The 46,494-nt window shown below is 54.9% G+C and carries 50 protein-coding genes; 34 read left to right on the forward strand and 16 right to left on the reverse strand.

Annotated elements, in window-relative coordinates; translation table 11 throughout:
• The 3 genes from IMQ33_RS25775 to IMQ33_RS25785 all read left to right on the forward strand — a co-directional run.
• A partial coding sequence (locus tag IMQ33_RS25775) for a sensor histidine kinase (protein WP_196067772.1) occupies positions 1–1,422 on the forward strand: 1,422 nt, incomplete at its 5' end.
• Positions 1,422–2,147 carry a two-component system response regulator BtsR gene (btsR, locus tag IMQ33_RS25780; protein ID WP_021181680.1) on the forward strand — a complete coding sequence of 242 codons (726 nt, stop codon included), beginning with the start codon at positions 1,422–1,424 and terminating at the stop codon, positions 2,145–2,147. The genes IMQ33_RS25775 and btsR, both read left to right, overlap by 1 nt.
• Before the next feature lie 137 nt (positions 2,148–2,284).
• The gene (locus tag IMQ33_RS25785) at positions 2,285–3,811 is read left to right on the forward strand and encodes a helicase HerA-like C-terminal domain-containing protein (RefSeq protein ID WP_196062618.1); all 1,527 of its coding nucleotides are present in this window, start codon (positions 2,285–2,287) and stop codon (positions 3,809–3,811) included.
• Between the two features lie 240 nt (positions 3,812–4,051).
• On the opposite strand, the gene IMQ33_RS25790 is transcribed toward IMQ33_RS25785, so the two are convergent.
• Positions 4,052–4,375, reverse strand: coding sequence for a DNA-binding transcriptional regulator (locus tag IMQ33_RS25790; RefSeq protein WP_065684948.1), 324 nt, complete (start codon positions 4,373–4,375; stop codon positions 4,052–4,054).
• Positions 4,359–4,718, reverse strand: coding sequence for a type II toxin-antitoxin system RelE/ParE family toxin (locus tag IMQ33_RS25795; protein ID WP_037376694.1), 360 nt, complete (start codon positions 4,716–4,718; stop codon positions 4,359–4,361). The genes IMQ33_RS25790 and IMQ33_RS25795 overlap by 17 nt, the downstream gene beginning before the upstream one ends.
• Positions 4,719–4,935: 217 nt before the next feature.
• On the opposite strand from IMQ33_RS25795, the gene IMQ33_RS25800 reads away from it, so the two are divergent.
• Together IMQ33_RS25800 and IMQ33_RS25805 are read left to right on the forward strand one after the other, a co-directional pair.
• Positions 4,936–5,511, forward strand: coding sequence for an aminodeoxychorismate synthase component II (locus IMQ33_RS25800; RefSeq protein WP_024527551.1), 576 nt, complete (start codon positions 4,936–4,938; stop codon positions 5,509–5,511).
• A gap of 94 nt (positions 5,512–5,605) precedes the next feature.
• Positions 5,606–6,823, forward strand: coding sequence for an aspartate aminotransferase family protein (locus tag IMQ33_RS25805; RefSeq protein ID WP_098929559.1), 1,218 nt, complete (start codon positions 5,606–5,608; stop codon positions 6,821–6,823).
• Between the two features lie 42 nt (positions 6,824–6,865).
• Here the strand turns inward: IMQ33_RS25805 and IMQ33_RS25810 are convergent, their stop codons facing one another.
• Together IMQ33_RS25810 and crp are read right to left on the reverse strand one after the other, a co-directional pair.
• On the reverse strand, positions 6,866–8,941 hold the full coding sequence (locus IMQ33_RS25810) for a YccS/YhfK family putative transporter (protein ID WP_196062617.1): 2,076 nt from the start codon (positions 8,939–8,941) through the stop codon (positions 6,866–6,868).
• A gap of 56 nt (positions 8,942–8,997) precedes the next feature.
• Positions 8,998–9,630 carry a cAMP-activated global transcriptional regulator CRP gene (gene crp / locus IMQ33_RS25815; protein WP_005969523.1) on the reverse strand — a complete coding sequence of 211 codons (633 nt, stop codon included), beginning with the start codon at positions 9,628–9,630 and terminating at the stop codon, positions 8,998–9,000.
• Positions 9,631–10,011: 381 nt separating this feature from the next.
• On the opposite strand from crp, the gene IMQ33_RS25820 reads away from it, so the two are divergent.
• Complete coding sequence (locus IMQ33_RS25820; RefSeq protein ID WP_021181673.1) at positions 10,012–10,419, forward strand: OsmC family protein; 408 nt, start codon at positions 10,012–10,014, stop codon at positions 10,417–10,419.
• Between the two features lie 2 nt (positions 10,420–10,421).
• Here IMQ33_RS25820 and IMQ33_RS25825 read toward each other — a convergent pair whose 3' ends face one another.
• A complete protein-coding gene (locus IMQ33_RS25825) occupies positions 10,422–11,330 on the reverse strand; it encodes a LysR substrate-binding domain-containing protein (RefSeq protein WP_065684953.1) in 909 nt (302 codons plus the stop codon).
• Positions 11,331–11,521: 191 nt separating this feature from the next.
• Here IMQ33_RS25825 and IMQ33_RS25830 point away from each other — a divergent pair, with 191 nt between their 5' ends.
• Positions 11,522–12,712 (forward strand): MFS transporter, encoded by a 1,191-nt coding sequence (locus tag IMQ33_RS25830; RefSeq protein WP_196062616.1) that lies wholly within the window; start codon positions 11,522–11,524, stop codon positions 12,710–12,712.
• A 5-nt stretch (positions 12,713–12,717) separates the two neighbouring features.
• On the forward strand, positions 12,718–13,896 hold the full coding sequence (locus tag IMQ33_RS25835) for an amidohydrolase (RefSeq protein ID WP_196062615.1): 1,179 nt from the start codon (positions 12,718–12,720) through the stop codon (positions 13,894–13,896).
• Between the two features lie 80 nt (positions 13,897–13,976).
• On the opposite strand, the gene IMQ33_RS26445 is transcribed toward IMQ33_RS25835, so the two are convergent.
• From IMQ33_RS26445 to IMQ33_RS25865, 7 genes are all read right to left on the reverse strand, one after another.
• On the reverse strand, positions 13,977–14,210 hold the full coding sequence (locus tag IMQ33_RS26445; RefSeq protein ID WP_139102373.1) for an ANR family transcriptional regulator: 234 nt from the start codon (positions 14,208–14,210) through the stop codon (positions 13,977–13,979).
• Positions 14,210–14,335: a hypothetical protein gene (locus IMQ33_RS26305; protein WP_255518683.1), complete on the reverse strand. Its 126-nt coding sequence runs from the start codon at positions 14,333–14,335 to the stop codon at positions 14,210–14,212. Before IMQ33_RS26305 ends, IMQ33_RS26445 begins: the two co-directional genes overlap by 1 nt.
• A gap of 32 nt (positions 14,336–14,367) precedes the next feature.
• Positions 14,368–14,970 (reverse strand): LuxR C-terminal-related transcriptional regulator, encoded by a 603-nt coding sequence (locus tag IMQ33_RS25845; RefSeq protein WP_065684956.1) that lies wholly within the window; start codon positions 14,968–14,970, stop codon positions 14,368–14,370.
• Positions 14,971–14,975: 5 nt separating this feature from the next.
• Positions 14,976–15,449, reverse strand: coding sequence for a hypothetical protein (locus IMQ33_RS25850; RefSeq protein ID WP_065684957.1), 474 nt, complete (start codon positions 15,447–15,449; stop codon positions 14,976–14,978).
• Positions 15,450–16,079: 630 nt separating this feature from the next.
• Positions 16,080–16,949: a phosphoribulokinase gene (locus IMQ33_RS25855; protein WP_021808045.1), complete on the reverse strand. Its 870-nt coding sequence runs from the start codon at positions 16,947–16,949 to the stop codon at positions 16,080–16,082.
• Between the two features lie 151 nt (positions 16,950–17,100).
• A complete protein-coding gene (locus tag IMQ33_RS25860) occupies positions 17,101–17,334 on the reverse strand; it encodes a YheU family protein (RefSeq protein ID WP_024530813.1) in 234 nt (77 codons plus the stop codon).
• Positions 17,331–18,311, reverse strand: coding sequence for a hydrolase (locus tag IMQ33_RS25865; protein WP_065684958.1), 981 nt, complete (start codon positions 18,309–18,311; stop codon positions 17,331–17,333). Before IMQ33_RS25865 ends, IMQ33_RS25860 begins: the two co-directional genes overlap by 4 nt.
• Before the next feature lie 117 nt (positions 18,312–18,428).
• On the opposite strand from IMQ33_RS25865, the gene IMQ33_RS25870 reads away from it, so the two are divergent.
• Positions 18,429–19,031 carry a LysE family translocator gene (locus IMQ33_RS25870; RefSeq protein ID WP_098929567.1) on the forward strand — a complete coding sequence of 201 codons (603 nt, stop codon included), beginning with the start codon at positions 18,429–18,431 and terminating at the stop codon, positions 19,029–19,031.
• A gap of 10 nt (positions 19,032–19,041) precedes the next feature.
• A complete protein-coding gene (locus IMQ33_RS25875; RefSeq protein ID WP_196062614.1) occupies positions 19,042–19,824 on the forward strand; it encodes a PhzF family phenazine biosynthesis protein in 783 nt (260 codons plus the stop codon).
• Here IMQ33_RS25875 and IMQ33_RS25880 read toward each other — a convergent pair.
• Positions 19,816–20,796, reverse strand: a complete 981-nt coding sequence (locus tag IMQ33_RS25880; protein WP_121608441.1) for a LacI family DNA-binding transcriptional regulator — start codon at positions 20,794–20,796, stop codon at positions 19,816–19,818. The genes IMQ33_RS25875 and IMQ33_RS25880 overlap by 9 nt on opposite strands.
• A gap of 233 nt (positions 20,797–21,029) precedes the next feature.
• Between IMQ33_RS25880 and IMQ33_RS25885 the strand changes: the two genes are divergently transcribed.
• The 9 genes from IMQ33_RS25885 (at position 21,030) to tauD (ending at position 30,053) form a co-directional block, all read left to right on the forward strand.
• A complete protein-coding gene (locus tag IMQ33_RS25885; protein WP_196062613.1) occupies positions 21,030–21,947 on the forward strand; it encodes a GNAT family N-acetyltransferase in 918 nt (305 codons plus the stop codon).
• A gap of 47 nt (positions 21,948–21,994) precedes the next feature.
• A complete protein-coding gene (locus IMQ33_RS25890; RefSeq protein ID WP_065684961.1) occupies positions 21,995–23,257 on the forward strand; it encodes an MFS transporter in 1,263 nt (420 codons plus the stop codon).
• Entirely contained in the window at positions 23,250–24,326 is a 1,077-nt protein-coding gene (locus tag IMQ33_RS25895; protein WP_196062612.1) for a Gfo/Idh/MocA family protein, read from the forward strand. Before IMQ33_RS25890 ends, IMQ33_RS25895 begins: the two co-directional genes overlap by 8 nt.
• A complete protein-coding gene (locus IMQ33_RS25900; protein WP_196062611.1) occupies positions 24,323–25,387 on the forward strand; it encodes a sugar phosphate isomerase/epimerase in 1,065 nt (354 codons plus the stop codon). The genes IMQ33_RS25895 and IMQ33_RS25900 overlap by 4 nt, the downstream gene beginning before the upstream one ends.
• Entirely contained in the window at positions 25,384–26,511 is a 1,128-nt protein-coding gene (locus tag IMQ33_RS25905; RefSeq protein ID WP_196062610.1) for a Gfo/Idh/MocA family protein, read from the forward strand. The genes IMQ33_RS25900 and IMQ33_RS25905 overlap by 4 nt, the downstream gene beginning before the upstream one ends.
• Before the next feature lie 93 nt (positions 26,512–26,604).
• Complete coding sequence (tauA, locus tag IMQ33_RS25910) at positions 26,605–27,600, forward strand: taurine ABC transporter substrate-binding protein (RefSeq protein WP_196062609.1); 996 nt, start codon at positions 26,605–26,607, stop codon at positions 27,598–27,600.
• Between the two features lie 10 nt (positions 27,601–27,610).
• The gene (tauB, locus tag IMQ33_RS25915) at positions 27,611–28,378 is read left to right on the forward strand and encodes a taurine ABC transporter ATP-binding subunit (RefSeq protein ID WP_024530823.1); all 768 of its coding nucleotides are present in this window, start codon (positions 27,611–27,613) and stop codon (positions 28,376–28,378) included.
• The gene (tauC, locus tag IMQ33_RS25920; RefSeq protein ID WP_098929583.1) at positions 28,375–29,208 is read left to right on the forward strand and encodes a taurine ABC transporter permease TauC; all 834 of its coding nucleotides are present in this window, start codon (positions 28,375–28,377) and stop codon (positions 29,206–29,208) included. Before tauB ends, tauC begins: the two co-directional genes overlap by 4 nt.
• Positions 29,205–30,053: a taurine dioxygenase gene (gene tauD / locus IMQ33_RS25925; protein WP_065684967.1), complete on the forward strand. Its 849-nt coding sequence runs from the start codon at positions 29,205–29,207 to the stop codon at positions 30,051–30,053. The genes tauC and tauD overlap by 4 nt, the downstream gene beginning before the upstream one ends.
• A gap of 3 nt (positions 30,054–30,056) precedes the next feature.
• Here tauD and IMQ33_RS25930 read toward each other — a convergent pair whose 3' ends face one another.
• Entirely contained in the window at positions 30,057–30,776 is a 720-nt protein-coding gene (locus tag IMQ33_RS25930; protein ID WP_098929587.1) for an NUDIX domain-containing protein, read from the reverse strand.
• Between the two features lie 192 nt (positions 30,777–30,968).
• Here IMQ33_RS25930 and prs point away from each other — a divergent pair, with 192 nt between their 5' ends.
• Both prs and IMQ33_RS25940 read left to right on the forward strand, forming a co-directional pair.
• Positions 30,969–31,829: a ribose-phosphate diphosphokinase gene (gene prs / locus IMQ33_RS25935; RefSeq protein ID WP_098929589.1), complete on the forward strand. Its 861-nt coding sequence runs from the start codon at positions 30,969–30,971 to the stop codon at positions 31,827–31,829.
• Positions 31,830–31,839: 10 nt separating this feature from the next.
• Entirely contained in the window at positions 31,840–33,360 is a 1,521-nt protein-coding gene (locus IMQ33_RS25940) for a nicotinate phosphoribosyltransferase (RefSeq protein ID WP_196062608.1), read from the forward strand.
• A gap of 117 nt (positions 33,361–33,477) precedes the next feature.
• Here IMQ33_RS25940 and IMQ33_RS25945 read toward each other — a convergent pair whose 3' ends face one another.
• A complete protein-coding gene (locus tag IMQ33_RS25945) occupies positions 33,478–35,397 on the reverse strand; it encodes an ABC transporter ATP-binding protein (protein ID WP_024530829.1) in 1,920 nt (639 codons plus the stop codon).
• 134 nt (positions 35,398–35,531) lie between these two features.
• Between IMQ33_RS25945 and kefG the strand changes: the two genes are divergently transcribed.
• The 4 genes from kefG to slyD all read left to right on the forward strand — a co-directional run bounded on the left by kefG (position 35,532) and on the right by slyD (position 38,794).
• Positions 35,532–36,086 carry a glutathione-regulated potassium-efflux system ancillary protein KefG gene (kefG, locus tag IMQ33_RS25950; protein WP_024482696.1) on the forward strand — a complete coding sequence of 185 codons (555 nt, stop codon included), beginning with the start codon at positions 35,532–35,534 and terminating at the stop codon, positions 36,084–36,086.
• On the forward strand, positions 36,086–37,894 hold the full coding sequence (gene kefB / locus IMQ33_RS25955) for a glutathione-regulated potassium-efflux system protein KefB (protein ID WP_065684969.1): 1,809 nt from the start codon (positions 36,086–36,088) through the stop codon (positions 37,892–37,894). The genes kefG and kefB overlap by 1 nt, the downstream gene beginning before the upstream one ends.
• Before the next feature lie 14 nt (positions 37,895–37,908).
• Positions 37,909–38,112, forward strand: a complete 204-nt coding sequence (locus tag IMQ33_RS25960) for a YheV family putative zinc ribbon protein (RefSeq protein WP_037376686.1) — start codon at positions 37,909–37,911, stop codon at positions 38,110–38,112.
• 94 nt (positions 38,113–38,206) lie between these two features.
• On the forward strand, positions 38,207–38,794 hold the full coding sequence (slyD, locus tag IMQ33_RS25965; RefSeq protein ID WP_021181645.1) for a peptidylprolyl isomerase: 588 nt from the start codon (positions 38,207–38,209) through the stop codon (positions 38,792–38,794).
• 45 nt (positions 38,795–38,839) lie between these two features.
• On the opposite strand, the gene IMQ33_RS25970 is transcribed toward slyD, so the two are convergent.
• Complete coding sequence (locus IMQ33_RS25970; protein WP_024482693.1) at positions 38,840–39,067, reverse strand: SlyX family protein; 228 nt, start codon at positions 39,065–39,067, stop codon at positions 38,840–38,842.
• 317 nt (positions 39,068–39,384) lie between these two features.
• On the opposite strand from IMQ33_RS25970, the gene fkpA reads away from it, so the two are divergent.
• The 9 genes from fkpA to IMQ33_RS26015 all read left to right on the forward strand — a co-directional run.
• Entirely contained in the window at positions 39,385–40,263 is an 879-nt protein-coding gene (gene fkpA, locus IMQ33_RS25975) for an FKBP-type peptidyl-prolyl cis-trans isomerase (RefSeq protein WP_065684970.1), read from the forward strand.
• Positions 40,264–40,589: 326 nt separating this feature from the next.
• A complete protein-coding gene (locus IMQ33_RS25980; RefSeq protein WP_024482691.1) occupies positions 40,590–41,312 on the forward strand; it encodes a transcriptional regulator in 723 nt (240 codons plus the stop codon).
• A complete protein-coding gene (tusD, locus tag IMQ33_RS25985; protein ID WP_196062607.1) occupies positions 41,312–41,701 on the forward strand; it encodes a sulfurtransferase complex subunit TusD in 390 nt (129 codons plus the stop codon). The genes IMQ33_RS25980 and tusD overlap by 1 nt, the downstream gene beginning before the upstream one ends.
• Before the next feature lie 9 nt (positions 41,702–41,710).
• Positions 41,711–42,070, forward strand: a complete 360-nt coding sequence (gene tusC, locus IMQ33_RS25990) for a sulfurtransferase complex subunit TusC (RefSeq protein WP_196062606.1) — start codon at positions 41,711–41,713, stop codon at positions 42,068–42,070.
• 9 nt (positions 42,071–42,079) lie between these two features.
• Positions 42,080–42,367, forward strand: coding sequence for a sulfurtransferase complex subunit TusB (gene tusB / locus IMQ33_RS25995; protein WP_065684973.1), 288 nt, complete (start codon positions 42,080–42,082; stop codon positions 42,365–42,367).
• 144 nt (positions 42,368–42,511) lie between these two features.
• Entirely contained in the window at positions 42,512–42,886 is a 375-nt protein-coding gene (gene rpsL / locus IMQ33_RS26000; protein ID WP_021181638.1) for a 30S ribosomal protein S12, read from the forward strand.
• A 91-nt stretch (positions 42,887–42,977) separates the two neighbouring features.
• The gene (rpsG, locus tag IMQ33_RS26005; protein WP_021181637.1) at positions 42,978–43,448 is read left to right on the forward strand and encodes a 30S ribosomal protein S7; all 471 of its coding nucleotides are present in this window, start codon (positions 42,978–42,980) and stop codon (positions 43,446–43,448) included.
• Between the two features lie 90 nt (positions 43,449–43,538).
• Positions 43,539–45,653 (forward strand): elongation factor G, encoded by a 2,115-nt coding sequence (gene fusA / locus IMQ33_RS26010; RefSeq protein WP_021181636.1) that lies wholly within the window; start codon positions 43,539–43,541, stop codon positions 45,651–45,653.
• Positions 45,654–45,724: 71 nt separating this feature from the next.
• Positions 45,725–46,494: elongation factor Tu (locus IMQ33_RS26015; RefSeq protein WP_196062605.1), on the forward strand; the 770-nt coding region annotated here is incomplete at its 3' end.

The raw sequence follows: 46,494 nt of genomic DNA on the forward strand, positions 1-46,494 counted from the left end.
TTCCTGGTTGGCCTAACGGGCGGCTTACATCGTTATACACTGGGTGGCATGACGGACGTTGCCTGTGCGATCTCCACGGTGGCCGAAGGGCTGGTTGGCGGCATTGTGCATAGCATTGCCATGCGTCGCGGGCGTATCGATCTGCTGTTCAACCCGCTGTTTGTCGCCGGGATTGCGTTGGTGGCGGAAGTGCTGCAAATGGCGATTATCCTGATCGTTGCGCGTCCGTTCCCCGAAGCGGTGCTGTTGGTGGAGCATATCGTCCTGCCGATGCTGATCGCCAATACCATCGGCGCCGCCATGTTTATGCAGATCCTGCTGGATCGGCGGGCGATGTTTGAGAAATACACCAGTGCCTTCTCCTCCAAGGCGTTGAAGATTGCCGAACGTACCGAGGGTATTCTGCGCCAGGGGTTTGACCAGGAAAACAGCATGAAGGTGGCGCGGGTGGTCTATCAGGAGCTGGGCATCGGCGCCGTGGCGATCACCGATCGTGACAAGCTGCTGGCCTTTATCGGCATTGGTGACGACCACCATCTGCCGGGCACGCCGATCTCCTCGGTCCACTCCCATCGCGCTATCGATAACAACGAGGTGGTGTATGCCGACGGCAACGAGCTTTCTTACTGCTGCTCCATCAACGGCAATTGCAAACTAGGTTCGACATTGGTGATCCCACTGCGTGGTGAAAATCAGCGAGTGATTGGCACCATCAAACTGTATGAACCCAAGACCAAGCTGTTTAGCACCATCAACCGCACGCTGGGGGAAGGGATTGCCAGCCTGCTGTCGGCGCAAATCATGGCCGGGCAATATGAGCGCCATAAACAGCTGCTGGCCCAGTCGGAAATCAAACTGCTGCATGCGCAGGTGAACCCGCATTTCCTATTCAACGCCCTGAATACGCTGGTGGCGGTGATCCGCCGCGATGGCGACCGGGCCTGCGAACTGGTGCAGTATCTGTCGACCTTTTTCCGCAAAAACCTCAAGCGTTCCGACGATGAGGTGAGCCTGGCGGACGAGATTGAGCATGTGAACGCCTATCTGCAGATCGAAAAGGCCCGCTTTGCCGATCGGCTGGAGATCACCGTTTCGCTGCCGGAAGAGTTGCTGGCAGTGCGTTTACCGGCGTTCTCGCTGCAGCCGATTGTAGAAAATGCGATCAAGCACGGCACTTCGCATCTGTTGGGGATTGGCCGTGTCGATATTGGTGCCCGCCTCGAAGGCGATCACCTGCTGTTGCAGGTAACGGATAACGCCGGGCTGTTCCGTCAACAAACCGGTGGCAGCGGGTTGGGGATGAACCTGGTCGATCGGCGTATCCGCGTGCGCTATGGTGAAGATTACGGTGTGCAGGTCACCTGCGAACCTGAAGCCTATACCTGCATCACCCTTAACGTTCCCTTGGCGAGGGCTGCTTGATGTTGAACGTACTGATTGTTGATGACGAGCCCTTTGCCCGCGATAACCTGCGCCACCTGCTGGAAGAGGAAGAGGGCATCACCATTATTGGTGAATGCGCCAATGCCATTGAGGCCATCAGCCAAATCCACCGCTTGCAACCGGACGTGGTGTTCCTGGACATCCAGATGCCGCGTATCAGCGGACTGGAAATGGTTGGCATGCTCGATCCGAACCGTATGCCCTACATCGTGTTTCTGACGGCCTATGACGAATACGCGGTGCAAGCCTTCGAGCAGCATGCGTTTGATTACCTGCTGAAACCGGCGGAGCCGAATCGGCTGAATAAAACCTTGCAGCGCCTGCATCAGCGCCGTGCTCCGCAGAATATTGCGGCGTTGGATGAAAGCGCAGGCTACCTGAAATACATTCCCTGCACCGGCCACAGCCGGATTTACCTGCTGCGTTTCGACGAGGTGATTGCCATCCGCTCACGCTCGACCGGGGTGTATGTGGTTCGCAATGACGGCATGGAGTGTTTTACCGAGCTGACGTTGCGCACGCTGGAAAGCCGCACGCCATTGGTGCGCTGCCACCGGCAATATCTGGTGAACCTTGAACAGGTCAAAGAGATCCGTTTTGAAGAAAGTGGCACGGCGGAAATGATTATGTCTGTGGGGGAGCCGGTCCCTGTTAGCCGCCGCTATCTCAAATCGCTGAAAGAAGAACTGGGGTTACGCGGATAACGTTAAGCGACTCGGTTTGGCATGAGGGCACCTGAATGGTGCCCTTTTTGTTTGTCCTTGACGGGTTTACCTCTCGCTTATAGCCTTGATGATATCAACGGGCGCATTCGCGCCGTACTGGGTTATAGGAACAGCAAATGAGCGAAGCACGGATTATTGCCAAAGCGATGAAAGACGGGAAACCGGCACAGGATCTGGTCATTTTGCCTGCCCTGGCTAACCGCCACGGGTTGATCACCGGGGCAACCGGTACGGGTAAAACCGTCACCCTGCAAAAGATGGCGGAGCAGTTCTCACGCATTGGCATTCCGGTATTCCTGGCGGACGTTAAAGGCGACCTGTCAGGCATTGCGGCCGAAGGTGTTCCCTCCGAGAAGTTGCAGGCGCGGTTAGCCGCGATTGGCGTTACCGACTGGCAACCCCAAGCCTGTTCGATGATCCCTTGGGATATTTTTGGCGAAAAGGGCCATCCCATCCGTGCCACCATTTCCGATCTTGGCCCGCTGCTGCTTGGCCGCCTGCTGGATCTGAATGAGGTGCAGAGCGGAGTATTACAGTTGGTGTTCAAGATCGCCGATGACAACGCCTTACTGCTGCTGGATATGAAAGACCTGCGGGCGATGGTGCAGTACGTTGGGGATAACGCCAAACAGTTTCAAACCCAGTACGGCAACATCTCTTCGGCCTCGGTCGGGGCGATACAGCGTGGTTTGCTGACGCTGGAACAGCAGGGTGCCAATCAGTTCTTTGGCGAGCCGATGTTGGATATCAACGATCTGATGAGAACCGACGCCAACGGGCACGGCATCATCAACCTGCTGGCGGCGGATAAGCTGATTAACCAGCCGAAACTGTATGCGGTGTTTTTGCTGTGGCTACTGGCGGAGCTGTTTGAGCATTTGCCGGAAGTGGGCGATCCGGAACAGCCAAAGCTGGTGTTTTTCTTCGACGAAGCCCACCTGCTGTTTAACGATGCGCCACCGGCATTGCTGACCAAAATTGAACAGGTCGTGCGCCTGATCCGTTCCAAAGGTGTGGGCATCTACTTTGTCACCCAGAATCCGTTGGATATCCCGGATAGTGTTCTGGGCCAGTTAGGTAACCGTGTCCAGCATGCGCTGCGGGCCTTTACGCCACGCGATCAGAAAGCGGTGAAGGCCGCGGCACAAACCATGCGTGCCAATCCAGACTTTGATGCGGAAACGGCAATCACCGAGTTAGGCGTGGGCGAGGCATTAGTCTCCTTCCTGGATGAGAAAGGGCGGCCGAACGTGGTGGAGCGTGCGATGGTGATCGCACCTGAATCAAAAATGGGCATGCTGGGGGCCGAAGGGATGAACAGCGCCATCAATAAATCCCCACTCTATGGCCGTTATGAAGATATGGTGGATCGTGAATCTGCCTATGAAAAACTGGCCGCAGGCGGTTTTGCCACTGTGGGTACGCCACAGCCTGGGCAACCGGCTCAGAAACCGGCCGCAGGGCAGGAAAGCGGCGGTGGCTTGATGGGCGGCTTGAACGAGATCCTGTTTGGTTCCACGGGTCCACGTGGCGGTAAACACGACGGCATCGTACAGACTGCTGCCAAGAGCATGGCGCGCGATCTGGGCCGCCAGATCCTGCGCGGCGTTTTAGGCTCGATCATGGGTGGCCGCAAGAAGTAGGTCCGTGAGCTTTAACGTTGGGGCGCTGCATGCAGCGTCCGTTTAGCTTTGCCAGCGCTTTCAAGCCTGGCAGACTACAACCCCCCGTACGCAGCTTGGCAGTCAGAGCAGATTTCGCAGACAGTGTCTGCGAAATGGCTTGCCTCACAAATTTCTCTGATAGCATCTGAGCAATTTCCAGACCAAGGCCCTAAAACTGCTCAAGATGCTGGGTGTGAAACTCGATGATTGAGCAAGTTATTAAATCAACACCTTAAGCCCATGTTTCAGGACCACGGTAAGTAACTTCAACGACAGGCCACTTGGGCGTTTTGCGCCGCTTTCCCATTTTTGGACTGTAGAAACGCTGGTGTTCAGATAACGGGCAAAGACTGGCTGGCTGACATTGAGATTTTCTCGTAATGCTTTTATTTCAAGTGGTTGAAGATCTTTGACGTTGCTGATGCAGGCTTGATCGAAGCTACGCATTGTCTCCTGCGGGATGGCATCGACGCTGAATAACCCAGAAGCTGCACTATGGATGGCTTCAAACGCAGGACTTTTGAATTTACTTTTTGCGGTCATGACAAATCTCCACCAGCTCTTTATTTGTAATCAATGCCATAATCTTTTCATCTGTAAGTACCGCATAGTACTTTGCTAACTCTCGAAATCCAGCAAGTTCACGTTTATCGATGTTGGCCATATCCTGTTTAGCATACAGGAACGTGTAAAACCAATGCACTCCGCCTTTGGCTAATATTATGGCGCGATCACGATTCTCCCTTAGGCGCTTCTTGTATACTCCGCCTCCGAGGTCATCGGCCTTCCCTTCTATCACTGCGTCAATAGCCCGACATAATTCCCTATCTTTGATGCCATGAGATTCGGCCGTTTTGGCAAACCATTTGGTTTTAAATACGCGCATTAGGTTGACATCCTGTTACCTTAACTATAGCACTTAGTGCTATGTTACTCTCTTTTTTGGCTGATTCAACGTTTTCAAATCAGCAAAACTGGCCGTCTTTATGGAGGACTGTTCGAACGTGGCTATAGGTGTAACGGCGAAGGTTAGATAAACTCGGCTATCTAGCTATTTGATACGGGCGACCGTAACGAGCCTTAATCACGAAGTTAATTTAAACATGCTGCTGCTGATCGATAACTACGACTCTTTTACCTACAACCTCTATCAGTACTTTTGCGAACTGGGTGCAGAAGTGCTGGTGAAGCGTAACGATGAACTGCAACTGGCCGATATCGAGCGGCTGGCACCGCAGCATCTGGTGATCTCCCCTGGCCCCTGTACGCCAAACGAGGCGGGCATCTCGCTGGCTGCCATTCGCCATTTTGCCGGTAAGTTGCCGATCCTTGGGGTCTGCCTCGGGCATCAGGCATTGGGCCAGGCGTTTGGTGCCGACGTGGTTCGCGCCCGGGAGGTGATGCACGGCAAAACTTCTGCCATCCGCCATAATAATCTCGGCGTGTTCAAGGGATTGAATAATCCGCTGACCGTCACCCGCTACCATTCGCTGATCCTGGACGCTGCCACGTTGCCGGATTGCTTTGAGGTGACCGCCTGGAGCGAACGTGACGGCGAACGTGATGAGATCATGGGGATCCGCCATCGGACGCTGGCGCTGGAAGGTGTGCAGTTCCACCCGGAGAGCATTCTCAGCGAACAGGGGCACCAACTGCTGGATAATTTCCTTGGAAGTTAGCCGTTAGTGACTTTTTAAGCTTGCTCTTGTTTGGTTTTTTATGCATATTTTGTGATTATATTTTCACTTAATGGTTAGCCGCCTGGAGCCAGTAATGACCGAAAAAACCGCAGTCACCCGCAGCACCTTTGATCAGGTTATCCTGCCTGTTTATGCACCCGCCCAGTTTGTGCCGGTGAAGGGCAAGGGGAGCCGCGTATGGGATCAGCAGGGGAAAGAGTATATCGACTTCTCTGGTGGTATCGCGGTGACTGCGTTGGGGCACTGCCATCCGGCACTGGTTGAGGCTTTAAAACAGCAGGGCGAAACCCTGTGGCATACCAGCAACGTGTTCACCAATGAGCCCGCGCTGCGCCTGGCCACTAAATTGATCGCTGCTACCTTCGCCGACCGGGTGTTCTTCGCCAACTCGGGTGCAGAGGCTAACGAGGCGGCTTTCAAGCTCGCTCGCCATTATGCCATCACCCGTCATAGCCCGTATAAGACCAAGATCATCGCGTTTAACAACGCTTTCCATGGCCGTACGCTGTTCACCGTTTCCGTGGGTGGGCAGCCAAAATATTCCGACGGCTTTGGGCCGAAACCGGCCGATATCGTGCATGTGCCCTTCAACGATCTGGCCGCGGTGAAAGCGGTGATGGACGATCACACCTGTGCGGTAGTGATGGAGCCTATTCAGGGGGAAGGGGGCATTACCGCCGCCGATCCTGTCTTCCTCAAGGGCGTGCGTGAACTCTGCGATCAACATCAGGCGCTGCTGGTATTTGATGAAGTGCAAAGCGGTATGGGCCGCAGCGGCAAGCTGTTTACCTATATGCATTACGGCATTACGCCAGACATCCTCACCACCGCTAAAGCGCTGGGCGGCGGTTTCCCGGTGAGTGCGATGCTGACTACCGAAGAGATCGCCTCGGTGATGCAGGTTGGCACTCATGGTACTACCTACGGCGGCAACCCACTGGCCTGTGCAGTGGCAGAGGCAGCGTTGGACGTCATCAACACGCCAGAGGTGCTAAGCGGGATTGAGCAGCGTCACGGGCTGTTTGTTCAGGCTTTGCAGGAGATCGGTAAAAAATACGATGTGTTCAGCGACATTCGTGGCATGGGGCTGTTGATTGGTGCAGAACTGAAGGCAGGCTATCACGGCAAAGCGCGCGATTTTCTCACTGCCGCCGCTGCACGTGGCTTGATGATCCTCAACGCTGGGCCAAACGTGATCCGTTTTGCTCCTTCGTTGGTGGTTGAACTGAAGGATATCGAGGAAGGCATGGCGCTGTTCGAGTTGGCCGTACAGGATGTGATTAAGGCTTAAGTCATTCACCGGGGCCGAACTTCAGCATCGGCTCCGGCAACCTCAGCTTTCCCGCAGTTTGCGCTTCAGCCAGATCCCATGATGTGGGCGCTGGCGCCATGCCAGTGACGAAATGGTATGCATCACGGTCAGGTGAGAAAGGATCCGCCGCAGGTGGCGTTCCATCTCGGTGATCGGCATATCAGGGTGCAGGTCCGGCGGCTTCATGATGCTGTTGCTGGTACTTGGGCCGTCATATTCCAACCGCTGCTGGCAGCTCTGCAAGGCTATCTCACAGGTTTGCAGATACTCCTGAGCCAGCTTGGGCGTCAGCATATAGTGCTCGCGTGCCAGAATGGTCATCGCATTCAGGTGTTCAACGATAAACTGGTTATGGGTGATCCACAGCCGCATATCTGCCAGATAATTCGATTCAAACCCCGGCTCCTGCATCGCCTGATTGAGCGAGGTAAACAGGGCGTTATGCGCCTGGTTGACCTGCATACGCGTGTAGGCCAGTTCACTGGGATCCGGTTCCTGCTCTTCCAGCAATAATCGCAGTGCCGTCTGATCGTGCTCTAGCGCCTGATGGGCGTTTTTACGCAGCAGGCCACTCTGCCACTGCGGCCATAGCCAGATCGTGCCGCCAAACACCAGTACGCAGCCAATAAGGGTATCGATCAGGCGGGGAACCAGGAAATGGGTGCCATTCAGCGCCAGGAGCTGCAAGGTGTAGACGGCAGTCACGGTAAAGCCCATCACCGCCAGCCCGTAGTTTTTCCGCAGGATCAGATAGGCCGCCAGGGTGATCGCCAACATGATGCTCAACGTCACGTTCTCCGGCATCTGCAGTTGCAACAGTCCGGCGGCAATCACCAACCCGGCCAACGTGCCGAGGGCACGGTGCTGGATCCTCACCCGCGTGGCGTTATAGCCGTTTTGACTGACCAGCATGATGGTCAGCAAGATCCAATAGGGTTTTGGCAGGTTGAACAGCATGCCCAGGCTGCTGCCTGCCGCCAGAATGACCCCCAGCCTGGCTGCGTTGCGCAGGGCGTTGGATTTAAACGACAGATAGCTCACCACCGCGGGCCAGAACGGCAGACGTGACTGATTGGCCATCAGATTGCGACGGTAAAGCGGGTGCTGGGTGCGCAGCAGGCGTGCGATGCGGCTGAAGTGGTAATAGCAGAACTGACCAACCGGGTTATCGGCGTGCTGTGAGGCCACTTTTTCCAGCGCCGCCAGCTCATTCTTCATACTGAAACGCGCAGAGTGCCGATGATAGAGAATATCGTCGGCCACCACCCGCAGGCGCGTGGCGATCACCTGGGCGTTGCGGCGGATAATCGCTTCGGCCTGGCTTTGCTCTACCAGCTTTTGCACTTCTTCCGGCAGATGCAGGCTGACGGTAATGTGCTCTTGCAAATCGAGCGCCACCTGAAACGTACGTTGCAGGCGCTTTTGCTCCAGGTTATTGGCATGGGGCAGGAAATTAAGCTGTTGGTATAGCAGACTGATCAGATCCATCACTTTCTGTTGGCGTTGCAACAGCGGCGGCAGGGCAGTTTCTGGATCGGTATGTTGCGTCAGTAATGAGTATTTGGCTTCAAAATAGTCGGCCAACTGCATATACAGCTGGCTTAAGGATTCGCGCATCGGCTGCTCTTTCCACAGCTTGAACCAGGCCCAGGTAAACAACCCGTACCAGGCGGTGCCGACGATATACAGTAAAGGGGCATGCCAGATTGGCACGGTGCCTACCATGCTGAGGGAAAAGATGGCGGCAACCAGTGCGGCTGGTAGCAGGCGGGCATGCAGCGGACTGATCTCACCGCTGACGCCGAGCAACAGCGCCATTCCCAACATCAGTAAGGGCAGGGGAAGCTCCCACAGCAGGGCTTGTTGCAGCAGAAAGCTACTGAGTGCGAATAGGGATCCACCCACGACCAGGCGTTTGAAAAAGCGTTTGTGTGGCGTATCCAGCCCGGCAATGTTGCAGCAGGCGGGCACCAACGAGAACAGCATGCCGAGTTGCAGGTTGCCAATCAGCAAACCAAACGCCACCGGCAGGCACAACACCAGCGTTTGCCGCAGTGCGTAGTTGACTTCCGGGTGGTAGATCAGGCGGCGCCACATGGTTGGCTATTCAGTAGGTAAAGAAACGGCGCATTGCTGCACCGTTTCCCTGGGGATTAACGCGTACCGTACACGACAATGGTTTTGCCGTGCGCGGAGATCAGGTTTTGATCTTCGAGCATTTTCAAAATACGACCGACGGTTTCACGTGAGCAACCGACGATTTGGCCAATTTCCTGGCGGGTGATTTTGATCTGCATGCCGTCTGGGTGAGTCATGGCATCAGGTTGTTTTGCCAGGTTCAGCAAGGTCTGAGCAATGCGGCCGGTAACGTCAAGGAAGGCGAGGTTACCCACTTTCTCTGAGGTGACTTGCAGGCGGTTAGCCATCTGTGCGGACAGGCGCATCAGGATATCCGGGTTAACCTGGATCAACTGGCGGAATTTCTTGTAGGAAATTTCAGCCACTTCACAGGCGGTTTTGGCCCGTACCCAGGCGCTACGCTCCTGGCCTTCTTCAAATAATCCTAGCTCGCCGATGAAATCCCCCTGGTTAAGGTAGGACAGGATCATCTCTTTGCCTTCTTCATCTTTAATCAGCACCGCGACGGAGCCTTTGACGATGTAGTAAAGCGTTTCGGCCTTTTCACCTTGGTGAATCAGCGTACTCTTCGATGGATATTTGTGGATATGGCAATGAGACAGGAACCATTCGAGAGTCGGGTCTGTTTGCGGTTTGCCGAGAACCATTCGCTGTTATCCTCTGTTGTTATCGCTGCCTTGTATCACAGGGGTCAGAGTTCCCTGTAAAACGTGCTTATAGCCCGGTGTTTTAATTGTGGCTATCAACAGGTTTTGAGGCGTGTTATAGAAATACGCTTGTGCTCTAGCATATTAACTTGCAGGGAGAGCTGCAAGCTACATTCTGTTAACAAACCAATATAGGGGCCTTTCCTTGGACGTATCCCTGAAATCGGTGACCTGGAAAGAGTTATTGCGGCTCTGTTTGTAGCACAGAGTGAGGCGGGTGTCTTGTGTTGTCTCGCTTCAGCATGATTAGCATCAGGTTACGTTGCCAGAATGTATGCGAAAGCGTACCCTGTTTTTAAGAAATTAACCGGAGTGTGTAACATGCAGGCAAGAGTTAAGTGGGTAGAAGGGCTGACATTCCTGGGTGAGTCTGCGTCCGGCCACCAGGTGTTGATGGATGGCAACGCGGGCGATAAAGCGCCAAGCCCGATGGAAATGGTGTTGATGTCCGTTGGCGGCTGTAGCGCCATCGATGTGGTGTCGATCCTGCAAAAAGGGCGTAACGATGTGCGTGACTGCGAGGTTAAACTGACCTCCGAGCGTCGTGAAGAAGCACCGCGTCTGTTTACCCATATCAATCTGCATTTTATCGTCACCGGCAAAGGGCTGACCGACAAGATTGTGGAGCGCGCGGTGGATCTTTCCGCCGAGAAATACTGCTCCGTCTCCTTGATGTTGGGTAAAGCCGCCAGCATCACCCACAGCTTCGAAATCCGCGAAGTGGCCTGATCCTACCAAGGGTAGCGCAGGCAGTGGGCACGCAATAAATCAAGAAATCGCCGTGCCGTCACGGTTAGCGGCGATTTCTGTGAATACAGCACGCAATATTGCGCCTGCGGCAGCGTGTCGATAGGCAATGCCACCAGCCGATGCTGCAAATGGAACGGTGCACTCATCGCCCGCGCCACGATAGTCAAATAATCCGCCTCTAACACCATGTTCAAGCCACAGGTCACAGAGTCCGAGCGAATGGGCGAACGGGTCAATTGCTGATAGAAGGTGCCTAACATCGCGCGCAACTGCTGGTAATACCCCATATCGGTTTCCGGTAATAACCACTTGGCCTCACGCAGTTCGTCCAGCGAGGTTGCCTGCGCCAGTGGGTGCCCCTGGCGTGCGATAATGCAAAAAGAGGCGTTGAACAGCGGTTCACGCACCAGATCCTCCAACGGCAGTTCCGGGCTGACGGTACCCACGGCAAAATCCAGGCGGCCTTCGCGCAATGCTGGCAGCAGCGTAGACAGCTGTGCTTCGCGGATCAGCAGATTGGCCTGCGGAAACGGCTGTTTGAAGGCTTCGACCAGATCCGGTAATACCGTCAGGGCGAGTAGCGAAGAGCAGCCAATAGCGACGTTACCTTGCGAATGCTGATTCAACTGCTGGATCTCGTCGGCGGCGCGCTGCAATTCCTCCAGGATCAATTGCATTCGCAGGGCGAAGGCGCGGCCGGTTTCGGTCAGCGTCATTCCTTGGCTGCTGCGATTGATCAACTGGGTTTCCAGGATCTGTTCCAGTTCACGGATGGTACGGCTCACGGCAGGCTGAGACTGCTCCAGCGCGCGCGCCGCCCCGCGAATACTGCCGCTGCGGATCACCTGCTGGAAGACTTTCAACTGTTGTAACTTCGGTAAATAGCGCATTCCCCACCCTATCAATAAAAAGCATCACCCCTTACAAAACTGTATCTTATGCCGCTCGGCAAAAGGCGATAATTTCAGCGTGTTATTGTAAGTGACTGTTATTAAAACTATAAAGTGACCTTGATCACATTATTAAATACGCCGGCCCTGCGGGTGGGCTGCCTGGGTGATAACTTAAAGGGATATCGGCGATGAAAAATCGTTCGCTAATGATTTTTTTGCTGTTTGTGGGCTATGTCGTGGTGTACATCGATAAAACCGTGATGGGTTTTGCGCTGTTACCTATCGAACACGAATTCAATCTACAGCCGGAACAGCTGGGCTACATTACCGGGATGTTTTTCCTGGCGTATTCCCTGTTCCAGATACCGGCGGGCTGGCTCAATGACCGCTTTGGCTTTAAGAAAGTGCTGTGCAGTTCGTTACTGCTGCTGGGGGGATTTGCCCTGTGCTTCGGCATTCTGGGGTTCGGCCTGGGCCTGCTGGTGACGTTCCGCTTCCTGTCCGGTATTGGCCACTCCGGCTATCCGTGTTCCTGCGCCAAGGCGGTAGTGGCGAATTTCCCACTGGAACAGCGCACCTTCGCGCAGTCCATTCTGCTGTCCTCCGCCGGGTTGGCGATGACCGTCGGGCCGCTGGTCGCAGTCTATTGCCTGGATCACATCGGCTGGCGTGGGTCGTTCTCTGCGCTTGGCCTGTTGGCATTCGTGATTGCCGCCTGCATCTTGTGGCTGGTTCCCAATCCGCCACAGGCGGCACCCGCCAAAGCTGGGGCAGCCGCAGCCAACTATAAGGCCCTGCTGAAAAACCCAATCGTGTTGCTGCTGTTTGTGGCGATCTTCTGTATCAACATCCCATCTTACGGCCTGATGGCCTGGCTGCCGAAATTTCTGGTACAGCAGCGGGGAATGCCAATTGACGTTTCCAGCATGGTGGTAGCCGCCGGTGGTCTGGGGATCTGGATCTCTTCACTCGGTACCGGCTGGCTGGTCGGGCGCTACCTGCAAGGGCGTGAGCCGTGGGTGATCTTCTTCAGTTCTCTGCTCAGCGCCTTGTGCATCTGGCTGGTGTTTACCAGCGAATCAGCTCTGACAGCCAGCCTGTTCTTGTTCCTGGGTTATATCTTCCTGATGGCCTCGTTCGTTACCGTGTTTACCCTACCGATGAAGCGCTTGCCTACGGAAGTGATGGGTGCAGCAATGGGGCTGATTAACACCGGCGGCACGTTGGGTGGCTTTGTGGCCCCTATCGCCATCGGGTATCTGATCACCATCAGCCACAACTACATGACGACGTTTATCTTTTTGGCACTGGCTATGGTGGTTTCCGGGCTGGTGATCCTGCCATTGGCGGGCAAAGCACGCCAACCAGCACTGAATTAAGGAGTATGAACATGAACATTGAACAACTGATTGCTGGCGTGGAACAACAGGTATTACAGTGGCGCCGCCACCTGCATGCCAATCCGGAGTTGTCATTCCAGGAAGCGCAGACGGCAGATTACATTGCCGGGCAGTTGGCCAGCCTTGGCCCGTTGAAGATCTCACGTCCTACACCAAATAGCGTAGTGGCCGAATTGCAGGGCGCAGCGCCGGGGCCGTGCTATGCATTGCGCGCCGATATCGACGCTTTGCCTATCCAGGAGGAAAGCGACGAACCTTTCTGCTCTACCCGGCCAGGGGTGATGCATGCCTGCGGCCATGATGCCCACAGCGCGATGTTGCTGGGGGCGGCCAGCGTGCTTTGCCAGTTGCAGGCGCAGTTGCAAGGTTCAGTGCGCTTTATCTTCCAGCATGCCGAAGAAGTGCCACCGGGCGGAGCCCAACAGCTAGTGGATTTAGGGGTTCTGGATGGCGTGAAGATGATCTTCGGCCTGCATGTCATGCCCAACTTCCCGACCGGTGAGGTAGGGATGAAGCAGGGCGTATTCAGTGGCTCCAGCGATAACTTCGATATTGTGCTGCAGGGGAAGGGGGGGCATGGCTCGATGCCGCATCTGTGTATCGATCCGGTGCCGATTGGTGCGGAGATCGTTAGCGCTTTGCAGCAGATCGTGGCACGTAAGCTGGATCCGTTAAATGTACCGGTGTTGACGGTAGCGACCTTCCAGGCGGGTGACAGCTATAACGTCATCCCAGACAGCGCGCGGCTGGCGGGAACGCTACGCACTCATAACCAGGAAGTACGTGAGCGAGTGCCGCTGTTGGTTGAGCAAACCGTCGCTGGGATCAGCCAGGCGCACGGTGCCAGCTACAAGGTTGACTGGACGCGTGGCTATACCATCGGCAATAACCACCCTGATGCCTGCGCGATTGCGCGTGAGGTGGTGGCCGAAGCCGTGGGGCCACAGGCGCTGCGGGAATTGACCTCCGCGATGTTTGGCAGCGAGGATTTCTCCTCCTATCAGGAGAAAGTGCCGGGGTGCTTCCTGTTTATCGGCAGCGGTAACGAGGCGATCGGTGCCACCTACGGCGTGCATAATCCCCGTTTTAAACTGGACGAGGCGGCGATGCAGATTGGGGTGAAACTGCACGTCGGTTTTATCCGCCATCTGTTGATGCGTTAACAACGGTGGGCGCGGTACTAAGAAATTTTCCGCGCCTATAGCTTCACCGATACGCAGTGTCAGATGTACAAATCTGTTGCTTAGCCTATCTCTAGATGTAATTCGCTTATGGGCATCCCCTGCCGTTCTGATCTTCGACGACAAAACTCAGATCGGCAGGTTGCCCAGGCTCGATTCTCGCAAGAGGCGGCCTTCAGGGACGCAAGAAACCATAAATTCTGTGCCTCTCCCCACACTTCTTCGCGTTCTCTCTCTGATGCCTGTTTAGCCAACTGAGAAAACACCGCTTGTTCCCCCCTAATGAACATAATCATTACAGGGAACGCACATGCATGGCGTAATTGGTGTAACTTTCAGGGATGTTATTGAGCCTCCCTTTTCCCTGCAGAGATACGCTGACCCACGGCTGATTGGTATTTCCGCCATTATTTCTCATCATCGTGTGTTCTCCATCTTCACTGTCATAGACTTTTAAAAATAAGGTGATAATAGAAAGGCCTGCATATTACGCACACCTAACTTCTTTAATCCCTGGAGTTTGTAATGGCTGACTGTCTTGACGTTTACTCCCAAAGATTTACCTACTTGCACCGGTCTATTTCCTGATATAAGGGCGCTGAGGACCGCGTATTCTCTAGAACTTAACCCCTGCCACTCAAAGGGCAAAGAGGGTTGTTCTTTCCCGGTTAGAATGGCCTCGAGCTGCAAGCGCAATGCCGACACCGAGTAAGAGAGGTCTAAGCCACCTACCACTTTGAACGGACTGATTAAATACCGTATGTAGGACATGTCAGCTGTCTCCAATGTGAGCAATACCAAACACTGTGGGTGATGTTGGTATATCCGTTTCATGAACTGCTCTACTTCTCTCATACGGCCCGGAGGAAAAAGTTGTGGTGATAACAACAACAGATCTACAGAGACAAGTTCTTTTTCAAGATCACAAATATCTTCAGCATCAATCACATCATAGGCCGGCGACAGCAGCGCCTTCAGCCCCTGGCGCGTAAAAGGACATTGATGCACCAGGACTACTGTCTGCCTCGGTGTTGTTTCTTGAGTCAATGAAGTCATCTTTATTACGCCCTCCAGCGAAGCGTATTAGTACCCGGGCGAGTCTCACGGGAAAAATTCCTGAGATTCTTTTGAGGTGAAGGTAAAAAAGAGTCTTGTTTCAGCAAAATTGAGGCCAATATTGACAATGGGGTTGCACTGCTAAGGATCGCGTCGGCCTGTTGGCAGACACACGGCAGGGTCGACAACTGATAAGCGGTTTCCGTATCGAATAGGATAAGTGTTCGCCATTCAGGTGAGCAGGTGGCATAGAAGCTGTCGAGAGTACGACATGCGGAATTCGTTACACCCTTTGTGACATGAAGCACAACCGTATCCGGTTTTAGCCAGCCCGCCTGAAAAAGGGGGGATTGTGGATAAATCATAGGTATCAACAATGGTGTAAGGCGGTAATGTACCCCCTCACGCTCGAGCATAGCTTCCACCGCTGCCGCCATGTAGGCGTAAGGGGATATAATTACGATATTTTTATTACCCATAGTTACTTTCCTATATTTATCAGTATCTCCACCACGGCGACTTGCCAGTGACATGTTAAAAAAAAGCCCTCACCAAAGGTTGTAAAAGGGCCAGTACGCAATAGCGCTATGAGCGAAGTAGTTAAATTAACGTTGTCTTGATTCAGTATTGAATTAATGTCTGTTTGCATTATCAACAGCCACTACGGGAAGAGATACATTTACTCTATTAATAAAAAAACAAAACTCACCTAAAGACATTTCTTTGTCTGTGGTTTTTATTAATTAATTAAAAAAACAATAAGATAGTGGCTTTCTTAAGCTAATCTTAACCCCTTTGAAGAGAGATGTATAAACGAACCGATGCGGTAGTTAAGGAACAACCTCCATGAAAGAGCACTGAATTTCGAGTCATTTATCTTGGCTATTATGAAACAGCTAGTCGCTTTGAATGTAAAACAAGGCGGTGTAGGTTATTCGGGAGGAATTAGTCGTAGGAAATAAGCTGATTATCCAGCTCATCGCAATATCAAAAAAAGAGGGTGCCTGTTTCTGATGACGAGTTGATTGTCTTTCTAAAAAGGATAAGGCCCACGGATGGGCCCGAATAGCTATGTGCAGGTATTAACGCAGACGACGGGTATGATGACTTTACTCGATTTTCTTGCCTTCCATCAGCCGCTGCACCAGCGGTGCCATGATCAGTTCCATTGCCAGCCCCATCTTGCCGCCAGGCACCACCAGCGTATTAATATGCGAGATAAACGATCCTTGCAGCATTGCCAGCAGGTAAGGGAAGTCGATCTGATCTAGGCCACGGAAGTGGATCACTACCAAACTTTCGTCCAGAGAGGGGATCGCCTTGGCGGCAAACGGGTTGGAGGTATCCACCGTCGGGACGCGCTGGAAGTTGATATGGGTACGCGAGAACTGTGGCGTGATGTAGCTAATGTAATCCTCCATCGAACGGACCACCGAGTCCATCACTGCTTCACGTGAATGGCCACGCTCGCCGGTATCGCGGATCAGCTTCTGGATCCACTCCAGGTTGACGATCGGCACCACGCCGACCAGCAGATCAACATGTTTGGCTACGTCGATCTGATCGGCCACTACGCCGCCGTGCAGCCCTTCGTAGAACAGGACATCCGTCGGGGCGGGCAGTGGCTCCCAAGGCGTGAAGGTGCCCGGTACCTGATTGTAAGGCACTGCCTCGTCGTAGGTATGCAGATATTTACGTGAGCGGCCGGTGCCGTTCTTGCCGTATTCGATAAAGCTCTGCTCCAGCAGGCCAAAGTCGTTGGCTTCCGGGCCGAAGTAGCTGATATGGCGACCCATATCGCGGGCTTTACGGATTGCCGCATCCATTTCCGGCCGGGTGTAGCGGTGGAAGCTGTCGCCTTCCAGCTGGGCGGCGCGCAGGTTTAGCTGCTGAAAAATCTTGCGGAACGCCAAGCTGGTGGTGGTGGTGCCGGCTCCGCTGGAACCGGTCACCGCGATAACGGGATGTTTGGCAGACATGATCGAGGGTCACTCCGTATTAAATGCGCAGGCTCAGAATAAGATTTTTAGTATGGCTGATGCCCTTTCGCCCAAGGCGAAATTGTGCGCGTTGGTTTGCAATACTGCATTGTTACCTGATTTTTTCCCTCAGTCATAGCATGCAATAAGACTAAATTTCCTCCTGCCCGGCGCGGATCTGCCCGCGAGGCATGATGTTGACGGTTTCATGTAGCTCTGACCACACCAGTACTACTTCGCCGCTTTTCAACTGGCGGCGCACGTCGTCGACCTTCTGTTCCAGCGAACGTTCGTGCTCGCCGTAGTCGGTTCCTTCGCGTAATACAAAGGATTCGATCAGGCTGTTGAGGGTCTCTTGTTCAATGTCTTGCCAGGGAATAATCACTTGGTGGGTTCCAAAAAAGGAGAAAGCCAGGCTGGGATACGTTGCTCCAGCCACATTTGCGGTTTTTTCAAGGTGCCGCCGACAAAGCCGACGTGACCACCGCACTCCGTCAGCTGATATTCGATATTAGGCGGCAGGCTGGCGAGGTCGGGGATCACCGCATCGGTCATAAACGGATCGTCTTTAGCGTGAATGATCAGCAGCGGCGTGGTGATCTGCGGCAACAGCGGCAGGGCGCTGCAGCGGCGATAGTAATCGACCGCGTCGCTGAAGCCGTGAATGCGCGAGGTGATCACATCATCAAACTCGCGAATGCGCCGCAGCTTGTTCAGTTGCGACAAATCCAACGGTAAGGTGCCTGGATAGTGCAGCAGCTTGCGGGTGGCATTTTGCTTGAGTTGGCCCAGCAGGTAGCGCTGATAAACGCGTGAGAATCCCTGTTCCATGCGGATTGAGCAAGGTTCCAGCATCAGCGGGGCGGAAACAACCACAGCCGCTTGTAGCAGGCTGTCATTGCCCTGTTGGGCCAGATAATAGGCCAGCATATTGCCGCCGAGAGAAATCCCGACCGCCGCCGTTGGCACTTCGCCAAAGCTGTCACGCAGCCAGCGCAGGAAGAAGCGGGCATCTTCCGTTTCGCCGGAATGGTAGATACGTTGCTTACGGTTGGGCACGCCGCTGCAACCACGAAAATGCATCACCACGCCCAACCAGCCTTGCTCGCGCCAGGCATTGAGCAGCCCATGTGCGTAAGGGCTGTAAAAATTACCCTCTAACCCATGGAACAGCACCACGCGAGGTTTATCGCGCGCCAGTTGCGGATCTTCACTCCAGGCCAGATCGACGAAATCGCCGTCCGGCAACTCCAGCCGCTGCCAATGAGGTTGCAGCAGTACGCGGCGGCGCACCAGCCGTGGCAGCAGGGTTTGCAGGTGTGGATTACTGGCCCCGGTCAGGGGGCGAAAGGATTCATACATAATGAATAAAATTCTTGTTGGCGGCTATTGTGTGATCCGAACCGCACTGTTAGCTTCAAACACATGTATTAGCAATCATACTGCAAAAAAGTCATTTGGGTGAGGAGCACCCGCTTCATGGAACTGAGTTTATTTCTTTCGATGCTAGGCTTCCTGTGGGTGGCCGCGATCACCCCTGGCCCCAACAATATGTTGCTCACCACCTCAGGTGCCAATTTCGGCTTTATGCGTTCATTATGGCTGATGATCGGCATCATGCTGGGCATGCAAAGTATCCTGGTAATGGTGGCATTTGGCGTTGGTGGGTTGATCCTGATTTATCCTTCATTGCACTTGATCTTGAAAATCCTCGGCAGCCTTTATCTGTTGTGGCTGGCGTGGAAAGTGGCGACGGCGGCCTATGAAAAGCTGGAAACCGACGCGCCGCCACCAAAGCCGGTGCGTCTGTACCAAGGCTGGCTGTTGCAATTCCTCAACCCCAAGGCCTGGCTGATGGCGCTAGGGGCGGTGGCGAGCTTCAGCCTGGCGGGGGATAAATACAACCACTCCATTCTGGCTATCGCCTTCGGTATCTTTGCCGTCAATATCGTGGCTGGGATTATCTGGCTAGGTTTTGGTACGGTGATTGGCCGCCTGCTGCGCAGCAAGAAGGCCTGGATTATCTTTAACGTGTCGATGGGGCTGCTAACCGCCGCCTGTGTATTACTGATTTGGCATTGAGGCAACGCTGATGAACGAAAACTATTTCCATGTGGATGCCTTTATCGGCGAGGGACTGCGGGGCAACCCGGCCGGTGTCTGCCTGCTGCAACAACCGCTGGAGGCGGCGCAGATGCAGGCCATCGCCAACGAGCTTAACCTGCCGGAAACCAGCTTTGTCTGGCAGGATGGTGACATGAACGCGATCCGCTGGTTCACGCCAACGCGGGAAGTGGATCTCTGCGGACATGCCACTTTGGCTACGGCGCACGTGCTGTTAAACGTGGTCAACCCGGGGTTGAGTGATATCCGTTTCCGTTCCGCCAGCGGTGAGCTGTATGTCAAACGCGATGCGGCCGACGGTGAACGGCTAATCCTGGATTTCCCTTCTCGCCCACCACAGAAAATTGCTGAACCGCCACGGTTGGCCGCTTTGCTCGGTGTGCAACCGCAGGAAGTGTGGCGAGCCCAGTCGCTGATGGCGGTATTGGCCGATGAGGCGGAGGTCAGGGCGGTACAGCCTGCGATCGCCGAGCTGATTGACCACCTTGGTTGTGGCGTGATCGTCACGGCTCCGGGCGATGAAGTAGATTTTGTCTCGCGCTATTTCTCGCTGGATCGCAGTGAGGATCCGGTCACCGGCTCCGCCCATTGCATACTGATGCCTTACTGGACGGCGCGTCTTGGCCGCCACGTATTGCATGCCAAGCAGCTATCATCACGCGGTGGTGAACTGTTTTGCGAACTGCAAGGGGAGCGTACCTTGCTGGGTGGCCACGCACGTATTTTCTTACGCGGCACGATTTCAGGTTGAACTCCGTTCCAGCAGTTGCCAATCCAGCACATCGTGGCAAGGGGGCAACTGCTGGCCCTGAATTTTCTCCAGTAGCAACTGCACGCTGCGCACGCCGAACTGATGCATGGGCTGTACGATGGTGGTCAGCGGCGGAGTGGTGATGCTGCCAAACGGCACACCGTCAAATCCCATTACCGCGATATCTTCTGGAATGCGTAAGCCCTGCTGGTGCAAGGCACTCATCGCGCCTCCGGCAATTACATCCGAAATGGCAAATACCGCATCTGGCCGTGGCCCGTCTGCCAGCAAATCACTCATCGCCTTGGCTCCAGCGGCGTAATCTAGCCCTTCGACGTATTCCACCCGGCAATAGTCCAGCCCCAGCTCTGCCAACGCCTGCCGGTAGCCCTGTTCCCGCTGTTGTGAATACAGATAACGCATATCACCATTGAGCAACGCGATCCGTTGGCGGCCCTTGGCGGCCAAGTGCTGCACACCGGCCATGGCGGCCTGGTGATTATCGATGGTGACGGAGGAGGCGCGGAATTGGGTATCCCCTTCGCCGCATTGCACCCAGGGGAAATCACCGATCATGGCGGTCAGCCCCGGCAAACAGCTGATGGCATCCATGGTGATCACCCCGTCAACCACCTTGCCACTCAGCAGGCTGAGGTAGGCGGATTCACGGGTGGGATTGGATTCCGAGTTGCACAGCAGAATATGGTAACCGTGGCGTTCGGCCTCTTCTTCGATACCGCGTACCACCAGTGAGCAAAAGGGGTTGGTGATATTGGACACCAGCACCAACAGCATCCCGCTGCGGGCAGTGCGCAGTTGGCGTGCCAGCAGATTGGGTTGATAGTCACACGCGCGGATCGCCGCCAGGACCTTATCGCGAGTGGCCGGTTTGACGATCTGTTGGCCGTTCAACACCCGTGAGACGGTGGCCGCTGAGACGCCAGCGATTTTCGCCACCTTTGCTATCGACATGGTTTGCTTTTCCTTCTGCCCGTTTGCCTCGCACAGTATGCGGCAAAAAGTACGATCACTACGAAGGGTTTGTGACAGCGATTACAAATTCATCCTCTACCTGCTTTTAATCATATCAATCCGGTTGCTGAAAAAAAGAAATCGATTACATTTTATTTATCGCAAAATGAAATCGATTACATTTCTAATTTAGACCGAATTCCCCCCAATGGTGACGCAATAGGAGGTGGCAGATGGAGATACAGCTTCAGCTAGCGCAGGCGCAAGATCGCAGCGAGATTGCCGCTCTGATCCATTGCTCAACCAATGCCTGGTATCAGCGCCACGGGCTGGGCGACATCTTCTCTGCCGGGCCGGAAAGTTGCGGCCTGTTTGTTGATGTCTACCAGCAGTTGGATCAGGGCCACCACTGGATTGCGCGCGATCAACAAGGGGCGATCTGTGGCTCCTGCTTTTTCCACCCGCGTGAAACTCATTTGGGATTGGGCATCATGAATGTTCATCCCGATTATTTTGGCCGCAGGATTGCCAGCCGTTTGTTGGCCAAGGCCGACGAACTGGCGGGTGGCTTACCGGTCCGTTTGCTATCCAGCGCGTTGAACCTGGATTCCTATTCGCTCTACCAGCGCGGGGGATTTACCCCGTATGCCCTCTATCAGGATATGACGATACCGGTGCCGATCCAGGGATTTGCTTATCCACGCCTGACTCGCGGCCAGGTGCGGGCAGCCCGGCTCGACGATCTGCCCGCCATCCTGGAGCTGGAGCGCGAAATACTGGGCATCGAACGCCAGCGCGATATCGATTATTTCCTCAATGATACCCGTGGACTGTGGCGGGTTGCCGTCTGGGAGCTGGACGATCGCATCGGTGGCTATTTGGCCTCGGTGGCACACCCTGCTTCCCGCATGTTGGGGCCGGGGTGCTGCCATAGCGAAGAGATCGCCCTTGAGTTACTCGGTTGGATGCTGGATAGCCATCATCGCGGTACGACACCGGTGGTATTGGTACCCGCAGAGCGCTCCGCGCTGAGCCAGGTTTTGCTGCGCTGGGGCGGACGAATTTGTGAATTACATATCGCGCAGGTGAAAGGCCAGGCGCAACAACCCGGCGGCGTGGTGATGCCGTCCTTTTTGCCGGAAAGCGGTTAGCACTGGCGTCGTTGCCGTATTAACCAACCAACACCGATGGGGGAGTTATGCAAACAGATAGCCTGGCCCAGGAGGCCAAAAGCACCACGTTCAAATGGGTGGTGCCACGGCTGGCACTGATGATGTTCCTGCAATTTTTTGTCTGGGGAGCCTGGTACGTTACGCTTGGCGTGGTTATGGGCAAATACGGCTTGGCGGCGATCATTGGTGATGCCTATTCCACCGGGCCGATCGCCTCCATCCTGTCGCCTTTTGTGTTGGGTATGGTCGTCGATCGTTTCTTTGCCTCGCAAAAAGTGTTGGCTGTACTGCACCTGATTGGGGCTGGCCTGCTCTGGATGATGCCAGGGTTCTTTGCCGAGGGGCAGGGCAGCGGGCTGCTGTGGATCATCTTTGGCTATATGTTGTGCTACATGCCCACCATTGCCCTGAGCAATAACGTGGCATTTTACAGCCTGAGCAACAGTGAGAAGGCCTTCCCGATTGTGCGGGCGTTCGGCACCTTTGGCTGGATTGTCGCCGGGCTGATTGTCGGCACCAGCGGCCTGTCGGACAGTACCGATATCTTCACGCTGGCGGCCGTGGCCTCTCTGGCATTGGCGATTTACAGTTTTACGCTGCCGCATACCCCGGCACCGGAACGCGGCAAGCCAGTAAAAATGCGCGATCTGCTGTGCGCCGATGCTTTCGCGATGCTCAAGCAGCGCCATTTCCTGGTGTTTATCATCTGCGCCATGCTGATCTCGATCCCGCTGGCGGCGTATTACGCCTATGCCGCGCCGTTCGTAGCCGCGGCCGGTTTCACCAACGTGGGTGGTGTGATGTCGCTGGGGCAAATGTCCGAGCTGTTCTTCATGCTGCTGATCCCGTTCCTGTTTGCCCGCTTGGGGATCAAGTACATGCTGATGATCGGCATGCTTTCCTGGTTCCTACGCTACGTGATGTTCGCTCTGGGCATTACCGAAGAAATGCGCTGGATGATCTACCTCGGCATCATCCTGCATGGCATGTGCTATGACTTCTTCTTCGTTATCGGCTTTATCTATACCGATAAAGTGGCGGGGGACAAGGTGAAAGGCCAGGCACAAAGCCTGCTGGTGCTGTTCACCTACGGCATCGGTATGTTGATTGGTTCGCAGATCAGCGGTGCGCTGTTTAACCATATGGTGACGGCGGAAGGGGCTGCGGCGTTGCCGCAATGGCAGCATTTCTGGTGGTACCCGGCCTTTGGCGCATTGGCGATCGCCGCGCTGTTCTTCTTCACTTTCAACTACCGCGATATTCCAGCAGGGGAGAAACGCGATGGCTGATTTGCGGGTGCTGGTGGTGGGCTGCGGCAATATGGGGGCGTCCCATGCCGAGGCCTACCACGCTATGGAAGGGGTGACAATCTGCGGGCTGGTCGCTCGGGGCGAGTCGCGTGAGCTGCTCAATCAACGTTTGGGCGGCGGTTATCCCACCTTTAGCGACTTTGAGTTAGCGCTGGTGCAAACCCGGCCTGATGCCGTGTGCCTGACCACTTATCCGGACACCCACGAAGCCTACGCCTTGGCGGCGCTGGCCGCGGGATGTCATCTGTTTATCGAAAAGCCACTCGCCACCACGGTAGCAGGGGCTGAAAGGGTGATTGCTGCTGCTCATCAGGCACAACGACAGGTGGTGGTGGGCTATATCCTGCGCCATCACCCCTCCTGGCAACAGTTTGTGGAACTCGCTCGGGGTTTGGGTAAGCCCCTGGTGATGCGGATGAACCTCAATCAGCAAAGCCACGGGCAGATGTGGAATGTGCATCGCAACCTGATGCAGTCATTATCGCCAATTGTCGATTGCGGCGTACATTATCTGGACGTGATGTGTCAGATGGCCCAGGCGGAGCCGATCAGCGTAAGCGCTATCGGCGCCCGGCTGACCGATGACTTGCCGCAGGGGATGTATAACTACGGCCAGCTACAGGTGCGTTTTGCCGACGGATCGATCGGCTGGTACGAAGCGGGCTGGGGGCCGATGATCAGTGAAACGGCTTACTTTGTGAAAGACGTCATTGGGCCGCGCGGCGCGGTTTCGATCGTGGCCCGTCATCACGAAAGGGCTTCCGACGATGTCGGGGGGCATACCAAAACCGAATCATTGCGGGTGCATTACGCCGATTTAGACGATGAGAATCGCTTTAAGCGGCCGGATCGCTGGATCGATTGCCAGGATGAGCCGGACCATTTAGCGCTGTGCCTGAGTGAACAGCGTTACTTTTTGCGGGCTATTCGTGAGGGGCTGGATCTCAATCAGCATCTTCAGGATGCGCTGAACAGCTTACGGGTGGTGCTGGCTGCGGACGAGGCGGTACGCAGCCAGCGTACGGTGATTTTAGGGAGAGAAGCATGAAGACGATGCAGGGGCCGGGGCTGTTTCTGGCGCAGTTTATCGCCGAGCAGGCCCCGTTTAATACGTTGGATGGCCTGGCGGAGTGGGCTGCCGGGCTGGGCTTCACCAGCGTCCAGATCCCCACGCTTGAGCCGGCCATTTTCGATCTGGCGCTGGCGGCGCGTAGTCAGGATTATTGTGATGAGATCGTCGTCCGGCTTGGGCGGCACGGTATTCGCATCAGCGAGCTGTCGACGCATTTGCAAGGGCAGTTGGTCGCCGTCCATCCAGCCTACGATCTGGCCTTTGACGGTTTTGCTCCGCCAGAAGTCCGGGGTAAACCACAGCTGCGCCAAGCCTGGGCAACGGAGCAACTGTTGCTGGCGGCACAGGCATCCCAGCGCTTGGGGCTAACGGCCCATGCGACCTTTTCTGGGGCGCTGGCGTGGCCCTATTTCTATCCATGGCCGCCGCATAATGCGTTACTGTTGGAGGAGGCTTTCGAACAGTTGGCCAAGCGCTGGCTGCCGATCCTGGACGCCTTCGATCGGGCTGGTGTAGATGTGTGCTATGAGCTGCATCCGGGGGAGGATTTACATGACGGCGTGACCTTTGAACGCTTTCTGGCCAAGGTCGGCAATCATCCCCGCTGCCATATTCTCTATGATCCGAGCCATCTGCATTTGCAGCAGATGGACTATCTGGGCTTTATCGATTGTTATCACCCACGTATCCGCGCATTTCACGTCAAAGATGCCGAGTACCGCCCCAACGCCCGCAGCGGCGTATATGGGGGCTACCAACCGTGGTTGGAAAGGCCTGGGCGCTTCCGTTCGTTGGGGGACGGTCAGATCGACTTCCCGGCTATTTTCAGCAAGCTGACGCAGTACGGCTTCCCTGGAGTCGCTACGTTGGAATGGGAGTGCTGCCTTAAGTCGCCGGAGGCTGGGGCACGCGAAGGTGCCGCCTTTATCGCCCGCCATATTATTCCGGTAGCGGAACGGGCCTTTGATGATTTTGCCGCGGTGGATACTGACCGTGAGCGAGTCAGAGCCATGCTGGGCGTGGAGGATGCATCATGAGATTGAAGCTGGGAATGGTAGGTGGTGGTGAAGGCGCGTTTATTGGCGCGGTGCATCGGCTGGCGGCGCGGATGGACGATGAGTTTGAGCTGGTCGCCGGGGCTTTCTCCTCCGATAGACAAAACTGTCTGCGCACCGGGGCGCTACTGCATCTGCAACCGGATCGCTGCTATGCCGATTTTAACCAGATGGCGTTGGCGGAAGCGGCACGCGAGGATGGAATTGATGTCGTTGCGATCGTGACCCCGAATCATTTGCACGCCCCAGTCGCCAGTGCCTTTCTCAACGCCGGGATTGATGTTATCTGCGATAAGCCCTTATGCACCTCCTATGCCGAGGCTCTGCAACTGGCACAAATGGTGCGCCACAGCGGCAGACAACTGATCCTGACCCATAACTACAGCGCCTACCCGCTGGTGCGTGAGGCACGTAGCCGGATATTGGCGGGGGAGTTGGGTGAGATCCGCTTCATTGAGGTGGAATATCTGCAGCAGTGGCTGGCAAAACCGCTAGAACTGACCGACAACAAGCAGGCCGGTTGGCGTGCGCAGCCGGAAAAAGCCGGATCCGGTTGCATCGGTGACGTAGGTACCCACGCTTGGCAACTGGCAGAGTTTGTCAGTGGCATGTTGCCTGAGGCGATCAGCGCTGAGCTGACGTCATTCATCGCGGGGCGCAAGCTGGATGACGACGTGCGAGTGCAGATGCGTTATGCCAACGGTGCCAAAGGTCGGCTCTGGGCTAGCCAGGTAGCCTGTGGTCATGAGAATGGGCTGAAGTTACGAGTTTACGGCAGTGAGGGCAGCCTGGAGTTTTGCCAGGAAAACCCGAACCAGCTGTGGATACGGCCTTTTGACGCGCCCCCCTATTGCATCACCCGCGCTTCGGCATTTCAGCACGTAGAGAACCGCCAATTGGCCCGCGTACCCGCAGGGCATCCTGAAGGTTATCTGGAAGGGTTTGGCCAGATTTACCGTGAAGCTGCCCGGTGTTTGCGTGACGGCCCTTCGGCGGCACCGTTGTTACCAGGGATTGAAACGGGTGTGCAAGGGATGGCGTTTATTGATGCCGCTCAGCGCAGTAGCCGTGCAGGGGGAGAGTGGGTGGAATTGATATCGCCATAAGTAATAAAGAATATTTTTTTATTCTTTTATTGCCGGGCGCCGCTCAGATAAAACTGTTGTTCACAGCACAGAATTTTATCAACGGAGCGGATCATGGCGAGCAAACTTTTCTCATTACGCAGTGCAGTATTGTTGGCTTTATCGCTCGGTGCAGCCAGTGCCCAGGCAGTGGACGTCACCGTGGCGTACCAGACCTCCGCCGAACCGGCCAAGGTGGCGCAGGCGGAAAACAGCTTTGCCAAACAGTCTGGCGCGACCGTTGACTGGCGCAAGTTCGACAGCGGCTCCAGCGTGTTGCGTGCGCTGGCCTCTGGCGACGTGCAGATTGGCAATATCGGCTCCAGCCCGCTGGCCGTGGCCGCCAGCCAGAAGCTCCCTATCGAAGTGTTCCTAATCGCCTCACAGCTGGGCAGTTCCGAAGCGCTGGTGGTGAAAAAGGACATCAAATCTCCCCAGGATCTGATCGGTAAGCGTATTGCGGTACCGTTCATTTCCACCACTCACTACAGCCTGTTGGCCTCTCTGAAACACTGGGGCATCAAACCTGACCAGGTGCAAATTCTCAACCTGCAACCGCCAGCCATTGCAGCGGCCTGGCAGCGTGGGGATATCGACGGGGCTTACGTATGGGCTCCGGTGGTCAATGAACTCGCCAAACAGGGCAAGGTGTTGACCGACTCCGAGCAGGTTGGCCAGTGGGGCTCACCAACGCTGGACGTGTGGGTAGTGCGCAAAGACTTTGCCGAGCAGCATCCGGAAGTCGTCACCGCGTTTGCTGCCAGCGCCCTGAAAGCGCAGAAGGCCTATCTGGCACAGCCGGAACAGTGGCTGAAAGACTCAAGCAACCTCAGCACGCTGGCTCGCCTAAGCGGAGTTCCGCCAGAGCAGGTGCCGGAACTGGTGAAGGGTAACCGCTACCTGCCGGTCGCCGATCAGATCACTCAACTGAGCCAGCCGGTAGATAAAGCCATTCGTGATACCGCCGAGTTCCTCAAGCAACAAGGCAAGATCCCGCAGGTGGACAGTGATTACAGTGCCTATGTGACCGACCGCTTTGTCAAACAGGTGCAGGCTGCGCCGCAGTCGTAAGGGGTCCGCCATGCTAAACGTTAACCATCTTTCGGCCGATTATCAGGGGCGTGCGGCGCTGCGCGATGTGTCGTTCCAGATAGCCAGAGGGCAATTGGTGGTGGTGTTGGGGCCTTCTGGCTGCGGCAAGACCACGTTGCTGAATTTGATCGCCGGGTTTATTGAGCCAACGGCAGGCAGCATTACGCTGGACGATGTCCCCGTCAAAGGCCCGGGAGCCGAGCGGGGCGTGGTCTTCCAGCATGAAGGCTTACTGCCGTGGCGCAACGTGGTGGATAACGTGGAGTTTGGCTTACAGCTGGCCGGTGTGGCCAAGCCGCAACGCCGCAAGGTGGCACAGCAGATGTTGCAACGTGTGGGGCTGACCGGCTATGAACAACACTTTATCTGGCAACTGTCCGGTGGGATGCGTCAACGGGTGGGCATTGCCCGCGCCTTGGCTGCCGATCCTCGGCTATTGCTGCTGGATGAGCCTTTCGGGGCGCTGGACGCATTCACTCGCGAACAGATGCAGGAACTGCTGTTGAACATTTGGCGCGATACCGGCAAGCAGGTGCTGCTGATCACCCATGACATTGAAGAAGCGGTATTCCTGGCCAGCGAGCTGATACTGCTTTCTCCTGGCCCTGGGCAGGTGGTGGAGCGTTTATCGCTGAATTTTGGCCAGCGCTATGCCGCCGGAGAGGCTTGCCGCGCCATCAAGTCCGATCCTGAGTTTATCGCCCAGCGTGAATACGTGCTGGGCCGGGTGTTCCAACAGCGCGAGGCCTTGCTATGAGCCTGCATTCTGTTCTGAAAGCCGCAGTACCGACAGCGGTGCGTCAATCTCGTTTCACGCTGCCGCACAGCCTCAAGCTGAGCACGGCAACCTTGCTGGTGCTATTGGCGGTCTGGTGGGCGGTAACCGCCTTGCAACTGGTCAGCCCGTTATTTCTGCCCGCGCCGCAGCAGGTATTGCATCAGTTGGTGGTCATTGCCAGCCCGCAAGGCTTTATGGATGCCACGTTGTGGCAACACTTAGCCGCCAGCCTGGGCAGAATCCTGGTAGCGCTGCTTGCTGCGGTGGTCATCGGTGTCCCGGTGGGTATTGCGATGGGACTGAGTGAGACGGTACGTGGCCTGCTCGATCCCCTGATTGAAATTTATCGCCCGGTGCCGCCGCTGGCCTATCTGCCACTGATGGTGATCTGGTTTGGCATTGGCGAAACCTCGAAAATCCTGCTGATCTACCTGGCGATTTTTGCCCCAGTGACGCTTTCGACCGTGGCAGGCGTACGCAGCGTAGCGCAGGTGCGCATTCGTGCTGCACAAGCTTTGGGAGCCAACCGCTGGCAACTGTTGCGCTTTGTGGTGTTGCCCTGCGCGCTTCCGGAAATTCTGACCGGCATCCGTATTGGCCTGGGCGTCGGCTGGTCTACGCTGGTGGCCGCCGAACTGATTGCCGCCACGCGCGGTCTGGGATTCATGGTGCAGTCCGCAGGTGAGTTTTTGGCGACCGACGTAGTGATCGCCGGTATCAGCGTGATTGCGATAATTGCATTTGGTCTGGAGCTGGGGCTGCGTGCCTTACAGCGCCGTTTGACCCCTTGGCATGGAGTACAGCAATGAACGAACGTTTGGCAATTACCCCGTTGGGGCCTTATATCGGCGCGTTGGTGGAAAACGTCAATCTGGCGCGGCCACTGGGCGACGGCCAGTTTGAACAGCTTTATCATGCTTTGCTCAAACATCAGGTGCTGTTCCTGCGCGAACAGCCAATCACACCGCTACAACAGCGCGAGCTGGCAGGGCGCTTCGGCGATTTGCATATTCACCCGGTGTATCCACATGCTCCCGATGTGGAGGAGATCATTGTGCTGGATACCCATAACGATAACCCGCCGGATAACGACAACTGGCATACCGACGTTACCTTTATTGAAAACCCGCCGCAGGGGGCGATTTTAGCCGCCAAGCAGCTGCCGACGACCGGTGGGGACACGCTGTGGGCCAGCGGGATTGCCGCCTATGAGGCGTTGTCCGGACCCTTTAAGCGGCTGTTGGCCGGGTTGCAGGCGGAACATGACTTCACCAAGTCGTTCCCCGAGTATAAACATCGTGGCAGCGAGGAAGAGCATCAGCGCTGGCAGTTGGCCGTGCAGAAAAACCCACCTTTGCTGCATCCGGTGATCCGCACCCATCCGGTGACCGGCAAGCAGGCGCTGTTCGTCAATGAGGGGTTTACTACGCGGATTGTCGATCTGGCGGCGAAGGAGAGTGATGCCCTGCTGAGCTTCCTGTTTGCGCATATCACCAAGCCGGAGTTTCAGGTGCGCTGGCGCTGGCAGGCCAATGATATTGCCATCTGGGATAACCGGGTGACGCAGCATTACGCCAACGCGGATTACCTGCCGCAGCGGCGTATTATGCACCGCGCGACCATTCTGGGAGATAAGCCGTTCTATCGCGCCTGAGGATCACTCCACCATCAGGTTTCTGGAAAAGTTTCTCATATCTACTCCCGCTTTCCTGCGATACAGGCGTGCCTTACGTGCGCCTGTTGCCACTCTCTCGCCGGTTTCCTCAAACATTTCCGAAGCGTCAAAACGCCGCATCAGGCTTTTGCGCTGTACCGTATGCGACAAGATGATCTCAATCACTTCCTGCAACTGGGAAAGCGTGAACTCCGCTGGCAGGCAATAGACCGGCAGCATGGAGTATGCCGTTTTTTGCCGCAGCCGCTGCAGTGCCGCTTCTACGATCGTTTGATGATCGAAAGCCAGCTGCTGCGCTTGCAGGTTGTCCAACGGCACCCAGGCTACGTCGCTCACGTCGGCGATATGCGGCTGGCAATCGGCATGGGCGATCAGAGCAAAGTAGACCGTGGTCAGGCTCCAGCCGCGCGGGTCCCTTTCGGGGCCAGAAAAACTGGCCAACTGCGCCAGATAGGGTGGCACCAAACCGGTTTTTTCCCTCAGTTTACGTTCGGCCGTCGCTTGCGTGGAGGTGTCACGCTGCAAATCGATAAACCCACCGGGCAATCCCCACTGATCGAGGAAAGGCTGATTAGCGCGCTTGGCCAACAGCACGCACAGCTTCCCGCCGTGTACGGTAAACAGCACGCTGTCGACGGTGACAAGCGGTGAGGGGAAGAGGCGCGGATCGTAGTTTTTCAGGTACTCGGCTTGCGTGGTCATGCTGGCGCTCGGCTAAAAAGGTCTTTGAGACAATATAACAATAGCTGCTGGCTAATGATAATTATTAAAAGCTCAAATAAACAAATGGTTAAGCGATTTCTCTGCGATTAAGGCATTTTTCGCTTGCCAATAAATGTCTCTTGGACAATTATATAAATGTCCTAGAGACAATAATTGGCGGGGGAGAAAAATATGAGCGCACAGCTGCAGTTGTTTTTGAACGACATTGAAGTGAAGGTGACAACCGGGCAGTTTCCCGATGGGGCGGTGTATGCCCGTTTTGCACAGCCTGAAACAACGGGAGCTTCGCAGATGCGTATACGTGCCAGCGCAATGCGCAGCATGGATGACTTCATGCTGTTGGCACAGTTGACGCAGGCGGTACGCCACCAGTTTCTGATCAAAGAAAGCCTGCTTGAGCTGCCTTACCTGCCCTACGCCCGCCAGGATCGCCATATGACCTCCGGCGACAGCTTTGCGCTCAAGGTGTTCGGCCAATTACTCAACACCTTGGCGTTTGACCGCGTGACGGTACTGGATCCACACAGCGAAGTGGCTGCTGCCGTGATCGACAACATGCACATCATTACTCAGCAACAGTGCATGCAGCACAGCAGCAGACTGGCCAATTTACTGACCCAGCAGCAGCTGTTACTGATGGCTCCGGATGCCGGAGCGCTGAAAAAAATTCACGCGGTGGCGGCACACTTTGGCATCGCGCAATACGGCATCCTGACCAAACACCGGGACGTATTCAGCGGCGAACTGACGGGTTTCGAGCTGCTGGCCGGTGATGTGCAGGGCAAAGACGTGCTGATTGTGGATGACCTGTGCGACGGCGGCGGCACCTTTATCGGCTCGGCCAAGGTGTTGCGTCAGGCGGGGGCTCGTACGGTCAGCCTGTATGTCACCCACGGGGTGTTTTCCAAAGGCACTGCGGCTTTGCTGAGCCAAGGCATCGATAACATCTATACCACCACTTCCTATGCTGCGGCGGAACTCGCTCAGCAACGTGTTGAACTGATTGATATTGCGCGTATCTACGCTCGCTAAGGAACCGACTATGTTGACCAATCCTATTCTGGCGATTGATGGCTATAAAGTGTCACACCGTGAGCAGTATCCGCTGGGTACTACGCGGATCTATTCCAACTTCACGCCGCGCAGCGATCGGTTCTTTACTTCCCCGTTGCCGGACGGCCAACTGGTGTTCTTTGGTCTGCAGGGCTTTTTGCAGTGGTTCATGGTGGATCTCTTCAACCAACAGTTTTTTGCCCAACCAGAAGAGCAGGTAGTGGGGGAATATAAAAAGCTGATGGACAGCTACATTGGTCAGGACCGGGTCTGCGTGGAGCATATTCGCGCGCTGCATCGGTTGGGTTATCTGCCGCTGCATATCAAAGGGCTGGATGAGGGTAGCAAGGTGAAGATGAAGGTGCCGGTGCTGACCATCACCAATACGCGTGAGGAGTTCTTCTGGCTGGTCAACTACCTGGAAACGGTGATCTCGGCCGAACTGTGGAAGGCTTCCACCAATGCCACCATTGCCCACCATTACCGCAAGATCTGCCAGATGTGGGCGGATAAAACCTGTGATGACCTGGCGCATCTGGATTTCCAATGCCACGACTTTTCCTTCCGCGGCATGTCGGGCATGCATGATGTCGCGCAATCCGGTGCCGGGCATTTGCTCAGCTTCAAGGGGACCGACAACATTCCTGCGGTGCTGTACGCACAGAAGTATTATCCAACCGCTGAAGATTACTTCGTGGCTGGCAGCATTCCCGCCACCGAACATAGTGTGATGTGCATGGGAGAGCAGGCAACGGAGATCGAAACGTTCCGCCGCCTGATTGAAGATCTTTACCCGAACGGGCTGGTTTCCATCGTGTCGGATACCTGGGATTACTGGCAGGTGCTGACGGAGTTTACTCGTGAGTTACACAGCAAGATTATGGCGCGCGATGGCCGAGTGGTCTTCCGCCCAGACAGTGGCGACCCGGTGGCTATTCTTTGTGGAACCGGCGACGACAGCGATCGCAGTACGCAACGTAGCCCCGAAGAGAAAGGCTCGGTGGAAGTGTTGTGGGAAATCTTTGGCGGCACGGTTAACAGCAAGGGCTACAAAGTGTTGGATCCGCATGTCGGGCTGATTTATGGAGACTCCATCACTCTGGAACGCGCCCAGGAAATTCTGCAACGGCTGGAAGCGAAAGGTTTTGCCAGTTCTAACGTAGTGTTTGGCGTAGGTTCCTTTACTTATCAGTATAATACCCGCGATACCTTTGGTTTCGCGATGAAGGCCACCTACGGTGAGGTGAACGGAGTGGGGCGCCCTATCTTCAAACAACCGAAGACCGACAACGGTCTGAAACAGTCTGCATGCGGTTTGTTACGGGTGATCCGCGATGGGGAAGGAGAATATCAACTGCTGGATAATCAGGATTGGCAGCAGGAACAGCAGGGCGAACTGAAAACGCGCTTCCTGGATGGCAAACTCTATAACCAGGACTCACTGGAGCAGATCCGCCAGCGCATTGCCTGCCCCTCACCCCAACCCGCTCCCACAGGGAGAGGGAGCTGAATTGAGCTCGTAGGCGATTACAGAGTTAATATTTAACTAGTTGATATAAAGGATTATAACCAGAGTTAAGCTGTAGCACGATAGGCCCCCTCTCCCTTTGGGAGAGGGGGCGTTAAATCAACTCTCTGCTTCAAACGCTTGGGTCAGCGTCTCCAGCTGTTCCTGGGCATCCAGCCAGGTCATTTCCGTTTCTTCCAGAGCGGACTTGGCCTGGCTTTGCTTTTGCAGGCAGGCGGTCAGATCGGCTTTACGGCTGATGTCGTACAGCGCCGAGTCTGCCAGCTGTTCTTCCACCGCGGCCAATTCGGCACCCAGCTTATCCATCTGTTGTTCCAGTTTGGCGATCTGCTTACGCAGCGGTTGGGTTTGCGTACGGAATTCGGCTTCACGGCGCTTTTGGTCTTTACGCGCCTGGGCGCTGTTGCCGTTATCCTGCTTCGGTGCGGCATCCTGCTGTGCCTGCTGCTTTTGCAGATCGCTAAGCCACTGCTGGTAATCGTCCAGATCGCCCTCGAACTGCTCCACCTGGCCATCGTGCACCAGATACAGATCGTCGGTAGTAGAACGCAGCAGATGGCGGTCGTGCGAAACCACCACCAATGCCCCCTCGAAATCGATCAGCGCTTCGGTCAACGCCTGGCGCATATCCAGATCCAGGTGGTTGGTCGGTTCATCGAGCAGCAGCAAGTTAGGGCGCTGCCAGACGATTAGCGCCAGCACCAGCCGTGCCTTTTCACCGCCGGAGAAACGTTCGGTGATTTCGGTGACCTTATCGCCCTGGAAGCCGAAGCCGCCAAGGTAATCGCGTAATTGCTGTTCTAACACGCGAGGGGCGATGCGGCTCAGATGCTGCAGTGGCGACTCATCGGCGCGCAGGAACTCCAACTGATGCTGGGCGAAGTAACCCAGTTTGATGCCCTTTGCCAGCCCGATCTCCCCGCTTAACGGCTCAAGCGTGCCAGCCAGCATTTTGATCAGCGTTGATTTACCTGCGCCGTTACGCCCCAACAGGCCAATACGTGAACCGGGCACCAGGTTGAGCTTGATTGACTGCAAGATCACTTTGTCGCCATAGCCTGCACTGACTTTTTCCATCCGCAGCAAGGGATTTGGCAGACTTTCGGGTTGGCGGAAGCTAAACGTGAACGGATTATCGACGTGCGCTGGGGCAATCAGCTCCATCCGTTCCAGCATTTTGATGCGGCTCTGTGCCTGTTTGGCCTTGGTGGCCTGAGCACGGAAACGGTCAATATAGCTTTGCAGATGCGCCACTTTTTCCTGTTGGCTCTGATACAGCGACTGCTGCTGTGCCAGTTTGGTGACGCGCTGGCGCTCAAAGGAGGAATAGTTGCCGGTATATTCGTTGATGGTCTCATTTTCGATGTGCAGGATCTTGTCGACGATTGGGTCGAGGAAATCACGGTCATGCGAAATCAGCACCAGGGTGCCCGGATAGCTTTTCAGCCAGCGTTCCAGCCAGATCACTGCATCCAGATCCAGGTGGTTGGTGGGTTCGTCCAGCAATAGCAGATCGGAGCGGCAAACCAAAGCCTGAGCCAGGTTGAGGCGCATACGCCATCCGCCCGAGAAGGCGCGCACCGGGCTTTGCAGTTGCTCGTTGGAAAAGCCTAAACCGTGCAACAGGCTGGCGGCACGGGAACGGATGGTCCAGGCATCCAGGGCATCGAGCTTGCCGTGCAGCGTGGCGATGGCGTGGCCGTCGTTATTATCGTTTGCCACCTGTAATTCGGCTTCCAACTGGCGGAATTCCCGATCTCCATCGATAACATACTCAATGGCGGGCACGTCCAGTGCCGGAGTTTCCTGATTCACCCAGGCCAGCGCCCAGTTGTTTGGGAAGGTGTAGCTGCCACCGTCTGCGGCGATCTCACCTTTCAACAGGGCCAGCAGCGTGGATTTCCCACAGCCGTTCTTACCCACCAGGCCGACCTTCTGACCTGGATTAACCGTCGCCGTGGCGTTGTCCAACAGGACGCGGGTGCCGCGTCGGATTTGTAGCGAGGAGAAAACAATCATAAAGCGCCGTTTGTTCAGAGTATGTTAAATTGAATTGAGTTTACGTTAACAGGACGCGTAGCAGTCCTATTATTAGTCTTTGCGTTGCATGGTAACGGAAATCCGCCACCCTGACGACGCTTTGGAGGGGAATGATGTCACAGCCGCCGAAGGTTTTGCTGCTGTATGCCCATCCGGAATCCCAGGACTCGGTAGCAAACCGGGTTTTGTTACAACCGGCACAGCAGTTGGAACATGTCACCGTGCACGATTTATACGCGCACTATCCGGATTTCTTTATTGATATCCATCACGAACAACAGCTGCTGCGCGACCATCAGGTCATCGTTTTCCAACACCCTTTATATACCTATAGCTGCCCGGCCTTGCTGAAAGAGTGGCTGGACCGTGTGCTGTCCCGTGGCTTTGCCAGTGGGATGGGCGGTAATGCGCTGGCAGGCAAATACTGGCGTTCGGTGATCACTACCGGGGAGCCGGAAGGCGCCTATCGCACCGGCGGTTATAATCGCTATCCGATCGAGGATATTCTGCGCCCTTTTGAACTGACTGCGGCCATGTGTCATATGCACTGGCTGACGCCGATCCTCGTCTACTGGGCACGCCGCCAGAAACCGGAAGTGCTGAGCAGCCACGCCAGCGCCTATGGCGATTGGTTGCGTAACCCCTTACCGCACACCGGGAGGCACTGATGGAAGGTTCCGCGCTATTAACCGCCATACTGCTGTTCCTGTTTGCCGCGGTGGTGACAGTACCCATTGCCCGTCGCCTGGGGATCGGGGCTGTTTTAGGCTATCTGATCGCCGGTATCGCCATCGGCCCGTGGGGATTGGGATTCATTCGGGATGTGGATGAAATTCTGCATTTCTCCGAGTTGGGTGTGGTGTTCCTGATGTTTATCATCGGGCTGGAACTGAACCCGGCCAAACTATGGGAACTGCGTCGTTCGATCTTTGGTGTCGGTGCCGGGCAGGTATTGGTCACGGCGGCAGTGCTTGGCGCGCTGCTGTATTTCAGCCATTTCGCCTGGCAGGCGGCAGTGATCGGCGGCATTGGTCTGGCCATGTCATCGACGGCCATGGCGCTGCAGCTGATGCGTGAAAAGGGGATGAACCGTAACGAGGGGGGCCAGCTAGGTTTCTCGGTGCTGCTGTTCCAGGATATGGCGGTGATCCCGGCGTTAGCGTTGATCCCGATCCTGGCCGGTGGCGCAGGCACCAGCGATGATTGGGCGAAAATCGCCATGAAGGTTGCGGCCTTCGGCGGCATGCTGATCGGCGGGCGTTTCCTGTTACGCCCGTTATTTCGTTATATCGCCTCATCTGGGGTGCGTGAAATATTTACGGCCGCCGCGTTGTTGGTGGTACTGGGGGCTGCGCTGTTTATGGATGCCCTTGGTCTGTCGATGGCATTGGGGACTTTTATCGCCGGGGTGTTGCTCGCAGAGAGCGAATATCGCCATGAGCTGGAAATCGCCATTGAGCCTTTCAAAGGGCTGCTGCTCGGGCTGTTCTTCATCTCGGTAGGCATGGCACTGAATATGGGCGTGTTGTATACCCATCTGCTGGAAGTGCTGCTTGGCGTGGTGATCCTGGTGGCGGTGAAGTCGGGTGTATTGTACTCGATGGCGCGTATCTTTGGCCTGCGACGCTCGGTACGTCTGCAATTTTCTGGGGTGCTGAGCCAGGGCGGGGAGTTCGCCTTCGTGCTGTTCTCGGCGGCGTCGACACAGCATATCTTTGACGACGATCAACTGGCCTTGCTGCTGGTCGTGGTGACGCTCTCAATGATGACCACGCCGCTGCTGATGCAGATTATCGATCGCATTCTGGCCCGCCGCTATAACGCCAAGGATGAGGATGAAGAGGCTCCCTACGTGGCAGACGACGATCCGCAGGTAATCATCGTCGGCTTCGGCCGCTTCGGGCAGGTGATTGGCCGCTTACTGATGGCTAACAAGAAGCGTATCACCGTGCTTGAGCGGGACGTTAGCGCGGTTGGCGTATTGCGCCGATACGGTTACAAGGTTTACTACGGGGATGCCACGGAGCTTGAACTGCTGCGGGCAGCTGGTGCGGCAAAAGCCAAATCTATCGTTATTACCTGTAATGAGCCGGAAGATACCATGGCCATTGTCCATCTGTGCCAGCAGCACTTCCCCAACCTGTCCATTTTGGCGCGGGCGCGGGGGCGTGTGGAAGCGCATGAGTTGCTACAGGCTGGCGTAAAACAGTTTAGCCGGGAAACCTTCTCCAGCGCTCTGGAGCTGGGGCGCAAGGCGTTAACGGAGTTGGGGATGCACCCGCATCAGGCTTATCGCGCTCAGCAGCATTTTCGCCGTCTGGATATGCGCATGCTGCGTGAACTGATGCCTCCGCATCTGGGGGATGTGGCCCAGATTTCCCGCGTGAAAGAAGCCCGGCGCGAGCTGGAAGAACTTTTCCACCGTGAAATGCAAAAAGAAAAACGGCAGTTCGACGGTTGGGATGAATACGAATAATTCGGAGCACAATGATGTCTGCAACACGTAAAAGATTTATCGCCGGGGCGGTTTGCCCAAGCTGTAACGCTATGGATACGCTGGCGGTTTGGCGTGAAGACCAGGTTGAAGTGGTGGAGTGCGTCAAGTGTGGCCACCATCAGCGCCAGACCGAGCAACAGGTGGAAAAACACGTTCGTCCGCAGGAGCAGGTGATCGGTATTTTTCATCCGGAGTAGCGTTATCTGCCGTGATTTTTTATGCTGAAGGGTACAGCGCTGGAGATTTCCGCTACAATCTCCACCGATTTAGTTTCCAACGGTAGGAGATATCATGAAAGTAACAAAAGACTTGGTGGTCAGCCTGGCTTACCAAGTACGTACAGAAGACGGTGTTTTGGTTGATGAGTCTCCGGTGAGTGCACCGTTGGACTATCTGCACGGGCATGGCTCTCTGATCGCAGGTCTGGAAAAAGCGCTCGAAGGTCACGAAGCGGGCGATCGTTTCGACGTTCATGTTGCCGCTAACGAAGCTTACGGCAACTACGATGAAAACCTGGTGCAGCGCGTTCCTAAAGACGTCTTTATGGGCGTTGATGAACTGCAGGTAGGTATGCGCTTCCTGGCTGATACCGATCAGGGCCCGGTTCCGGTTGAAATCACCGAAGTTGATGGTGACCACGTAGTGGTTGATGGTAACCACATGCTGGCTGGCCAAGACCTGAACTTCCACGTAGAAGTTGTGGCGCTCCGTGAAGCGACCGAAGAAGAACTGGCCCACGGCCACGTTCACGGTGAGCACGATCATCACCACGAACACGGTGACGGCTGCTGCGGCGGTCATGGCCACGATCACGACCACGATCATGACCACGGCAAGAAAGGCGGCTGTGGTGGCAACGGTGGTTGCGGCTGCCACTAATTCTGGTGCTGTAACTGCAACAAAAGGTCGCTTCGGCGGCCTTTTTTAGTAATGCGGGGGCGGCGTCTCTTCCGACTGCGAGGCGATCATCGAAGGTTGGCTGGCGCGCAGTTTGTCGGTCAGCAGGCGCAGATGCTCTTGTATCTTCAGCATTTCAAGCTGATGCTGCACCACGGTTTGATTGAGTTCCTCAATCGTCACTTCCTGAAAGGCCTGGCGGCTTTCCATCTCTTCCAACCGCAGAAGCAGGTTCTCGTAGTTTTTCTCGTGCATGATGTTACCTCTGGCACTGTTAAATCCGGGATTCTGGCACTATGTTATCAGTAGCGGTCGGCTTTGTGCCTGCCAATTTCGGCAAGTGGTTTTTCACTGCCGTAGAGCGGACAATTCAATCCGCAAAGTCGTTAAATAAAATCGTTAATTATCAATGCTATTTTTATTTTTCTTGAACTTTGCTACCAATATGAGGTCACATCTTGACTCGATTGGTTACCTGTGTGACTGTTTTGTTTTGTTTCAGGCAGCTATAGTAGCCCGGTTAACTTACTTAATGATGGTTTGAGGCACCGCTTCAGACACTGGAGAAATGGATGAAATCTTTGTTTAAAGTCACGCTTCTGGCAACCACTATGGCTCTTGCTCTGAATGCGACCCAAGTTATGGCAGCCGATGCGGCCAAACCTGCTGATGCAGCTACCGTTACCACTACCGGTGAGGTTGCGCCTGCTGCTGAAGCGGCTAAACCTGCAGAAGCACCAAGCACCGGCAAGTTCAAGAATGACGATGAGCAGGTAGCTTACGCACTGGGTGTTCAACTCGGCCGCTACATGGAAAACTCGCTGGATGAACAAGAAAAACTGGGCATCAAGCTGGACAAAGACGTGATGCTCGGGGCTGTTAAGGACGCGTTTGCCAAGCAAAGCAAGCTGAATGACTCTGACATCGAAAAAACTCTGCAAGGTTTTGAAGTGCGCGTGAAGGCTTCCGCTCAGGCGAAGATGGAGCAGGACGCGAAAGAAAACGAAGCGAAAGGCGCTAAATACGCTGAAGCCTTCGCCAAAGAAAAAGGCGCGAAGAAAACCGAATCTGGTCTGCTGTACAAAGTAGAGAAAGAAGGGACCGGTGAAGCACCGAAAGACAGCGATACCGTAGTGGTAAACTACAAAGGTACCCTGACCGACGGCACCGTGTTTGACAACTCCTACGATCGCGGCGAGCCATTGTCATTCCGTCTGGACGGCGTGATCCCAGGCTGGACCGAAGGCCTGAAGCACATCAAGAAAGGTGGCAAGATCAAACTGGTTATCCCACCGGCACTGGCCTACGGCAAAAATGGCGTTCCTGGGATCCCTGCCAACTCCACGCTGGTGTTTGACGTTGAACTGCTGGATGTGAAACCGGCAGCCAAGGCTGACGACAAAACAGAAAAAGCGGCTGACGAAGCTGCTGCAGACGCTAAAGCCAAATAAGTCTAAGATTTTCCCAACCGCCGCGAATGTCCTTCGCGGCGGTTTTCATTTCTGCACGACCAAGAATGCCAAATATCCTGCAACTTTACTTCCTGTCTCTACTGATCGCTTGACGCCTGCCGGGCATCGGGCTTAACGTCAATATCACGCGCAAATGTAAGAACCAGCATCTGACCGTTTTGCTAGACTCTGGGTCTGAACTTATGAATCATGCGCCTGCCCCTTAGGGCGTGTACCTAAAACTGCTCCCGGCAGCGATTGTCTCCTGCGCGAGCCGTTTTAGTTGCGTCCCCTGGCACAGGCGATCTATGTAGGTGGTATCTTCGATGTCAAATTCGCTTTTATCCAGCGAAGCCAGCGAACTTGATTTGCTGAATGAGCGTCCGTTTAGTCAGACGGACCATGAAATCCTGAAGTCGTATGAAGTCGTGGTCGACGGGCTGGCGATGCTGATTGGTGGGCACTGCGAAATCGTGCTGCACTCCCTGGAGGATCTGAAATGCTCCGCCGTGCGTATTGCCAATGGCGAGCACACCGGGCGTAAAATCGGTTCGCCGATCACCGATCTGGCACTGCGCATGCTGCACGATATGGCGGGCGATGACAGCAGCGTCTCCAAAGCCTATTTCACCCGGGCCAAAAGTGGCGTGTTGATGAAGTCGGTGACGATTGCCATCCGCAATCGCGAACAGCGGGTGATCGGCCTGCTGTGTATCAACATGAACCTTGATGTGCCGTTCTCGCAGATCATCCAGACCTTTATGCCGCCGGAAACGCAGGAGGTAGCTTCCTCTGTCAACTTTGCCTCCTCGGTTGACGATCTGGTAGCGCAGACGTTGGAGTTCACCATCGAAGAGGTGAATGCCGATCGCAACGTGTCCAATAACGCCAAAAATCGCCAGATCGTACTCAACCTGTATGAGAAAGGTATTTTTGATATCAAGGACGCGATCAATCAGGTTGCCGATCGCCTGAATATCTCCAAACATACCGTTTACCTGTATATCCGCCAGTTCAAGAGTGGCGATCTGCTGGGCAATGAGCGCTGATGCTTAACTACTGCCTATTGGTCACTGGCCCGGCTTATGGTACTCAGCAAGCGAGCAGCGCCTGGCAATTCGCCCAGTCCCTGTTGGCGGCCGGCCACCGCATTACCAGCGTTTTTTTCTATCGCGAAGGGGTGCTGAATGCTAACCAGCTATCATCTCCGGCCAGCGATGAGTTCGATCTGGTGCGTGCGTGGGTTGATCTGGCACAGCGGCATGGTATGGAGCTTAACGTCTGTGTGGCGGCAGCTTTGCGCCGTGGCGTGGCCGATGAGCAAGAAGCCGCACAGCTGGCATTGGCGGCCGCTAACCTGCAGCCGGGGTTTACCCTCAGCGGTTTAGGCTCATTGGCAGAAGCGGCGCTGAGCAACGATCGTCTGGTACAGTTTTAAGTGAGTAGAATGAAGCGAGTTGCGTTTGTATTTACCCAAGGGCCACATGGCAGTGCGGCTGGCAGAGAAGGGCTGGATGCGGTACTGGCGACGTCGGCACTGAGCGAGGATATCGGCGTGTTTTTTGTCGGCGATGGCGTGTTGCAACTGCTGCCGGGCCAACAACCCGAAAAGATCCTGGCCCGCAATTACATCGCCACCTTTGGTGTATTGCCGCTGTATGACGTTGATAACTGCTATCTCTGCGCAACGGCCATCCAGGAGCGCGGGCTGCAACAGGTCACCGACTGGGTGTTGAAGGCCGAAATTCTGCCGCCAGATACTCTGCGCGAGAAACTGGCCGCTTACGATGTGGTCATGACTTTCTAGGATACTTTGATGCTGTATACCCTAAGCCATTCCCCAACCCGTTGCGACCTGCCTGCGTTGTTAAGGCTCACCAGAGAAGGTGATGCCCTGTTGTTGTTGCAAGACGGCTTACTGGCCGGCCTGGCCGGTAGCGCCAGCCTTGATTTATTGCTCAATGCCCCCATATCCCTTTATGCGCTGCAGGACGATCTGGATGCCAGAGGCCTGTCTGGTCATTTTTCACCCAAAATCACGCTGATCGGTTATACTGACTTCGTTGTGTTAACCGAGACACACCACAGCCAAATGGCATGGTAATGCGTGTGATGTTGTATATTTCTTGACACCTCTACCAGTCAGCCATAAAATTCTGCGTCCTCGTACTGTGCCAATAGTGCATACGGGGGATTTATCACATGTTTACGAAGCAAAAAACGAAGCAAAACCCAGGAGCTTTTTTTAATGACTACGATTAATCAGCTGGTTCGCAAACCACGCTCTGTGAAGGCTGCTAAAAGCAACGTTCCAGCGCTGGAAGCTTGCCCGCAGAAACGTGGCGTATGTACTCGCGTATATACTACCACCCCGAAAAAACCAAACTCCGCACTGCGTAAAGTTTGCCGTGTGCGTTTGACTAACGGTTTCGAAGTGAGTTCTTACATTGGTGGCGAAGGCCACAACCTGCAGGAACACTCCGTAATCCTGATCCGTGGCGGTCGTGTTAAAGACTTGCCAGGTGTGCGTTACCACACCGTCCGTGGTGCACTTGACTGCTCCGGCGTTAAAGACCGTAAGCAAGCTCGTTCCAAGTACGGCGTGAAGAAGCCAAAGGCTTAATGGTTCTCCGTTAAGTAAGGCCAAACATTTTAATGTCAAAATAAACTCGTAGAGTTTTGGACAATCCTGAAATTTTCAACGGAGTATTTCCATGCCACGTCGTCGCGTAATAGGCCAACGTAAAATCCTGCCAGATCCTAAGTTCGGATCCGAGCTGTTGGCTAAATTTGTAAACATTCTGATGGTAGATGGCAAGAAATCTACTGCAGAAGCAATCGTCTATACCGCGCTGGAGACCCTGGCTCAGCGTTCTGGTAAAGGTCACCTGGAAGCTTTCGAAGTCGCTCTCGACAACGTGCGCCCGACTGTAGAAGTTAAGTCTCGCCGCGTTGGTGGTTCTACTTACCAGGTACCAGTTGAAGTTCGTCCGGTTCGTCGTAATGCCCTGGCAATGCGTTGGATCGTTGATGCCGCTCGTAAACGTGGTGATAAATCCATGGCTCTGCGCCTGGCGAACGAACTGTCTGATGCAGCAGAGAACAAAGGCTCTGCTGTTAAGAAGCGTGAAGACGTTCACCGTATGGCAGAAGCCAACAAGGCGTTCGCCCACTACCGCTGGTAATCCATGCAGTAGTTTTGCTAACCAAGTGGGCGCTTCAAGAAGCCAACCCGCTTGGTTTCACCGAACCGCCTAAGGCAATAGAGGAATCAAATGGCTCGTACAACACCCATTGAGCGCTACCGTAATATCGGTATCAGTGCTCACATCGACGCCGGTAAGACCACAACTACCGAACGTATCCTGTTCTACACCGGTGTAAACCACAAAATCGGTGAAGTTCATGACGGCGCCGCCACCATGGACTGGATGGAACAAGAGCAGGAGCGTGGTATTACCATTACTTCTGCAGCGACAACTGCTTTCTGGTCTGGTATGGCCAAGCAGTTTGAGCCGCACCGTGTAAACATCATCGACACCCCAGGGCACGTTGACTTCACCATCGAAGTAGAACGTTCCATGCGTGTGCTTGATGGCGCGGTAATGGTTTACTGTGCTGTTGGTGGTGTTCAGCCACAGTCTGAAACCGTATGGCGTCAGGCTAACAAATACAAAGTGCCACGCATCGCGTTCGTTAACAAAATGGACCGTATGGGTGCCAACTTCCTGAAAGTTGTTGGTCAGCTTAAATCTCGTCTGGGCGCAAACCCGGTTCCATTGCAGCTGGCAATTGGCGCAGAAGAGAAATTCACCGGTGTTGTTGACCTGGTGAAAATGAAAGCCATCAACTGGAACGAAGCTGATGCAGGCGTGACCTTCGAATACGAAGAGATCCCAGCTGACATGCAAGAACTGGCTGCTGAATGGCACCAGAATCTGGTTGAGTCTGCTGCTGAAGCCTCAGATGAGCTGATGGACAAATACCTGGGCGGCGAAGAGCTGACCGAGGAAGAAATCAAGAAAGCTCTGCGTCAGCGCGTGCTGAACAACGAAGTGATTCTGGTAACCTGTGGTTCTGCCTTTAAAAACAAAGGCGTACAGGCAATGCTGGATGCGGTTATCGAATACCTGCCAGCGCCAAATGACGTTGAAGCTATCAACGGTATTCTGGACGACGGTAAAGACACCCCTGCTGTACGTCATTCTGACGACTCAGAGCCGTTCTCTGCACTGGCGTTCAAAATCGCTACCGACCCATTCGTGGGTAACCTGACGTTCTTCCGTGTGTATTCTGGCGTTGTTAACTCCGGTGACACCGTTCTGAACTCCGTGAAGGCCGCGCGTGAGCGTCTGGGCCGTATCGTTCAGATGCACGCTAACAAGCGTGAAGAGATTAAAGAAGTTCGTGCAGGCGACATCGCTGCAGCAATCGGTCTGAAAGACGTAACTACCGGTGATACGCTGTGTGATCCTGCTAGCCCGATCATTCTTGAGCGTATGGAGTTCCCTGAGCCGGTAATCTCCGTAGCGGTAGAACCAAAAACCAAAGCTGACCAGGAAAAAATGGGTCTGGCTCTGGGCCGTCTGGCGAAGGAAGACCCATCATTCCGCGTATGGACTGACGAAGAATCAGGTCAGACCATCATCGCAGGTATGGGTGAACTTCACCTGGATATCCTGGTTGACCGTATGCGTCGTGAATTTAACGTTGAAGCGAACGTGGGTAAACCACAGGTTGCTTACCGTGAAGCGATTCGCGCGAAAGTTACTGACATCGAAGGTAAACACGCCAAGCAGTCTGGTGGTCGTGGTCAGTATGGTCATGTTGTTATCGACATGTACCCACTGGAGCCGGGCTCAAATCCGAAAGGCTACGAGTTCATCAATGACATTAAAGGTGGTGTGATCCCAACGGAATACATCCCTGCCATTGATAAAGGTCTTCAGGAGCAACTTAAGTCTGGTCCACTGGCCGGTTATCCGGTAGTTGATCTCGGTGTGCGTCTGCATTTCGGTTCTTTCCACGATGTTGACTCCTCCGAATTGGCGTTTAAACTGGCCGCGTCTATCGCCTTTAAAGATGGCTTTAAGAAAGCAAAACCTGTTTTGCTTGAGCCTATCATGAAGGTTGAAGTTGAAACGCCGGAAGAGAACACTGGTGACGTCATCGGTGACCTTAGCCGTCGTCGTGGTCAACTGAAAGGTCAGGAATCCAACGCTACTGGCGTTCAGATTCACGCTGAAGTTCCGTTGTCCGAGATGTTTGGATACGCAACTCAACTGCGTTCTCTGACCAAAGGCCGTGCTTCTTACTCCATGGAGTTCCTGAAGTACGATGATGCGCCGAACAACGTCGCTCAGGCCGTTATTGAAGCCCGTGGTAAATAAGCTTTCGGGTTTAACACATTGATCAGTGCTCTCTCCATGAGGGGGGAGCAAAAGAGTTAAGGAATATAGCCGTGTCTAAAGAAAAATTTGAACGTTCCAAACCGCACGTTAACGTTGGTACTATCGGCCACGTTGACCACGGTAAAACTACCCTGACCGCTGCAATCACTACCGTTCTGGCTAAAACCTACGGTGGTTCTGCACGTGCTTTCGACCAGATCGATAACGCGCCAGAAGAAAAAGCTCGTGGTATCACCATCAACACTTCTCACGTTGAATATGACACCCCGACTCGTCACTACGCGCACGTTGACTGCCCAGGGCACGCCGACTACGTGAAAAACATGATCACCGGTGCTGCTCAGATGGACGGCGCTATCCTGGTTGTAGCTGCGACTGACGGCCCTATGCCTCAGACTCGTGAGCACATCCTGCTGGGTCGTCAGGTTGGCGTTCCTTACATCATCGTATTCATGAACAAATGCGACATGGTTGATGATGAAGAGCTGCTGGAACTGGTAGAAATGGAAGTTCGTGAACTTCTGTCTGCTTATGACTTCCCTGGTGATGACCTGCCGGTTGTTCGTGGTTCAGCGCTGAAAGCACTGGAAGGCGAAGCTGAGTGGGAAGCTAAAATCATCGAGCTGGCCGGTCACCTGGATTCTTACATCCCAGAACCAGAGCGTGCTATCGACCTGCCGTTCCTGCTGCCAATCGAAGACGTATTCTCCATCTCCGGTCGTGGTACCGTAGTTACCGGTCGTGTTGAGCGCGGTATCGTTAAAGTTGGCGAAGAAGTTGAAATCGTTGGTATCAAAGACACCGTTAAGTCTACCTGTAC

Source organism: Serratia sp. Res13-Sevr-LER1-36-b, from assembly GCF_015673035.1.
Classification (GTDB): domain Bacteria; phylum Pseudomonadota; class Gammaproteobacteria; order Enterobacterales; family Enterobacteriaceae; genus Chania; species Chania fonticola_C.

Excerpts from the sequence above, each read along its gene's own strand:
- btsR (WP_021181680.1), top strand. The coding sequence starts at position 1,422 with ATGTTGAACGTACTGATTGTTGATGACGAGCCCTTTGCCCGCGATAAC.
- IMQ33_RS25785 (WP_196062618.1), top strand. The coding sequence starts at position 2,285 with ATGAGCGAAGCACGGATTATTGCCAAAGCGATGAAAGACGGGAAACCG.
- IMQ33_RS25790 (WP_065684948.1), bottom strand. The coding sequence starts at position 4,375 with ATGACCGCAAAAAGTAAATTCAAAAGTCCTGCGTTTGAAGCCATCCAT.
- IMQ33_RS25795 (WP_037376694.1), bottom strand. The coding sequence starts at position 4,718 with ATGCGCGTATTTAAAACCAAATGGTTTGCCAAAACGGCCGAATCTCAT.
- IMQ33_RS25800 (WP_024527551.1), top strand. The coding sequence starts at position 4,936 with ATGCTGCTGCTGATCGATAACTACGACTCTTTTACCTACAACCTCTAT.
- IMQ33_RS25805 (WP_098929559.1), top strand. The coding sequence starts at position 5,606 with ATGACCGAAAAAACCGCAGTCACCCGCAGCACCTTTGATCAGGTTATC.
- IMQ33_RS25810 (WP_196062617.1), bottom strand. The coding sequence starts at position 8,941 with ATGTGGCGCCGCCTGATCTACCACCCGGAAGTCAACTACGCACTGCGG.
- crp (WP_005969523.1), bottom strand. The coding sequence starts at position 9,630 with ATGGTTCTCGGCAAACCGCAAACAGACCCGACTCTCGAATGGTTCCTG.
- IMQ33_RS25820 (WP_021181673.1), top strand. The coding sequence starts at position 10,012 with ATGCAGGCAAGAGTTAAGTGGGTAGAAGGGCTGACATTCCTGGGTGAG.
- IMQ33_RS25825 (WP_065684953.1), bottom strand. The coding sequence starts at position 11,330 with ATGCGCTATTTACCGAAGTTACAACAGTTGAAAGTCTTCCAGCAGGTG.
- IMQ33_RS25830 (WP_196062616.1), top strand. The coding sequence starts at position 11,522 with ATGAAAAATCGTTCGCTAATGATTTTTTTGCTGTTTGTGGGCTATGTC.
- IMQ33_RS25835 (WP_196062615.1), top strand. The coding sequence starts at position 12,718 with ATGAACATGAACATTGAACAACTGATTGCTGGCGTGGAACAACAGGTA.
- IMQ33_RS26445 (WP_139102373.1), bottom strand. The coding sequence starts at position 14,210 with ATGATTATGTTCATTAGGGGGGAACAAGCGGTGTTTTCTCAGTTGGCT.
- IMQ33_RS26305 (WP_255518683.1), bottom strand. The coding sequence starts at position 14,335 with ATGATGAGAAATAATGGCGGAAATACCAATCAGCCGTGGGTCAGCGTA.
- IMQ33_RS25845 (WP_065684956.1), bottom strand. The coding sequence starts at position 14,970 with ATGACTTCATTGACTCAAGAAACAACACCGAGGCAGACAGTAGTCCTG.
- IMQ33_RS25850 (WP_065684957.1), bottom strand. The coding sequence starts at position 15,449 with ATGGGTAATAAAAATATCGTAATTATATCCCCTTACGCCTACATGGCG.
- IMQ33_RS25855 (WP_021808045.1), bottom strand. The coding sequence starts at position 16,949 with ATGTCTGCCAAACATCCCGTTATCGCGGTGACCGGTTCCAGCGGAGCC.
- IMQ33_RS25865 (WP_065684958.1), bottom strand. The coding sequence starts at position 18,311 with ATGTATGAATCCTTTCGCCCCCTGACCGGGGCCAGTAATCCACACCTG.
- IMQ33_RS25870 (WP_098929567.1), top strand. The coding sequence starts at position 18,429 with ATGGAACTGAGTTTATTTCTTTCGATGCTAGGCTTCCTGTGGGTGGCC.
- IMQ33_RS25875 (WP_196062614.1), top strand. The coding sequence starts at position 19,042 with ATGAACGAAAACTATTTCCATGTGGATGCCTTTATCGGCGAGGGACTG.
- IMQ33_RS25880 (WP_121608441.1), bottom strand. The coding sequence starts at position 20,796 with ATGTCGATAGCAAAGGTGGCGAAAATCGCTGGCGTCTCAGCGGCCACC.
- IMQ33_RS25885 (WP_196062613.1), top strand. The coding sequence starts at position 21,030 with ATGGAGATACAGCTTCAGCTAGCGCAGGCGCAAGATCGCAGCGAGATT.
- IMQ33_RS25890 (WP_065684961.1), top strand. The coding sequence starts at position 21,995 with ATGCAAACAGATAGCCTGGCCCAGGAGGCCAAAAGCACCACGTTCAAA.
- IMQ33_RS25895 (WP_196062612.1), top strand. The coding sequence starts at position 23,250 with ATGGCTGATTTGCGGGTGCTGGTGGTGGGCTGCGGCAATATGGGGGCG.
- IMQ33_RS25900 (WP_196062611.1), top strand. The coding sequence starts at position 24,323 with ATGAAGACGATGCAGGGGCCGGGGCTGTTTCTGGCGCAGTTTATCGCC.
- IMQ33_RS25905 (WP_196062610.1), top strand. The coding sequence starts at position 25,384 with ATGAGATTGAAGCTGGGAATGGTAGGTGGTGGTGAAGGCGCGTTTATT.
- tauA (WP_196062609.1), top strand. The coding sequence starts at position 26,605 with ATGGCGAGCAAACTTTTCTCATTACGCAGTGCAGTATTGTTGGCTTTA.
- tauB (WP_024530823.1), top strand. The coding sequence starts at position 27,611 with ATGCTAAACGTTAACCATCTTTCGGCCGATTATCAGGGGCGTGCGGCG.
- tauC (WP_098929583.1), top strand. The coding sequence starts at position 28,375 with ATGAGCCTGCATTCTGTTCTGAAAGCCGCAGTACCGACAGCGGTGCGT.
- tauD (WP_065684967.1), top strand. The coding sequence starts at position 29,205 with ATGAACGAACGTTTGGCAATTACCCCGTTGGGGCCTTATATCGGCGCG.
- IMQ33_RS25930 (WP_098929587.1), bottom strand. The coding sequence starts at position 30,776 with ATGACCACGCAAGCCGAGTACCTGAAAAACTACGATCCGCGCCTCTTC.
- prs (WP_098929589.1), top strand. The coding sequence starts at position 30,969 with ATGAGCGCACAGCTGCAGTTGTTTTTGAACGACATTGAAGTGAAGGTG.
- IMQ33_RS25940 (WP_196062608.1), top strand. The coding sequence starts at position 31,840 with ATGTTGACCAATCCTATTCTGGCGATTGATGGCTATAAAGTGTCACAC.
- IMQ33_RS25945 (WP_024530829.1), bottom strand. The coding sequence starts at position 35,397 with ATGATTGTTTTCTCCTCGCTACAAATCCGACGCGGCACCCGCGTCCTG.
- kefG (WP_024482696.1), top strand. The coding sequence starts at position 35,532 with ATGTCACAGCCGCCGAAGGTTTTGCTGCTGTATGCCCATCCGGAATCC.
- kefB (WP_065684969.1), top strand. The coding sequence starts at position 36,086 with ATGGAAGGTTCCGCGCTATTAACCGCCATACTGCTGTTCCTGTTTGCC.
- IMQ33_RS25960 (WP_037376686.1), top strand. The coding sequence starts at position 37,909 with ATGTCTGCAACACGTAAAAGATTTATCGCCGGGGCGGTTTGCCCAAGC.
- slyD (WP_021181645.1), top strand. The coding sequence starts at position 38,207 with ATGAAAGTAACAAAAGACTTGGTGGTCAGCCTGGCTTACCAAGTACGT.
- IMQ33_RS25970 (WP_024482693.1), bottom strand. The coding sequence starts at position 39,067 with ATGCACGAGAAAAACTACGAGAACCTGCTTCTGCGGTTGGAAGAGATG.
- fkpA (WP_065684970.1), top strand. The coding sequence starts at position 39,385 with ATGAAATCTTTGTTTAAAGTCACGCTTCTGGCAACCACTATGGCTCTT.
- IMQ33_RS25980 (WP_024482691.1), top strand. The coding sequence starts at position 40,590 with ATGTCAAATTCGCTTTTATCCAGCGAAGCCAGCGAACTTGATTTGCTG.
- tusD (WP_196062607.1), top strand. The coding sequence starts at position 41,312 with ATGCTTAACTACTGCCTATTGGTCACTGGCCCGGCTTATGGTACTCAG.
- tusC (WP_196062606.1), top strand. The coding sequence starts at position 41,711 with ATGAAGCGAGTTGCGTTTGTATTTACCCAAGGGCCACATGGCAGTGCG.
- tusB (WP_065684973.1), top strand. The coding sequence starts at position 42,080 with ATGCTGTATACCCTAAGCCATTCCCCAACCCGTTGCGACCTGCCTGCG.
- rpsL (WP_021181638.1), top strand. The coding sequence starts at position 42,512 with ATGACTACGATTAATCAGCTGGTTCGCAAACCACGCTCTGTGAAGGCT.
- rpsG (WP_021181637.1), top strand. The coding sequence starts at position 42,978 with ATGCCACGTCGTCGCGTAATAGGCCAACGTAAAATCCTGCCAGATCCT.
- fusA (WP_021181636.1), top strand. The coding sequence starts at position 43,539 with ATGGCTCGTACAACACCCATTGAGCGCTACCGTAATATCGGTATCAGT.